The following is a 54,233-nucleotide window of genomic DNA, read 5'->3' as shown; positions in this document are numbered from 1 at the left end:
CGGCACGATCCCGCCAACGGCGCCACCATCGCCACCTACCTGCTGCTCGCGGTGGCGCTGCTGGTGATCCCGTACCTGGTGTGGTCGGTGCGGACGGAGCGGAACCGATGACGGCGGCGGCGAGCAGGGCCCGTCCCCCGGCCGGCGCCGGCGCCCGCGCGCTGCGGATCGCGCGGCCGGTGGTCCTGCTGGCGTTCGTGATCCTGTTCCTGATCCCGGTGTACGTCCTGGTCGTCACCAGCTTCAAGCCGCTGCAGGAGGCCGACCCGAGCAGCGCGTGGAACCTGCCGCACCACTGGAGCACCTCCGGGTGGAGCTCGGCGTGGGACGCGCTGAAGCCGGGCCTGGAGAACAGCGTCAAGATCGCGGTGACGGGCTCGCTGATCTCCGCGGTGCTCGGCTCGCTGAACGGGTACGTGCTGTCGAAGTGGCGCTTCCCCGGCGCCGACGCCGTCTTCACGCTGTTCCTGTTCGGGATGTTCATCCCGTACCAGGCGGTGATGATCCCGCTGGCCGGGCTGCTGACGAACATGGGCCTGGTCGGGACGATCCGCGGCCTGGTGCTCGCGCACGTCGTCTACGGCATCCCGATCTGCACGCTGATCTTCCGGAACTACTACGTGACGATCCCGGGCGAGCTGATCGAGGCGGCACGGGTCGACGGCGCGGGCATCATCCGCACGTACTGGTCGATCATCGTGCCGGTGTCGGGGCCCGCGTTCGCGGTGACGGTGATCTGGCAGTTCACCTCGATGTGGAACGACTTCCTGTTCGCGGTGTTCCTCGGCGCGCCCGACAGCTGGCCGGTCACGGTGATGCTGAACAACACCGCCGGGTCGGGCGCGGTCGCCGTCCAGTACAACCAGCAGATGGCCGAGGCGCTGCTCGCGTCGCTGCCGACCCTGCTGGTCTATCTGCTGCTCGGGCGGTTCTTCATGCGCGGGCTGATGGCGGGCGCCCTGAAGGGCTGAGAAGCGCCGGAAAGGGCGCCCCGGCGAGCAGGCCGGGGCGCCCTTCCGCTGCCGCCGGAATGCGCGCCGGAATGCGCCGCCGGGACGTCCCTTCCGTCCCGGTGATCCGTCAACCGGACACCGTCCTCGCGCGTCACACTGGTGATCGAAGGGGATCGGAATGGCCTCGCACGAGCCGCTCGCCTCCCGCATTGGCAATCGCGCGAAGATGCGCCTAGCCTCTCGGGCATCATCGCGCGGCACCCCGGCGGCGACCGTCCCGCCGGACCCGCGCGATCACGCTTCGGGCCGACAGGAGGTGACCGCGTGCAGGCGTTGAGCGTTCAGCAGCCGTGGGCGTTCGCGATCGCGCGTGGCGGGAAGAGCGTCTCGAACGAGAGCATGCCGACGGCCTACCGGGGCCCGCTCCTCGTGCACGCCTCCATGCGGGTCGACCTGAAGGCGTGCGACTCGCCGCTGATCCAGGCCGCCGGCTGGGACCCGCGCGACCCGCTCGCCACCATCGGCGCCATCATCGCCGTCGCCGAGCTCGACGGGGTCTGCTCCGCCGCCGTGCGGGGCGGCTCCTGCGACTGCGGCCCGTGGGCGGACCCGGGCGCGCACCACTGGCATCTCGGCGGCGTCCGCGCCCTGCCCCGGCCCATCGTGGCGCTCGGCCGCAGCCCGGGCCTGTGGGAGCCGAAGCCGGCGCTCGTCACCGAGATCAGCACGATGTTCGCGGCGACCGCGGCGCTCGACCACTCGTCGTCCTGACGGCGTCGGCGGCGGCGTCGGCGGCCTCGCGGAGCCGGGCGAACTCGGCGGCGAGCCGGTCGGGCTGCCAGCTCGCGTTGAGCCCGCTCGGGTTGGGCAGGATCCACAGGCGCGCGGGGCCGAACGCCTCGTCCTGCGGGCCGATCCCGGCGCGGGGACGCCCGAACGCGGTGCGGTAGGCCGTGACGCCGCAGATGGCGAGATAGGCGGGGCGGTGCCGCTCGACCAGCGCGGTGAGGCGGCGCCCGCCGTCGCGGAGTTCCTCGTCGGTCAGCTCGTCGGCGCGGGCGGTGGCGCGCGGCGCGATGTTGGTGATGCCGAGGCCGTGGCCGGGCAGCAGGTCCTGCTCGGACGGGTGCAGCAGCCGGTCGGTGAACCCGGAGCGGTGCAGCGCGGGCCAGAACCGGTTGCCGGGACGGGCGAAGTGGTGGCCGGTCGCGGCGGAGTACAGGCCCGGGTTGATGCCGCTGAACAGGACCCGCAGCGGCGCGCCGTCCGGGGGCAGGACGTCGGGGATCAGGCGGTCGCGGGCGGCCTCGAGGTCGGCCTTGGTGGGGCGCATCAGACCAGGTTACGGACGATCAGGACGGTCGCGGACGTCCCGACGACGATGAGCAGCGCGAGGCGGAGGCGGCCGGCGTCCAGGTAGCGCCGCAGCGGGCCGGCCGCGAAGAAGCCGGCGTAGACGAACGGGAGCAGCGCGAGGCCCGCGGTGACCTGGCGGGCCGGGAGGCGGCCGGCGGCGCCGAGGGTGCCGAGCGACAGCAGCGCGCCGGCGATGAAGAAGACCGCGAGGGTGGCGCGGACGCGGGGGCCGCTCTCGCGCTGGTAGAGCAGCGCCATCGGCGGGCCGCCGATGCCGGACGCGGTGGCGGTGGTGCCGGAGATGGCGCCGGCGACGGCGAGCGTGCGGCGGTTGCGCGGCACCTCCCGCGTCCAGGTCGTGACGGCGAGCGCGGCGAGGACGACGGCGCCGATGACGACGCCGAGGACGCGGTCCGGGGCGGTCGCCACGAGCCACGCCCCGGCGGGGGTCCCGGCGAGGCGTCCGGCGAACGCCCAGCCGAGGCCCCGCACCTCGACATGCCGGACCTCCTGGACGAGCGTCGCGACCGGCAGGGCGAGCGCGATGACGAGGATCGAGCCGGGCATCAGGGACGGGAACAGCATCGTCACGATGGGGGTGGCGACGAGGCCGACGCCGAGGCCGACGCTGCCCTGCACGATGGCGCCGAGCAGCGCGGCCAGGCCGCCGATCAGCAGGAAGTCGGGTGGGGGCACGGGATGGAACGGTACATCCCGACTTTTCCGACCTGGGACGGGAAATCAGGCGGACGCGTCGGTGAGCGCGGCCAGCTGGTCGCCGGTGAGGGTGGTGCGAAGGACCTGGAGCAGCGGCTGGAGCTGCTCCAGCGTGCGCGCGCTCGCGATCGGCGCGGCGACCGTCGGCTGCGCGGCGAGCCACGCGAGCGCCACCGTCGCGACGGGCGCGCCCTGCTCCTCGGCGACCAGGTCGAGGGCGGCCAGCACCCGGCGCCCCCGCTCGGTCTCCAGGTACTCCCCCGCCCGGCCGGCGCGCGGGCTGTCCACCTCGGCACCCGGACGGTACTTGCCGGTCAGGAACCCCGACGCCAGGCCGTAGTACGGGACGCAGGCCAGCCCGTGGCGTTCGGCGAGGTCGCGGCGCGGCCCCTCGTAGGTGTCGCGGGACACCAGGTTGTAGTGCGGCTGGATCGCCACGTAGCAGGCCGTGCCCTCGCGCTCGCTGAACCGAAGCGACGCCTCGAGCCGGTCCGGCTCGATGTTGGACACCGCGATCTCGCGGACCTTGCCCGCGCGGACCAACTCGTCGAGCGTCCCCATGATGTCCTCGACGGGGACGGACGGGTCGTCGAAGTGGGTGTAATAGAGGTCGATGCGGTCCGTCTGCAGCCGCCGCAGCGAGTCGTCGGCGGCGGCCCGGATGTTCGCGGGGGCGAGGCCGCGCCGTCCGGGGTGCCGCCCGACCTTGGTGGCGACCACGACGTCGTCGCGGTTGCGGCGGCTCCGCATCCACTCGCCGATGATCGTCTCGGACTCGCCGCCCACGTTGCCGGGAGCGGACGCCGTGTACGAGTCGGAGGTGTCGACGAAGTCGCCGCCGCCCGCGGTGAAGGCGTCGAGGATCGCGAACGAGGTGTCGCGGTCCGCCGTCCAGCCGAACACGTTGCCGCCGAGCGACAGCGGGTGGACGTGAAGGTCTCCGATCTTCCTGGTGTCAGCCATGCTCCGATCCAATCAAAGGGTGCCCGGCCGCCGTTCCCCCGAAGGCCGGGAACATTCCTGACAGAATGTCCGGATGCTCACCGCTTGTCTTGCCTTCGCCGCGGTGGCGGCCGTCATCACCGTCACCCCGGGACTGGACACGATGCTCGTCGTCCGGACCACGGTGACCGCCGGCCGCCGGACCGGTTACCTCGCCGCGGCCGGGGTCGCGGCCGGGTGCCTGACCTGGGCGGTCGCGAGCGCGGCGGGGCTGACCGCGCTGCTCGCCGCGTCCCGGCTCGCGTTCGACGCGCTGCGCGTCGCGGGCGCCTGCTACCTGTTCTGGCTGGGCGCCCAGGCGCTGTGGCGGACCCGCCGCCGGCCCGGCGGCGGGTCCGCCGCCGAACCGGACGCGCCGGTCTCCGGGCTCGCCGCGTTCCGCACCGGGTTCACCACCAACCTGCTGAACCCGAAGGCCGGCGTGTTCTACATGAGCCTGATGCCCCAGTTCGTCCCGCACGGCGCGCCGGTGTTCGGGACGAGCATGGCGTTCGCGGCGATCCACACCGCCGAGGGGCTGCTGTGGTTCGGGCTCGTGGTGGGCGCCGCGGGCGCGGCCCGCCGCGCCCTGGCCCGCCCCGCCGTCAAGCGGCGCCTGCAGCAGCTCACCGGCATCGCCTTCATCGGCTTCGGGCTGCGCCTCGTCACCGAGCGCTAGACGCCGTCCCGGCGTCCGCGTCCGCGAAATGGCAGGCGACCGGGTGCGCCGCCCCCTCCCGGACGATCAGCTCCGGCACCTCCTCCGCGCACCTCTCGGCGGCCATGAAGCAGCGGGTGCGGAACCTGCACCCGCTCGGCGGCGCCGCTGGCGACGGCACCTCCCCCTCCAGGACGATCTCCCGGGCGGCGTCGTCCGGCCGGTCGCGCACCGACGGGACCGCCGACAGCAGCGCCCGCGTGTACGGGTGCCGGGGGTCGCCGAACACCTGCTCCGCCGTGCCCTGCTCGACGACGGTGCCGAGGTACATCACCGCGACCTCGTCCGCGATGTGCCGGACGACGTCCAGGTCATGGGAGATGAACAGGTACGCCACACCCAGCTCGGCCTGCAGGTCCGCCAGCAGGTTGAGGATCTGCGCGCGGACCGACACGTCCAGCGCCGACACCGCCTCGTCGCACACGATCAGCTTGGGCCGCAGCGCGAGCGCGCGGGCGATCGCGACGCGCTGGCACTGCCCGCCGGACAGCTCGTGCAGGCGCCGGGCGGCGTGCTCGGGCCGCAGGCCGACAAGGCCCAGCAGGCGGGCGACCTCGGCGTCCTCGCGGTCGCGCGGCACGATGCCGGGATGGACCCGCCATCCCTCCGCGATGACCGCGGCGACGGTCATCCGCGGGTTCAGCGACGTGTAGGGGTCCTGGAACACCATCTGCACGTCGCGGGCCACGCGGCGGCGCCGCCGGCGCGGCAGCGACGCGAGGTCGGTCCCCGCGAACTCGATGGTCCCGGCGAACGCGGGGATCAGCCCGACGATCGCGCGGGCGAGCGTGGACTTGCCGCAGCCGGACTCGCCGACGACGCCGAGCGTGCGGCCCGCCCGGACGGTCAGGTCGAGGCCGGCGACGACGGGCACCCGCCGCCGGCCGAACCCGTGCCGGCCGGGCCGCTGGTAGCCGGCCTCCAGGCCGGCGGCGCGCAGGACGACCTCGGCGTCCCCGGCCGGTGCGGCGGTGTCGTGCGCGATCGCCGTCATCGGTCCTCCTCGGCACTCTGGGCGGCACTCTGGGGAGCGCTGTGGGCGGCACTGTCGGCGACGCTTTGGGCGGCGCTCACCTCGTCGGTGTGGTGGCAGGCGACGGACCGGCCGCCGGAGCCCGCGAGCGGCGGGTCCTCGGTCCGGCACACGTCCGTCGCGAACGGGCAGCGGGGATGGAAGGCGCAGCCGCCGGGCGGGCGGCGCGGGTCCGGCGGCAGGCCGGGGACGGGCGTCAGGCGGCCGCCTTGCTTCTCGTCCGGCACGGCTCGCAGCAGGCCCAGCGTGTAGGGGTGCGCCGGACGCGTGTAGACGTCGTCCAGCGGCCCCTGCTCCACGATCCGCCCGGCGTACATCACGGCGACCTCGTGGGCCATCCGCGCGACCACGCCGAGGTCGTGCGAGACCAGCAGCGTGGCGAGGCCCGCCTCCTGCTGGCGGCGGGCGAGCAGGCGCAGGATCTGCGCCTGGACGGTCACGTCGAGGGCGGTGGTGGGCTCGTCGGCGAGCAGGACGGACGGGCCGAGCGCCAGCGCCATCGCGATCACGGCGCGCTGCCGCATGCCGCCGGAGAACTCGTGCGGATGGTCGCCGTAGCGCGTCCCGGCGTCGGCGATGCCGACCTCGCGCATCAGCGCGACGGCCCGCTCGCGCGCCTCCCGGCGGCTCGCGCCGAGCCGCCGCCGGAACGGCTCGGCGATCTGGCGGCCGACGGCGAAGCCGGGGTTGAGCGCGGCCATCGGGTCCTGGAAGACCATCGCGACCCGGCTGCCGCGCGCCTCGCGCCACTGCCGGGCGGTGAAGCCGGCGGTGTCGTCGCCGCCGAGGACGACGCTCCCGGAGGTGATCTCGGCGCCGGGCGGCAGGAGCCCGATGAGGGCGAGGGACGTGAGGCTCTTGCCGCTGCCGGACTCGCCGACGAGCGCGAGGACGCGTCCGGGGCGCAGCCGCAGCGTGACGCCGCGGACGACGGGGGTGACGCGCCGGCCGGAACGGAACCCGATGTGGACGTCGCGGAGCTCGGCGGCGGCGTCCTCGCCGGGCGGGGTGGGGGCGGGGTGGACGGCTGACATGGTCATGGGGGTGCCTCTCAGAGCTGGGCCCGGGGGTCGGCGAGGTCGCGGAAGGCGTCGCCGACGAGGCCGACCCCGGTGACCACGGCGGCCAGCGCGATCGCGGGCATCGTGGAGATCCACCAGGCGGAGCCGAGGTAGTCGCGGCCCGCCGCGACGGTCGCGCCCCAGGAGGCCTGGTCGGGCGGGATGCCGAGGCCGAGGAAGCTCAGCGACGCCTCGGCGACCATCACCAGGCCGATCTGGACGGTCGCGGCGACCAGCAGCGGCTGCCAGCACGACGGCAGCACGTGCCGCACGAGGATCCGCAGGTGGCCGGCGCCGAGGACGCGGGCGGAGTCGACGAACTCCAGGTCCCGGGTCGCGAGCGCGGACGCCCGCACGACCCGGGCGAACACCACCCACCGGGTCACGGCGAGGGTGATGACGACGTTGGTGACGCTCGGGCCGAGGACCCCGGCGATGAGGATCGCCAGCAGGATCGACGGGAACGCCAGCTGGACGTCCCCGACGCGGGACAGGACGGCGTCGGCCCAGCCGCCGAAGTAGCCGGACACGAGCCCGGCGACGAGCCCGACGGCGCCGCCGGCGAGGACGGTGGCGGCGCCGACCAGCAGCGAGACGCGGCTGCCGGCGAGCAGGGTGGTGAGCATGTCCCGGCCGACCTGGTCGGTGCCGAGCCAGGCGACCGACCCGTCGCCGAGCCGCGATCCGGGCGGCAGGAGCCGGTGCGGCAGGTCGGTGGCGACGGGGTCGTAGGGCATCAGGACCGGTCCGAGGAGCGCGGCCAGGACGAACAGCCCGACGACGGCGAGCCCGATCCACGCCCGCGCCGGCAGCCGGCGCCGGCGGGGCTCGGCCGCGGCCTGCGGGGGCGCGGCGGCGATGGCGCTCATGGTGTGCTCCCGTTCATGCGTTCTGCGGGGTGAGGCGCGGGTCGAGGGCGACGCACAGGACGTCGACGACGAGGTTCAGCGCGATGTAGCAGACGGTGATCGTCACGATGGCGGCCTCGACCACGGCGTAGTCGCGGTTGGTGATGGCGTCGACCATCAGCGAGCCGAGGCCGGGCCAGGAGAACACCACCTCGACGATGACGGCGTTGGCGATGAAGTTGCCCATCAGCAGGCCGAGGACGGTCACGACGGGCAGCGCGATGTTGCGGGCGACGTGCACGTACAGCACGGCTCCCTCGCCGGTGCCCTTGGCGCGCGCGGTGCGGACGTAGTCCTTGCCGATCTCCTCCAGGGCGCCGTTGCGGACGAGCCGGGCGAGCCAGCCGACGAACGGCAGCGCGAGCGTGACGGACGGCAGGATCACCGCCTCGGGTCCGCCGCCCGCGGTGCTGGGCAGCCAGTGCAGCTGCCGGGCGAACAGCAGGATCAGCACGATGCCGAGCCAGAACGACGGCAGCGCCTGCCCGACGAGGGAGCCGGCGGAGACGAGGGCGTCGAGGATCCGGCCGGGCCGCCGCGCGCACAGCATGCCGAGCGGGAACCCGGCGGCGAGGGTGATGACGAGCGCGAGGGCGGCGAGCGCGAGCGTCGCGGGGAAGCGGTCGAGGGTGGCGCTCATCGCGCCGCCGCCGAGCCGCCAGGAGTCGCCGAAGTCGCCGTGGAGCACCTCGCCCATGTGCGTGAGGTACTGCTGCCACAGGGGCTTGTCGAGGCCGAAGTCGGCGCGGACGGAGGCGAGCTGGTCGGCGCTCGCGTCCGGGCCGAGGATGAGGGTGGCGGGGTCGCCGGGGACGACCCGCACGACGACGAACACCAGCGTGACGGCGCCCCAGGCGACGAGGACGGCCTGGCCGGCGCGGCGGAGCAGGAAGCGGCCCATCAGGACGTCCTCCCGGTCCGGGCGGCCGAGGGGCCCGCCGTCGAGGAGCGGACGACGAGGTCGGCCTCCAAAAGCGTCCGGGCGGGGACGTCCGCGGGCGGGGCGCCCGCCATCCGCTCCAGCAGCCGGTCGACGGCGGTCGTGCCGACGCGCGCGGCGGGCAGCCGGACGGTGGTGAGCGGCGGGGCGAGGTAGGCGGCGAACGGGTGGTCGCCGTGCCCGGCCACGGCGACGTCGCCGGGGATGGACAGGCCGTGCTCGGTGAACGCCCGGTACAGGCCGAGCGCGAAGTAGTCGTTGCCGGCCAGGACGGCGGAGCCGGGCTCGATCCGGTCGGCGAGCCGGCGGCCGACCGCGTAGGAGTCGATCGGGTCCCAGGGCTGCGAGCTGGCCTCCCGGCGGCGGGTCGGCACCCGCAGGACGTGGTCGTCGCGGACGGCGATGCCGCGCTCGGCGAGCACGGCGTGGAAGCCGCGGATCCGCTCGTTGACCGGCGAGATGTCCAGGTCCTCCTCGACGAGGTACAGCTCGCGGGCACCGCCGTCCACGAGGTGCTCGGTGGCGCGGCGGGCGCTGTCGTAGTAGTCGACGCCGACGAGGTCGGCGTCCAGGCCGGGCAGGTCGCGGTTCAGCAGCAGGACGGGCGTGCCCGACTTGCCGAGCCGCTCCCAGTGGTCGATGCCGTGCTGCACGGGGACGGCGAGGACGCCGTCGACGCCCCACCGCATCAGCTCCTCGGCGACCCGCCGCTCGTTCTCGGCGCTGTCCTCGGTGACCATCAGCATCAGCGAGTAGCCGTGCACCCGGCCGCGCTCCTCGATCGCGCTGATGAGCCGGGCGTAGAACGGGTTGGACGGGTTGGTGATGACGAGGCCGATCGTCATCGCGTTCTGGAGCACCAGCGACCGCGCCATCGTGTTCGGGACGTACCCGAGCCGGTCGGCCTCGGCCCGGACCCGTTCGCGGGTCTCGGCGCTCACCGCGTCCTTGCCGGCGAGGGCGCGGGACACGGTGTTGACCGACAGGTCGAGCGCGGCGGCGATGTCGCGCAGGGTGGCCCGGCGGCGCGGCGTCATGGCGTCCTCCTCGTGACCGTGGACAGGTCGGGCTGGTTGTTCGCGGCCGGCGTGAACCCGGTGATGCCGGTGCCGAGGCCGTAGGCGGTGGTGAGCGCGGCGGGGAAGACCCCGACCGCGTCGTCCCAGACGATCCTGCACGCGTCGGCGTACAGCCGGGCGCGGTCGTCGGATCCGGCGGCCTGCCCGGCCTCGGCGAGGATCTTGTCGAGGGCGGGGTTCTTGTAGCCCATCCGGTTCGCCTTGGAGGTGTAGAGGCGGCCGAGGGTGAAGGCCGCGTCCCCGGTCGTCACGGTGTTGGTCTGCAGCTCCATGTCCCAGTCGAGGGTGTTGAGGCGCTGGAGCCACTGGGCCTTCTCGATGCTCTGCGGCCGGACGGTCACCCCGACGTCCTTCCACGCCGAGATCATCGACTGGGCGAGCTCGCGGGCGAGCGGGCCGGTGGCGTCGAACCACATCATCGTGGTCGTGAACCCGTCGCCGAGGCCCGCGTCGCGCAGCGCCTTGCGGGCGGCGCCGGGGTCGTGGGCGTAGGGCCGCTGCGCGGCGTGGCCGAACACCGTCGACGGGATCGGGGCGTCCATCCGCTGCGCGCCCGCGCCGAACAGCTTCCCGACGATCTCGTCCATGTCGAGCGCCTGCACCATCGCCCGCCGGACGCGCGGGTCGGTGAACGGCTTGCGCCCGCAGTTGAACCAGGTCAGGTAGTACGTCCAGCTCGGCACCGACGCGACCCGCACGCCGTGCTTGCCCTTCACCTCGCCGAGCTGGTCGGACGGGACGGGCCACAGCAGGTCGACGTCGCCGTTGCGCAGCGCGGTGATCGCGCTGGACGTCTCGGCGATGAACGGCATCGAGATGCCCGGGAGCCGGGCGGGCCCCGCCCAGTACCCGTCGAAGCGGGCCAGCTCGACGTCGGTGGACGGGGTGAACCCGGTGACCCGGAACGGCCCCGAGCCGATGGGGCGGCGCTTCTGCGCCGGGTCGGCGACGAGCTTCGCCGGGACGATGAACAGCAGCGTCAGGTTCACCGGCAGCGTCCCCATCGGCCCGTCCGTGACGAACGTGACCGTGGTGTCGTCGTCGGCGCGCGCGGACTTCACCGTCGCCCACAGCGCGCTCTGTGCCGACTTGACCGCCTTCGTCCGGTCGAGGCAGGCGACGACGTCCCGGGCCGTCAGCGGGCTCCCGTCGTGGAACCGCACGCCGGACCGCAGCCGGAACACCCAGGTGGTGTCGTTCTCGCGCCGCCACGACGCGGCCAGGCCGGGCACCAGCCGGCCGGCCGCGTCGCGGCGGACGAGGGTGTCGAAGACCAGCCGCTTGACGATCAGCGACGCCTCGTCCACCGCGGTGCCCGCGTTGTACGGGTCGAGGTCGGTGACCGGCTGCCCGAACGCGGCGCGCAGCGACCCGCGCGGCGCGGCCCCGCCCGCGCCCGCCACGCCGCAGCCGCCGAGCGCCACGGCGGAGGCCCCGAGGCCGGCCAGCGCGAGGAACTCGCGCCTTCGCAGGTCCATGGCGGCGCTCCCTCAGCTCTTCAGCGCGAGATAGATCATCACGGTGGCGGCGGGGGCCGCGGCATCGGCTCCGTCGCCCTCGACGGTGCCCTTCAGCCGCAGCCAGCCGCCGAAGCCGGCCGACTCCCAACTCTCCAGGTCCCCGGTGATCTCGCGGCCGGCGTCGAGGTCGCACCAGTGCAGGCCGTCGGGCGAGATCTGGGTCGTCACCCGCAGCCGGGTGCCGGCGCCGGTCCGCTTCAGCGTCCGGACGAACCAGCGCGCCTCCGCGGCCCAGGCCGCCTCGTAGGGTTCCGTCGCGAACTCGCCCGCCAGGGTGCGGTTGCGTTCCAGGACGGCCGTGAACGACTCGCGCATGCTGCCGGGGCTCCTCACCAGTCCGCCGAGATCAGTACCGAGTCCAGGTACAGGAAGTTGCGCACGTCGGTGTGCGTCCTGACCGAGACGTAGAAGTTGAGCAGGTTCTGCAGGGACCCGTACTCCTCGTCGTACGGGGGGACGGGCACGTCGCGCATGTCGTAGACGGTGTCGTTGACCTGCAGCTCGATGTTGGAGCGGGTGCTCGTGTCGATCAGCCACCGCACGTAGTGCCAGTTGACCTTGGTCGGCACCTCGTTGTAGCAGAGTTCCTGCGGCCCGCCGAACGCCTTCCAGTCGTCCGGGTCGGGGGCGGTGAAGTCCGCGGTCGGCGGCAGCTTGAGCTTGCCCTCGAAGTGCTCGCGCGGCGTCGGCTCCGGCACCGTCGGGTACACCCACTCGCGCCGCAGGTTGTTGTCCAGGTCGGTGTTCAGGTAGCGGGCGACGCAGTGGTACCGGACGCCGTCGCAGATGTCGGTCGCGATGGTGAACGCGCCGAACTGCTGCTCGGACGGGTGCAGGTTCGCGTCCCACTCCCCCGCGCCCGCCTTGGTGGCCGCCTGGTTCTCCTCCGACGCCGCCTCGGTCTTGAACGTCAGGTACGCCTCGAACTGCACGCGGCCGCGGCCCGCCATCGTCAGCCGGCGGATCGCGACGCCGGTGTGCCCGGCGAGCGGCCGGGTCGCGACCTTCAGCGCGTACGTCCCGGACATCGCGCCGTGCGTGCCGACGTCGAAGAAGTTGCAGGAGCTGAGCTGCGGCGGCCGGAAGTCGCGCATGTGGTCGTCGACGGTGTCGAGGTTCCCGTGCCCGTCGTAGTTGCCGAGCAGCTCGATCCAGCCGTGCGTGCCGGTGTTGAAGTCGTCGTGGACGAGGATCCGGTCCAGCGGGTCGAACCGGGACAGCGCCGGGTCGGCCTTGCGGAGCTCGGCGGCCAGGGAGCGTCCGCTCGCGGCGGTGGTCATCGGGCGGGCCCCTCGATCCTCACGGTGGCGTTCACCAGGTTGTGGTCGGAGCGCAGCAGGTCGCGGGGCTCGCCCGCCTGCGCGGTGGTCTGCGGCACGAGCGTCCACTGCCGGACGGGCGTGCCGGCCTTGACGAAGATGTGGTCGATCTTGTCCTCCGACTTCGGCAGCGGGATCGTCCCGCCGTTGAACGAGGCGTACTCGGCGTTCGTGCGCCGGTTCGCCGGGGCGGCCTCGTAGGAGTCGGCGTAGCCGAGGTCGGCGAACGCGTCGTAGGCGCTGGCGCCGTCCTCCTTCGAGGCGGAGTTCATGTCGCCCGCGAACACGATCGGCAGCCGCCGCGTGGACGCGTTGTCGCGGGTGAGGTACTGCACGGTCCGGGTGGCGTCGGCGTAGCGGACCTGGTCCCAGTTCTTCGTCCAGCCGTTGGGGTCGGTCGCGCCGTTCTTGCGGTACTCCAGGTGCATGTCGACGACGACGAAGCGGGTGCCGGTGCGGCGCTCGCGCAGCACGTTCCACGTCATCGTCTTGCCGTAGATCTCGGTGGAGTCGGGCAGCCACAGCAGGTCGTGCGGGAGGGCCCGGCCGCGCTCGTCCTTGTCGGAGAACCGGCGGGCGTCGTAGTAGGTGAACCGTCCCGCGCCCGACTTGAGCGGGTACCCGTACCAGGGGTTGCGCGTCCCGGCGTAGTCCGCGGGCGCCTCGGCGTAGCCGCGCGCCCGCATCGCGGCGGTCAGCGGGGCGCGGAACGACTCGACGTCCACGCCGGGCTGGGTCGGCGTGGGGTTGTTGCCGATCTCCTGGGTGACGACGACGCCGGCGCGGGCGCGGACGATGTCGTCGGCGACCTTCGCGGCGCGGCCGTCCGCCCAGGGTTCGAGCTTGGTCGCGCAGTCGCGGCCGATCGTGTCGATGCACTCCTGCTTCGTCGGCAGGCAGCCGTGCCCGCACGTGTTGTAGGTGGCGATCCGCAGATCGAAGCCGCGGGCGTGCCGGCCCGGCGCGGCGGCCTGCGCGGCCGCCGGCGGGACGAGCACCGCGGCCGCGCAGGCGGCGGCGCATGCGGCGGAGGCGAGCGCCGCGGCCGGGCGGGCGGAGGGACGGGGGGTCCTCATGCTGGAGGGAGCCTTCCGGTGTCGGCTGAGTCACATTAACGTTCACGTGATCGTTCACACACCATCGATGTCCAGCCGCCGTCCTGTCAAGAGCGGAAACGAAAACGGCCCGGCTCCCCGCACGAGCGAACAGCACGCGCGTGCATGGGAACCGGACCGGACGCGGCGGTCCCGCCGGCCGGCGGCCCTAGGCGCCGAGGCGGGCGGCGGCCTGGTCGGAGAGGGCGCGGGCCAGTTCGGCGGCCTGCGCGTCCCCGAGCGGCTCGTGGCCCACGAGGACGCGGTACCAGAGCACGCCGTAGACCTGGTCGACCATCAGGGCGAGGTCGGCGCCGGCCGCGATCTCGCCGCGGTCGCGCGCCCGCTCCAGCAGCCCGGACAGGACGCGGCGCCGCGACTCGACGAACGCGCGCATGTGCTCGCGGGCGTGCGGGTCGCGCTGCGCCTCCGCCATCGAGTGGCGCAGGACGGCCGCGGTGAGCCGCTGGCCCGCGCCCCGGAACGTCGCGGTGAGGAACGCCTCGAGGTCGCCGCGGAGCGTGCCGGTGTCGGGCACGGGGATGTCGGTGCCCGCGCGTTCGGCCATCGCCTCCAGCAGCACCGCGCCCTTGGACGGCCACCAGCGGTAGATCGTCTGCTTGCCGACGCCGGCCGCGGCGGCGAGCGAGTCGATCGTGACGGGGGTCCCGTCGTCGCGGGCGAGCAGGTCGACGGCGACGTCGAGGATCGCGCGCCGCGCGGCCTCGTTGCGGCGGCGTCCGGTGTGCGGCCGTCGGCTGTCACTCATGGCACCACCCTACCCATTTGACGAGACCGCCGGTCTCGATGAATACTTGTCGAGACAGAAGGTCTCGACAACTGAAGGAGCCGGCCATGTCGCTCACCGGAAAGCGCACCCTCGTCTTCGGCGGCACCTCGGGCATCGGCGCGGCCACCGCCGAGCTGTTCGCCGGCCAGGGCGCCGACGTCGTGATCACCGGCCGGGACGAGGAGCGCCTCGCCAAGGCCGCCGCCGGCGGCCTCACCGCCCGCCGCGTCGACGCCTCCTCGCCCGAGGAGGTGACCGCGTTCTTCGCCGAGGACACCCGCTACGACCACCTGATCCTCGCGCTGAGCGGCGGGTCCGGCGCCGGCCCGTTCGCCACCCTGGACCTGGCCGACCTGCGCCAGGGCTTCGAGGCGAAGTTCTGGCTGCACCTGGGGATCGTCCAAGCGGCGCTGCCCCGGCTCGCCGAGGACGGCTCGGTCACCTTCATCACCGCCTCCTCGGCCCGTGCGGCGCTGCCCGGCACCGCCGGCCTCGCCGCGATCAACGGCGCGCTGGAGGCGATGGTGCGGCCGCTCGCGACCGAGCTGGCGCCGCTGCGGGTCAACGCCGTCTCCCCCGGCGTCATCGAGACGCCCTGGTGGGACGGGATGCCCGCCGAGCAGCGCGACGCGATGTTCGCCGAGCACGCCGCCGCGCTGCCGGTCGGCCGGGTGGGGCGGCCCGAGGACGTCGCGCACGCGGTCCTGCTCGCCGCGGCCAACGGGTTCGTCACCGGCCAGGTGATCGAGTGCAACGGCGGCCTCAGCCTGCCGACCGGCCGCTGACCGTCTACGCTGGCGCTTCCGATCTTCCCGAGGAGGCGCCGCCGTGGCCGAGGACGTGGCCGACGACAGAGCGGGCGACGGGCCGGGCGGCGGGGCGGGCGAGCCCGTCACCCCCGACCGGCTGCGCGCCTTCAGCGACGGCGTCTTCGCGATCGCCGCGACCCTGCTGATCCTGGAGGTCAAGGCGCCGGCCGCCGACGAGCGCGTGTGGCACGCGCTGCGCACCGAGTGGCCGGCGCTCGCCGCCTACGCCGTGACGTTCCTGGTCATCGGCATCGCCTGGATCCACCACCACAACCTGTTCCACCAGGTCCGCACGGTGGACCGGCGCATGCTGCTGCTGAACCTCGGCATGCTCGCGACGATCAGCTTCCTGCCGCTGCCGACCGCGACGCTCGGCGACCACCTGCGCGGCGGCGACGCGTCCGCCGCCGCGGTGTTCTACTCGGCCTCGATGGCGGCGGCGTCCGCCTGGTTCACGCTGTTCTGGCACCACCTGTGCCGGCGGCCGCACCTGATGCACCCCGCCGCCCGCGACGGGGCGAGGCGGGCCCGGCGCAACTCGCTGCTCGGGCCCGTCGGCTACGTCGCCGCCGCCCTGCTCGCCCCGCTCACCCCGGAGGGCTCGCTCGCCCTCAGCGCCGCGCTCGTCCTGTACTTCGTCGTCGGCCGGCGCGCCCCCGCCACCCGCACCCGCCTCCCCGCGAAATGAGAAAGGGCCGCCTCCCCTCGCGGGGAGACGGCCCGTTTCGCGGCGGTCCTTACTTGCGGATGAGGTTCCGCAGGACGTACTGCAGGATGCCGCCGTTGCGGTAGTAGTCCGCCTCACCGGGGGTGTCGATGCGGACGTCGACCTTGAACTCCTTGCCGTCCGCCTTCACCGTCACCTCGTTCGGGATGCCGCCCTCGTTGAGCGCGGTCACGCCGGTGATGTCGAACGTCTCGGTGCCGGTCAGGCCGAGGGACTCGGCCGAGTCGCCCTCCTTGAACTGCAGCGGCAGGACGCCGAGGCCGATCAGGTTCGAGCGGTGGATGCGCTCGTAGGACTGCGCGATGACGGCGCGGACGCCGAGCAGCGCGGTGCCCTTCGCGGCCCAGTCGCGGGACGAGCCGGAGCCGTACTCCTTGCCCGCGAGGACCACGAGCGGGGTGCCCTGCGCGGCGTAGTTCTGCGCGGCGTCGTAGATGAACGCCTGCGGCGCGCCGTCCTGCGTGAAGTCGCGGGTGTAGCCGCCCTCCACGTCGTCCAGCAGCTGGTTGCGCAGCCGGATGTTGGCGAACGTGCCGCGGATCATCACCTCGTGGTTGCCGCGGCGCGAGCCGTAGGAGTTGAAGTCCTTCACCGCGACGCCGTTGTCCTGCAGGTACTGCGCGGCGGGCGTGCCGACCTTGATGGACCCGGCGGGCGAGATGTGGTCGGTGGTGACCGAGTCGCCGAGCTTGGCGAGCACCCGCGCGCCGCGGATGTCGGAGACCGGCTCCGGCTCGGCGCCCATGCCGTCGAAGTACGGCGCCTTGCGGACGTAGGTGGACGCCTGGTCCCACTCGAACAGGTCGCCGGTCGGGATGTCGAGGCCGGTCCAGCGCTCGTCGCCCTTGAAGACGTCGGCGTAGCTCTGCGCGAACATCTCCTGCCCGATGGACGACTCGACGATCGCGGCGACCTCCTCCGGCGCGGGCCAGATGTCGCGCAGGTACACCGGGCCGTCGGTGCCCTCGGCGATCGGGTCGTTGAGGATGTCGATGTCCATCGTCCCGGCCAGCGCGTAGGCGATGACCAGCGGCGGGGACGCCAGGTAGTTCATCTTCACGTCGGGGCTGATGCGGCCCTCGAAGTTGCGGTTGCCGGACAGCACCGCGGTGACCGCCAGGTCGTTGTCGTTGACGGCCTTGGAGATCTCCGGCTGCAGCGGGCCGGTGTTGCCGATGCAGGTGGTGCAGCCGTACCCGACCAGGTTGAAGCCGATCTTGTCGAGGTACGGGGTGAGGCCCGCGCGCTCGTAGTAGTCGGTGACGACCTGCGAGCCGGGCGCGAGGGAGGTCTTCACCCACGGCTTGCGGGTGAGGCCCTTCTCGACGGCGTTCTTGGCCAGCAGCGCCGCGCCGATCATCACGTACGGGTTGGAGGTGTTGGTGCAGGACGTGATGGCCGCGACCGCGACGTGCCCGTGGTCGAGCTCGAACGTCGTGCCGTCGTCCAGCGTGACCGGCACCCGGTTGTGCGGACGGCCGGCGTCGTCGCCGGCGAGGTGGCGCGGCTTGTCGCCGTTGCCGCCGTGGCTGATCGCCGGGGAGTCGGACGCGGGGAACGACTCGTCGGACGCCTCGTCCGCCGGGCCCTGCACGCTCTTGACGTAGTTCTGCACGTCGCGGCGCCAGGTCTGCTTGGCGGCCGACAGGGCGATGCGGTCCTGCGGGCGCTTCGGGCCGGCCAGCGACGGGACGACCGTGCCGAGGTCCAGCTCGAGGTACTCGGAGAACTCCGGCTCGACCGACGGGTCGAGCCACAGGCCCTGCTCCTTGGCGTAGGCCTCGACGAGCGCGACCTGCTCCTCGTCGCGGCCGGTCAGCCGCAGGTAGCTCAGCGTCTCGTCGTCGATCGGGAAGATCGCGCAGGTGGAGCCGAACTCGGGGCTCATGTTGCCGATCGTGGCGCGGTTGGCCAGCGGCAGCGCGTGCACGCCCTCGCCGTAGAACTCCACGAACTTGCCGACGACGCCATGCTCGCGCAGCATCTCGGTGATGGTGAGCACCAGGTCCGTCGCGGTGGTGCCGGCGGGCAGCTCGCCGGTCAGCTTGAAGCCGACGACGCGCGGGATCAGCATGGAGATCGGCTGGCCGAGCATCGCGGCCTCCGCCTCGATGCCGCCGACGCCCCAGCCGAGGACGCCGATGCCGTTCTCCATCGTCGTGTGCGAGTCGGTGCCGACGCAGGTGTCGGGGTAGGCGACGCCGTTGCGGTCGAACACCACGCGGGCCAGGTGCTCGATGTTCACCTGGTGGACGATGCCCGTCCCCGGCGGCACGACCTTGAACTCGTCGAACGCCGTCTGGCCCCAGCGCAGGAACTGGTAGCGCTCCTTGTTGCGCTCGTACTCGACCTGCACGTTGCGCTCGAACGCCTGCGGCGAGCCGAAGTACTCCACGATGACGGAGTGGTCGATGACCATCTCGGCGGGCGCCAGCGGGTTGATCTTCGTCGGGTCGCCGCCGAGGTCCCGCACGGCCTCGCGCATCGTCGCGAGGTCCACCACGCACGGCACGCCGGTGAAGTCCTGCATGATCACCCGGGCCGGGGTGAACTGGATCTCCTTGCTCGGCTGCGCCTTGGCGTCCCACTGGGCGAGCGCGCGGATGTGCTCGGCGGTGACGTTCGCGCCGTCCTCGGTGCGCAGCAGGTTCTCGAGCAGCACCTTCAGGCTGTACGGGAGACGGGCCGAGCCCTCGACGGCGTCCAGCCGGTAGATGTCGTACGACTTGCCGCCCACCTGCAGCTTGCTCAGGCTGCCGAAGCTGTTCGCGGACACGGACTCCTCCTCCGTCGCACGCCGCGCGTCCGGTCCGGGACATGACCGCGCGGCGACGTTCATCGTGGTGTTCAATGTGCGCCCGCCCTCGCGGCCGGCGCGGGTCGGGCGGCGCGGCGCGCGGCGAGGCGGGTGTGCTCGTCTACCTTGATCCTGCCCTAGTCAAGCCCTTGACCGGGAACCGGGTCCGCCTAACTTCCGCAGGATTTTTCTTGATGTCAAGATACATCCAATTTATCTCGACATCAAGCTACTCCGCCCGCCGCTCCCCGGGCGCCGGCCCCGCCGCATCCGCGCCGCCCTCGCCGAGCAGCAGCGCCGCGACCGCCTCCGGGGCCTCGCGCATGGCGTCGTGGCCGGTCGGGAGGGTGTGGACCCGCCATCCGGGATCGGCCGCGAGCCGGTCGCGGAGTCCGGCGAAGGGCGTCCGGTCCTCCCATCCCGTGCAGTAGACGAACTCCCGGCGGGGGATCCGGTCGAGCGCGCCGGTGAGCCGGACCGCCTGCAGGAACGACGCGAGCGGATGGGGGCGGCGGCGCGGGTCGCCGCCGCCCGGCGGCCGGACGGCGTAGCCGGTGGACGCGGCGCCGGCGGCGAACACCTCCCGGAAGCGCTCGCTCGTCGACGACCAGCACGACTCGCCGTCGCGCGGCACGTAGGCGTCGAGATGCACCAGCCGCGAGACCCGCCCGGCGGCGCGGTCGGCGGCGGCGGAGACCACCATCCCGCCGTAGCTGTGCCCGACCAGCGTCGCGCCGGTGACGCGGGCGCGGTCGAGGAGCCGCAGGACGTCGCCGGCGTGCGTGTCGAGGTTGGCGGTCGCGACGGTCGCCTCGTCGTCGTCCGGCCGCAGGCCGGTCAGGGTCAGCGCGTGAACGGTATGACCGGCCCGTTCCAGCAGCGGGACCACCGCCTCGTACGTCCAGGAGCCGCGCCAGCCGCCGGGCACGAGAACGAACGTCGCCATGGGTTTCTCCCTCTCTCCAGCCTGCGTGAAGGCAGTGTCACAAGGCCGAGGCGTGGCCGACCACCGACAGGACGCCGACCAATGCCCGTTCGCCGCCAATCGCCGTTCCCGGAACAAGGGAAGTCGAAAACGATTGACGACCCTCAACTGACAGTGCACTATCAAAATATAGCGAGCTGTCACTTTGAGGAGGACGTCATGACGACGACGCACCCCGGGCGGTCGCCGCGGCGGTGGTGGGCGCTGGCGGCGCTCACGCTGAGCGTGCTGATCGTGGGACTGGACGGGACGATCATCAACGTCGCGCTGCCCACGCTGTCGGACGAGCTGGGCGCGACCAGCGCGCAACTGCAGTGGATCGGCGGCGGCTACCTGCTGGCGCTGTCGGTGGGGATGCTCCCGGCCGGGCTGCTCGGCGACCGGTACGGCCACCGGCGGCTGCTGGTGGGCGGGATCGCGCTGTTCGGGCTGGCGTCCGCGGCGGGCGCGCTCGCCGGGACGGCCGGGCAGGTGATCGCGGCGCGCGCCGTCCTCGGCCTCGGCGCGGCGATGATCACGCCGCTGTCGATGGCGATCCTGCCGCGCGTGTTCGGCAGGGACGAGCTGCCGCGCGCCATCGGCGTGTGGACGGCGGCGACGGCGGTCGGGATGCCGATCGGCCCGCTCGTCGGCGGCTGGCTGCTCGACCACTTCCCGTGGGGGTCGGTGTTCCTGTTCAACGTGCCGGTGACGGTGCTCGCCGCGGTCGCGTGCCTGCGGCTGCTCCCCGCGGACGGCCCGCGCGACCGGGACGGCAAGCCGTTCGACTACCTCGGCACGGCGCTCGGCACCCTCGGCATCATCGCGCTCGTCTACGGGACCATCCAGGTGCCCGGGCACGGCTGGGGCAGCGCGTCCGTGCTGGTCCCGCTCGCCGCCGGCACGGTGCTGATGGCCCTGTTCGTGCGGCGGCAGCGGCGGGCGGCGGCGCCGCTGGTCGACCTCGGCCTGTTCGCGGACGGGACGTTCCGGTGGGGCGCGATCATCGCCGTCTTCGTCAACTTCGCGGTGATGGGGCTGCTGTTCGTCGTCCCGCAGTACCTGCAGGCCGTGCTGGGCAACGGCGCGTTCGGCGGCGGGCTGCGGCTGCTGCCGCTGATCGGCGGGCTGATGGCGGCGGCGACGCTGGCCGAGCCGCTCGTCCCGCGGCTCGGCGCCCGCGTCGTGATCCCCGCCGGGCTGCTGCTCCTCGCCGCCGGCGCGCTGCTCGGCGCCGCCACCGGCCCCGGCGACGGCTACGCCCCGGCCGCCGGGTGGCTCTCGCTGGCGGGCCTCGGGTTCGGGCTGGCGATCGTCCCGGCGACGAGCCTGGTGATCGGGTCGCTGCCGGAGGACGGGCCCGGCACCGGCACGAGCCTGCTGGAGACGATCCAGCAGCTCGGCGGGGCGCTCGGCGTCGCGGCGCTCGGCAGCGTCCTGAACGCGGGATACCTGGCGCGGCTGTCGGTGACGGGGCTGCCGGACGCGGCGGCGAGCGCGGCGCGCGGCTCGGTGACCGGCGCGGACGCGGTGGCCGCACACCTCCACGACAAAGCTCTGCTGGCGTCGGCGCACGGCGCGTTCGTCCACGGGATGAGCCTGACCCTGCTGGTGTGCGCGGGGGCCGCCCTCCTCGCCGCCGTCCTCGCGGCTGCCTTCCTGCCCGGGCGGGCCCGCGCCGCGCAGGCCCTGCCGGCCGCCGCGACGGAGCCGGCCGCGCGCGCGGGAGAATTGCCGGCATGAGCACCAGGGAGACCGCGGCCGGCAAGCCGTGCGGGCTGCGCGAGCGCAAGAAGGCGAGGACGCGGCTGGCGATCCGGCGCGCCGCGTACCGGCTGTTCGACGAGCAGGGCTACGAGGCGACGACCGTCGACCAGATCGCCGCGGCGGCCGAGGTCTCCCCCAGCACGTTCTTCCGCTACTTCCCGGCGAAGGAGGACGTGATCCTGTCGGACGAGTACGACTCGGCGCTCGCCGACGCGCTCGCCGCGCGCCCGGCGGACGAGCCGGTCCTGCTGTCGCTCCGGCACTCGATGACCGACTCGCTGGGCCTCGTCCTGGAGGCCGACCGGGAGGAGCTGCTCACCCGGATCCGGCTCTCCTTCACCGACCCCGGCATCCGGGCCCGGGCGATGGACGAGCAGCTGCGCAACCAGGACGCGGTGGCCGCGGCGATCGCGGACCGGACCGGCCGGGACGCCGCGGACCTGGACGTGCGGTGCGCGGCGGCGGCGATCATCGCGGTGTCGATGACGGTGATGCGGCACTGGGTGGACGGCGGCGGCGAGGAGGACCTCACCGCCCTGTACGACCGCCAGCTGACCGTCCTGTTCGAGGGGCTGCGGATCTGACCCGGAGCGGCGCCGAGGACCGGCGCAGCCCGCTCACCAGCGCTGGCGGGCCTCCTCGGCCCAGCCCGTGAGCCCCTCGAACTCGGTCCAGGCGCCGTCGTCCGTGCGGGCCCGCCCGCTGAAGTGCCCGAAGCACTGGTGGGTCTCGCTGCCGACGACGCCGAGCTCGACCCGGGACGCCCTCTCGTGGAACGGCCGGAACTCCACCTCGACGTCGTCGCCGAGGATCGCCCAGGGGCGCGTCCAGCCGGACCGGTCGTAGGTCCACTCCAGCTCGCCGCCGATCTTGTGCAGGCGGCCGCCGACGATGAGCGCGTTCTCGGTCATGCCGGTGCCGGCGGTCCACTTGCCGCCGAGCTGGAGCGCGACGCCGGGGCCGGCGGCGGCCGCCCAGTTCCACGTCATCCGGTACGGCCATTTGCCGCGGCCGTGGTCGAGGACGGCGAAGGCGCCCTCCCCGATCTCGTGCTCGCCGGACGGCAGCACCAGCCGCCCGTGCACGGGCCGCCCCACGTCCTTCACCGTGTACTGGAACCGGGTCTCGCTCCAGGGGATCACCACGCCGAGCGACTCGTGGCCGTCCGGCAGGGGGATCTCCAGCTCGACGCGGACGCCGCGCGCGGCGGCGCGCAGCGAGGTGCCGTCCGGGCGCTGCCGGACGCCGATCGCCACGCCCCCGCCGCGGACGGCGGCCTCGCCCTCGCCGCTGCGGTCGGGGAACGCGGCGCCCCGCGCGAACGGGACCACCGCGTCCCTGCCGGTCTCCTCGCCGGTCTCGCGGTCGAGCACGTAGATCCCGTGCACGCCCGCGTAGTCGAGGGACGACGCGACGAGCCCGATGATGTGCCGGGGCGTGACGACGCCCCAGTACTCCCAGCGCTTGGCGCGGCCCCAGCCGCGCAGGTTCGCGCGGTGCAGGGGCCGCCGCGTCCAGCCGACCGCCGCGGGGTCGAGGCGCCCATCGGGCAGGCACAGGTCGACGGGCTCGGTGATCTCGCGCTCGCGGGTCGGCATGCCCCGACCCTAACGGCGGTCAGGACTTGTCGACGTGGCCCGGGACCGGGTCGGAGGCGTGCGGGCCGGCGATGACGGTGCCGCAGCCGCCGCAGGCCTCCTGGACCTGCTTCAGCAGCGTCATCTTGTTGACGGTGAGATAACCGATGTTCATCGTGACGGCGGTGTTCTCCGAAACGAGCACCGCGACCGCCGAAATGTTGGACTTTGTGTAGTTTCCGTAGGCGGTCGCCTGGGCCGGCGTGCCGAACTCGGCATAGGTCATCTGTCCCGCCGCGTTCGGGAACAGCTCGCCCTTCTTCTCGTAGCAGCTGTATTCGCGGTAGAACGTCGTCTGCTTCGAGTACGGCTTGTCGATCGCGAACGTGCCGTCGTTCCATTCCCCGTAACCGCACGCGCGGTCGCCTCCGAGCGCGGTGTCGCCCACCCCTTTGACCAGGTCGAACGTGAGCTTCTTTGGAGCCGCCTTGACCGGCGCGGCGCTCTTGGCCGCGCCCTTGGCCCCGCTCTTGGCCGCGGCGTGCGAGGTCCCGCCGGAGCCCCCGCAGCCGGCGGCCAGGACCATGCTCACCCCCATGAGCCCCACCATCATCCCCCAACGTGTGCCGGTTCCCCGCATGTCCGGACTTCCTCTCTGAACAGCCTTTACGCGAATGATGGGCTGTTCAATGGCCCAGACGCCAGGGACTCTGGAACGGTTCAGCCCGGGACACGCGGCGCTTCAATAAGTCCATACCTTGGCCAGAGTTTCTTTAGTGCCGTACCGGCGAATCTCACAAAGGTGATCACCGATTCACCCTGGAGCGCGTTCGACCACGACCGCATGCTGGACGCGCTGGCGGCCCGGGAGAACTTCCCGGTCGCCGCGCGGCTGCTGCCCGCCCGGCACCGCGCCGACCTGCGGGCCGTGTACGGCTTCGCGCGGCTCGTCGACGACATCGGGGACGAGGCGCCGCCCGCGCAGCGCGCGGACCTGCTGGCCCTGGTCGACGACGACCTGGACCTGCTCTACAAGGGCGGGACGCCGAAGCTGCCGCAGCTGCGCCGGCTGGCGGGCACGGTGCACGCGCACGGGATCCCGGCCGAGCCGTTCCGGCGGCTGGTCGAGGCGAACCGGCAGGACCAGGTCGTCCACCGCTACGAGACGTTCGAGCAGCTGGTGGAGTACTGCGCGCTGTCGGCCGACCCGGTCGGCCGCGTCGTGCTGCACGTGTTCGGCGCCCAGGGCGCCGGGCTGGAGCGGGCGTCGGACCGGGTCTGCACGGCGCTGCAGATCATCGAGCACTGCCAGGACGTCGCGGAGGACCACCGGGCCGGCCGCGTGTACCTGCCGGCGGAGGACCTGCGCCGGTTCGGCTGCGCGGACGGCGACCTGGCCCGCCGGACGACGCCGACGCGGCTGCGCGGGGTGGTGGCGCTGGAGGCGGGGCGCGCCCGCGACCTGCTGGACCGCGGCGCCGCGCCGCTGATGAGGGGACTGTCCGGATGGGCCCGGGTCGCCGTGGGCGGCTACGTGGCCGGCGGGCGGGCGGCGCTGGCGGCGCTCGCCGGCGCCCGCTACGACGTGCTCGCGCGTCCGCCGCGCCCCCGCCGGGCCGCAGTGCTGGCCGGGTGGGCGCGCGCACTGGGAAGGGGCTGAGCGATGACGGTTTCAGAGACGTGTGAGCGGGCCGACGAGGTCGCCGGGGCGTACCGGCACTGCGAGCGGGTGGTCCGCGAGGAGGCCCGCAACTTCTCCTACGGGATCCGGCTGATGCCGCCGCCGAAGCGCCGCGCGATGAGCGCGATCTACGCGTTCGCGCGCGGCGTCGACGACGTCGGGGACGGCCCGGAGCCGGCGTGCGTGCGGCTGGACCTGCTGGACCGGTCGCGGCAGCGGCTGCTGACCGTCCAGGACGTGCTGCGGCGGCGCAGCGACGTGCGGGCGCTGGAGGGCCATCCGGTGCTGACGGCGCTGGCGGACGCGGCGGGCCGGTTCCCGATCCCGCTCGCCGCGTTCGACGAGCTGATCGACGGCTGCGAGAGCGACGTGCGGGGCGCCCGCTACGAGACGTTCGACGACCTGCTGCGCTACTGCCAGCAGGTCGCGGGCTCGGTGGGCCGGCTGTCGCTCGGGGTGTTCGGGTCGGACGGCCGGCAGCGCGCCGAGGGGCTCGCGGACTCGCTGGGCGTCGCGCTGCAGCTCACGAACATCCTGCGGGACGTCCGGGAGGACCGGATGGCGGGGCGGGTGTACCTGCCCGCCGAGGATCTGGAGCAGTTCGGCTGCACGCTGGAGCTGGACGAGTCGGGCGTGTTCATCGACCCGCCGTGGCGGCTGCACAAGCTGATCGGCTTCCAGGCGGAGCGGGCGCGCGCCTGGTACGCGGAGGGGCTGCGGCTGCTGCCGCTGCTGGACCGGCGCAGCGCGGCGTGCACCGCGGCGATGGCGGGGATCTACCGGCGGCTGCTGGAGAGCATCGCGGAGAACCCGGCCGCGGCGCTGAACTCGCGGGTCTCGCTGCCGACGTGGCAGAAGGCCGTGGTCGCGGCGCGCGCGCTGACGGGGGTGGAGCGGTGAGCGTCGTCGTCGTCGGCGGCGGCCTGGCCGGCATCAGCACCGCGATCGCCCTGCAGGAGACGGGCGTCCCGGTCACGCTGGTGGAGGCCCGGCCGTGGCTCGGCGGCGCGACCCACTCGTTCCGCCGCGACGAGCTGAGCGTCGACAACGGCCAGCACGTGTTCCTGCGCTGCTGCACCGCCTACCAGGGGCTGCTGCGGCGGCTCCGCGCCGAGCACCTGGTGCGGATGCAGGACCGGTTCGACGTCGCGGTGCTGCGGCCGGGCGCGCGGCCGGCGCGGCTGCGCAGGTCGCCGCTGCCGAGCCCGCTGCACCTGCTGCCGTCGCTGGCGCGCTACTCGCACCTGCCGGTCGCCGACCGGCTCCGGGCGGTGCGCGCGTCGGCGGGGCTGCAGCGGCTCGACCCCGACGACCCGGCGCTGGACCTGCTGTCGGCGGGCGCGTGGCTCGCCGAGCGCGGGCAGCGGCCGTGGGCGCGGGAGGCGCTGTGGGGGCTGTTCATCACCGCGGCGCTGAACGCCGAGGTCGGCGACGCCGCGCTCGGCCTGTCGGCGATGGTGTGCCGGCGGGCGCTGTTCGGGCGGCCGGACGCCGCCGACATCGGCGTCCCGACCGTCCCGCTCGGGGAGCTGCACGGCGGCCCGGCGCTGCGCCGGATCGCGGAGATGGGCGGCACCGTCCGGCTCAAGGCGAAGGTCGAGGCGGTCACCACCGACCCGAAGGTGATCGTGGACGGCGTGCCGATCGCGGCGGACGCGGTGGTGCTGGCCGTCCCGCACGAGGCGGCGGCGCGGCTGCTGCCCGCCGAGGCGCTGCCGCAGCCGCTGCGCTGGCACGAGCTGGACGCGAGCCCGATCGTGAACGTGCACGTGGTGTACGACCGGCCGGTGCTGGACGAGCCGTTCGCCGCGGCGGTCGGCTCCCCCGTCCAGTGGATCTTCGACCGGTCGGGGGTGGCCGGGCTGCGCGACGGCCAGTACCTGGCGATCTCGCTGTCGGCCGCGGACCGCTGGATCGACCGGCCGACCGCGGCGCTGCGCGCGGAGTTCGTGCCGGAGCTGGCGCGGCTGCTGCCGGCGGCGCGCGGCGCGCGCGTCCGCGAGCTGTTCGTGACGCGGGAGCGGCGGGCGACGTTCCGGCAGCGGCCGGGCAGCCGGTCGCCGCGCCCGGGGGCCGCGACCCGGGCCCGCGGCCTGTTCCTGGCCGGCGCGTGGACCGACACGGGCTGGCCCGACACGATGGAGGGCGCCGTGCGCAGCGGCCTGACCGCCGCCCGCCTGGTCCGCCGCCACCTGGAGGGGGTGCGGGACCGGTGACCGCCGCGTCCGCCGCGCCTCCCCCGGCCCACCGCCGCTTGGAGAGGTGTGATCGATGACGGCCGTTCCGGTCTCGATGACCGATGTTCGCGGGCTGGTCGACGGGGCGCTGCGCGCCGCGGTCGGCCGGCTCGATCCGCGCACCTACCGGGTCGCGGCCTACCATCTCGGCTGGGCCGACGAGGAGGGCCGCCCGCTCGCGGCGCCCGCCGGGAAGGCGCTGCGCCCGGCGCTGGCGCTGCTGTCGGCGCGGGCCGCGGGGGCGCCGCCGGAGAGCGCGCTGCCCGGCGCGGTCGCGGTGGAGCTGACGCACGCGTTCTCGCTGCTCCACGACGACATCATGGACGGCGACCGGACCCGCCGGCACCGCCCGGCGGCGTGGACGGTGTTCGGGGAGCCCGCCGCGATCCTCGCGGGCGACGCGCTGCTCGCGCTCGCCCTGGAGGTGCTGCTGGAGGCGCCCGGGCAGGGGTCGGCGCGGGCGGCGCGCTCGCTGGCCGTCGCGACGCGGCGGCTCATCGCGGGCCAGTCCCTCGACCTGGAGTTCGAGACGCGCCGCCAGGTCGGCCTCGACGAATGCACGGCGATGGCGGCGGACAAGACCGCCGCGCTGCTCGCCTGCTCGTGCGCGATCGGGGCGGTGCTGGACGGCGCGCCGGAGCCGCTGGCCGCCGCGCTGGAGTCGTTCGGCGCCGACCTCGGCCTGGCGTTCCAGCTGGTGGACGACCTGCTCGGCATCTGGGGCGACCCCGCCACGACCGGGAAGCCGGCGCTGTCGGACCTGCGGTCGCGGAAGATGTCGCTGCCGGTGGTCGCCGCGCTGAACTCCGGCACGCCGGAGGGGGCGCGGCTCGCCGAGCTGTACGCCCGGCCGCCGGACCCCGAGGGCCCCGACGAGGACGAGCTGGCCGAGGCCGCCGCGCTCGTCGACGCGGCCGGGGGCCGGGCGTGGGCCGAGGCGGAGGCCGGCGAGCGGATCGCGAGCGCGGCCGCCCACCTGGCGTCCGCCGGGCTGCCCGAGCCCGTCCGCGCCGAGTTCCTGCACATCGCCGCCTTCGTCACCCGCCGGGACCACTGATGACCGCGACCGAACCCACCGAGACCACCGCGTCCACCGCGTCCACCGGGACCCGGACGGCCGCCGAGGCGATGGCGGCGGCCCGCGACCACCTGCTCGGCCTCCAGGCGCCCGAGGGCTGGTGGAAGGGCGAGCTCCAGACCAACGTGACCATGGACGCCGAGGACCTGCTGCTGCGCGAGTTCCTCGGCATCCGCACCGCGGACGACACCCGCGAGGCGGCCCGCTGGATCCGCTCGCAGCAGGCGCCCGACGGCACCTGGGCGAACTTCCACGACGGGCCGCCGGACCTGTCCACGACCGTCGAGGCGTACGTGGCGCTGCGGCTCGCCGGCGACGAGCCGGACGCCCCGCACATGCGGCGCGCCGCCGCCTTCGTCCGCGGCGAGGGCGGCATCCCCGCCACCCGCGTCTTCACCCGCTTCTGGCTGGCGATGTTCGGGCACTGGCCGTGGGACGAGCTGCCGGTGGTGCCGCCGGAGATGGTGTTCCTGCCGCGCTGGTTCCCGCTGAACGTCTACGACTTCGCGTGCTGGGCGCGGCAGACGATCGTCCCGCTGACGGTCGTCGCGGCGAAGCGGCCCGTCCGGCCGCTGCCGTTCGAGCTGGAGGAGCTGCGGTCGGGGCGGCCCGTACGGCGCCGGCGGCGGGGCCTGCCCGGCTGGGACGAGGCGTTCGGCGCGCTCGACAAGGCGCTGCGCGTCTACGAGCGGCGGCCGCTGCCCGGCCTGCGCAAGGCGGCGCTGCGCCGCGCCGGCGAGTGGATCATCGCGCGGCAGGAGCCGGACGGGTCGTGGGGCGGCATCCAGCCGCCGTGGGTGTACTCGCTGCTCGCGCTGCACCTGCTCGGCCACGGCCTGGACCACCCGGTGGTGCGGCGCGGCCTGGACGGGCTGGAGCGCTTCACCATCCGGGACGCGAAGGGCCGCCGGCTGGAGGCGTGCCAGTCCCCCGTCTGGGACACCGTGCTTGCGATGAACGCGCTGGTCGACGCGGGCGTGCCCGGCGACCACCAGGCCCTGGAGGCGGCGGCCAAGTGGGTGGTAGGCGAGGAGGTGCGGGGGCCGGGCGACTGGTCGGTGCGCCGCCCCGACCTGCCGCCGGGCGGGTGGGCGTTCGAGTTCGACAACGACTACTACCCCGACACCGACGACACCGCCGAGGCCGTCCTCGCGCTGAGCCGGGTCGGCCGTCCGGAGGCCGAGCCGGCGATCGAGCGCGGCGTGCGGTGGATGGCCGGGATGGTGTCGCGGGACGGCGGGTTCGGCGCGTTCGACGCCGACAACACCCGCGCGCTGTGCCGCCGGCTGCCGTTCTGCGACTTCGGCGAGGTCATCGACCCGCCGTCCGCGGACGTCACCGCGCACGTCGTGGAGGCGCTCAGCCACCGCGGCATGGCCGACTCGACGCTGGTGAAGCGGGCCGTCGTGTGGCTGCTGAAGGCGCAGGAGGACGACGGGTCCTGGTTCGGCCGGTGGGGCGCCAACCACGTGTACGGCACCGGGAGCGTGGTGCCCGCGCTCGTCGCGGCGGGCGTCCGGCCGGAGAAGCCGGCGATCCGGCGGGCGGTCCGCTGGCTGGAGCGCCACCAGCGCGAGGACGGCGGCTGGGGCGAGGACCTGCGCTCCTACCGCGACCCGGAATGGGTCGGGCACGGCGTCTCGACCGCGTCGCAGACCGCGTGGGCGCTGCTCGCGCTGCTCGCGGCCGGGGAGCGCGGCCCGGCCGTCGAGCGGGGCGTGCGGTGGCTCGTCGAGCACCAGCGCCCCGACGGCACCTGGGACGAGGAGCACTTCACCGGCACCGGGTTCCCCGGCGACTTCTACATCAACTACCACCTGTACCGCCTGGTGTTCCCGCTGTCGGCGCTGGGCCGCTACGTGAAGGGGATCGGTTCCTAAATGGCCATGCCACTGCGCCAGAGCCTGCGCGTCGGCGGGTACGTCCTGCGGAACAAGCTGGCGGGGCGCAAGAAGTTCCCGCTGATCGTCGAGCTGGAGCCGCTGTTCGCCTGCAACCTGGCGTGCGCGGGCTGCGGCAAGATCCAGCATCCGGCGGACGTCCTCAAGCAGCGCATGCCGGTCGAGCAGGCCGTCGCCGCGATCCGCGAGTGCGGGGCGCCGATGGTGTCGATCGCGGGCGGCGAGCCGCTGATGCACCCGCAGATCGGCGAGCTGGTCCGCGAGCTGATCCGGATGAAGCGGTACGTGTTCCTGTGCACGAACGCCGCGCTGATCCCGAGGAAGATCGACGACTTCGCGCCGTCCCGGTACTTCGCGTGGGCGGTGCACATCGACGGGCTCCGCGAGCGGCACGACGCGTCCGTGTGCAAGGAGGGCGTGTTCGACGAGGCGGTCGCGGCGATCCGGATGTGCCAGGAGCGCGGGTTCCGGGTCACCACGAACACCACGGTGTTCAACACCGACACCCCGCAGACCGTCATCGACGTGCTCGACTACCTGAACGACGACCTGCGCGTCGACCAGATGATGATCTCGCCGGCGTACGCCTACGAGAAGGCGCCCGACCAGGACCACTTCCTCGGCGTGCAGGAGACCCGGTCGCTGTTCCAGAAGGCGTTCGCGGGCGGCAACCGCAAGCGCTGGCGGTTCAACCACTCGCCGCTGTTCCTGGACTTCCTCGAGGGCAAGGTCGACTTCCCGTGCACGGCGTGGGCGATCCCGTCGTACTCGCTGAAGGGGTGGCAGCGTCCCTGCTACCTGATGGACGACGGCTACGCACAGTCCTACAAGGAGCTGCTGGAGGAGACCGACTGGGACTCCTACGGCCGCGGGCGCGACGACCGCTGCGCCAACTGCATGGCGCACTGCGGCTACGAGCCCACCGCCGTGTTCGCGACGATGGGCTCGCTGAAGGAGTCGCTCCGCGCGGTGCGGAGCGTCTGATCGGCGGCGGCCGATCGGCTGATCAGTCGTCCCGCAGCTCGCGGACGACGTCGCGGACGGCGGCGGCCAGCGCGCCGGCGTCGTCCACCAGCCCGGTGTCCGCGCAGACGCCGAAGCACAGCTCGCGGTCGACGCCGAGCGCGGCGACCGCGAGCGGCGCGCCGGGCGCGAGCGGGACGACCGGGTAGACGCCGGTCACCGGGACGCCCGTCAGCAGCAGCCGCTCGCGGCTGGCCGGCAGGCTCGACACGATCCCCTGCAGGAACCGGCCGCCGTAGACGGCCCGGGCGAACCGCGCGTGCAGCGGCACCGGCATGAGCCGCCCGGCCTGCCGCATCACGAACCACGCGGCGAGCGCGCGGGTGCCGGACCGCAGGACGCGGCTGCGCCGGGCGATCTCGGCGAGCCGCTCGCGCTCCGGCATCGCGCCGATCGGCAGGTCCACCATGACGGCGGTGGTGTGGTTGCCCTCCATGCCCTGGCCGGGTGACCGCATCATCAGCGGCACCGCGACGCGGCATTCCCGCGGCGCCTGCCCCGCCGGGAACCGGACGGTCCGCCGCAGCGCGCCCGCGACCGCGCACATCACGACGTCGGAGACGCGGGCGCCGTGCCGCCGGGCGATCGCGCGGGCCTCGTCGAGCGGGACGCGCAGGGTGCCGAAGCGGCGCCCGGCCGTCCCGGCGGACGGCAGCCGCGCGGGCGCCGGGCCGGCCCCGCCGTCCGCGGCGAGCTGCGCGAGGCCGACGGCGCCCGCGAGCGCCTCGCGGACCCGGCGGCGCGGCGGCGTCGCCGGCTCCCCGCCGCCGGACGGGCCCGGCGCGGCGGGCTCCATCAGCGAGATGGCCTGCGCGACGACGCCGACGCCGTCCGCGACGACGTGGTGCATCAGGAACACCAGCGTGGTGCGGCCGGGCGCGGCCCCGCCGACCAGGATCATCCGCCACAGCGGCCGGTCGCGGGGCAGCGGCTCGGCCTGGATCTCGGCGATCATCGCGCGCAGGCCGTCCATCCCGTCGACGTCGCGCTCGGTGACGTGCCAGGACCAGTCGATGGCGGGGTGGTCGCGCCAGACCGGCCGCCGCCACCGGCCGCCGTCCTCCAGCCGCTGCCGGAACCGGGGCAGCCGGTCGAGCCGGTCGCCGATCAGCCGGACCAGGTCGAGCCGGCCGAGCGCGCGGCGGGAGGTGTCGAGCATGATGACGCCGCCCGCGTGCTGCGGCGCCGCGGCGCTCTCCACCGCGAGGAAGAACGCGTCCTGCGCCGGGACCCGCTCGGCGGCGGGCGGGCGCGCGGCCAGCCGCTCGGCGGTGACCACCGACAGCGCCACCAGCGGCACCGCCGCGACCGCGTCCAGCACGTAGTGGTTGGCCGTCGCGACGATGACGTACGCGGTGACGGCGATGTGCGCGCCGTTCAGGATCCGCGCCGGGCGCGGCGCGCCCGCCCGCGCGAGCTCCACGCCCGCCCATAACGCCCAGGCCATGTGCAGGGACGGGACGGCCGCGAACCGGTCCGCGTGCTCGATCACCGGCGAGCCCCACGACCCCCACGTCCGGCCGAGCCGGACGGTGTCGACGAAGCCGAGGTCGCCCATGAACCGCGGCGGCATCACCGGGAACAGCGCGAAGCAGGCGATCGCGGCGACGTTCAGCATGACGAACGCGTTGCGCGCCGTCCGGTACCGGTCGGGGTGCCGCACGTACAGCCAGACCAGCACCGCGAGCGTGGCCGCGAGGTAGGCGGTCGCGTACTCGTAGTCCGCGAGGGCGCGCCAGGCGGGCCGTCCGGCGAGCCAGCCGTTGAGGGCGTGCTCCACGTCGAGGTGCAGGGCCCGCTCCAGCGCGAGCACCGCCTCCCCGCGCCGGCGGGCCGCGTGCTCCCTGACCTGCTCCGGCAGCATCGCCACCAGGGAGTACAGCCCGAACAGCGCCAGGCCGAGCAGCACCTCGCCGCTCGCCCGCCCCCGCGTTCCGGCGCCGTCCCGGGTGAGGACCGCGTCCCGCGCGGTCGCCGCTTCCTGAGTCCCCATCGTCCCCCCGCCCGGCTGTTTACCCAGCATTTCCGCCGGTCAGACGGCCATGACCGGAATAGATGATCATGTCCCGGACGGCCGGCGCGATCCGGCCGGGGATCCGCCGCCCGGTTCCGGGAACCATCTGGCACAGCGAGCCGTCTTCGATATATCGTTGTCGTATCGCGAGGGATCAAAGAAAGATCTCAGAAGGAAGGTGCGGAACATGGGAGCGGCACACGCGCACGGCGGACCCGACTGGCGCTGGGCGTTCGCGGCGGCGGCGCTCGGAGCGAAGGCCGCGCACGCGGCGTCCCGGCACCACGGACCGGGGCACCACGGCCCCGGAGCCCGCGGCGAGTTCCCCGGCTTCGGCCCGATGTTCGGCGGCGGGCCCGGCCCCTGGGGGCCGCCGGGCGGCGGATTCGGGCCCGGCCGGCCGCCGTGGGCGCGCGGGCGCGGCCCCTGGGGACGGGGGCCGAAGGCGCGCAAGGGCAACGTCCGTGCGGCGATCCTCGTCCTGCTGGCCGAGGAGCCCCGCAACGGCTATCAGATCATCCAGGAGATCAACGAGCGCAGCGGCGGCGCCTGGAAGCCCAGCCCCGGCGCGGTCTACCCGGCGCTGCAGCAGCTCGCCGACGAGGGCCTCATCGCGGGCGAGGAGGGCGGCGGCCGCCGCACCTTCCACCTCACCGACGAGGGCCGCGCCCACGTCGAGGAGAACGCCGAGCGGCTCGCCGAGCCGTGGGCGGAGATGACGCCCGAGTTCGGCGAGGGCGTGCCCGACCTGTTCAAGCAGGCCGCGCAGACGGGGGCCGCGGTCATGCAGATCGTCCACTCCGGCAGCCCCGAGCAGGTCGCCCAGGCCAGGGACGTCCTGTCGGAGGCCCGCCGGAGCCTGTACCGGATCCTGGCCGACGACGCGCCCGCCGATGGTCCCGCCGGCGACGCGGGCCCGACGGCCGCCGACGACGACGAGGAGTAGACCAGTGACTCGCCCGGACGACATCCGCATCGGCGACGCCGAGCGGGACGCCGTGATGGTCGCCCTGCACGACCACTTCGCGGCGGGGCGGCTCGACCGCGGTGAACTCGACGAGCGGCTGGACGCCGTGCTGTCCGCCAAGACGCGCGGCGACCTGCGCGTCCTCGTCCGCGACCTGCCCGCGCCGAACGGCCTGCCCGAACCGGAGCGGCCCGCGGCGGCCTTCGGCGAGGTCCCCTGGGAGCTCGGCCCGGCGCTCGTGTTCGGCGGCCCGGGGCGCCCGACGCGCCGGCATCACCGCCCTCACGGGCACATGGCGCACCGGCGCGGCCCGCGCTTCCCCGCGTTCCCGCTGATGGTCGCCGTGTTCTTCGCGGTCGCGTTCACGGTGGGCGTGGGGACGGCGGCGCTGGCCGTGCTGCACGTCGCGCTGGTGATCTGGCTGGTCCGCGCGGCGATGCTGCTGGCGGGCGCCCGCCGCTCCCGCCGCCACCTCACCCCCGGCGCCTGACGCCCGCCACCTGACGCCCGCCGCCCGCCGGGCGTCAGGCGGCGGGTGAGCCTAGGCGGCGGAGCGGTCGGGGAGGCGGGCGCAGCGGGACGGGACGGCGTCGCGCAGCGCGGCGAGGGCGCGGACGATCAGCGGGTTCGCGCGGCTGCCGCGCCGCACGCAGGTCAGCACCTGCCGCATCGGCACCGCGTCGCCGGACAGCGGGACGCGCACGACCGGCTGGCCGGCGGGCCCGTCCGCGAGCCGCGGCACGAGCGAGACGCCGAGCCCGTTGCTGACCAGCGCCCAGATCACCGCCCAGGTGGTGGCATTGTGCGCGATCCGGGGCGTGAACCCCGCCGCCGCGCAGTAGGTCATGACCTGCTGGTGGTGGACGCAGCCCTGCACGCTGATCCACGCTTCGCCCGCGGCGTCCTCCAGCCGGACGCCGCGCCGGCCCGCGAGCGGGTGCCCGGCCGGGACGATCAGGTCGAGCGCCTCCGCCATCAGCGGCTCGCGGTCGAAGCGCGGGTCGCCGGGCGGCGGCGCGTCCGCGGTGGGCTCGATGACCGCGATGTCGGTCTCGCCGGCCGCGAGCAGGCCCACGGCCACGTCGGTGTCGCACTCGCGGATCTCGACCGCGAGGGCCGGATCGGCGCGCAGCAGCGCCCCGGCGGCGGGGGCGACCAGGCCGCCGACCGCCGTGGGGAACCCGCACATGCGCAGCGGCCCGGACGCGCCGGCGCGGTGCGACTCCAGGTCGGCGAGCGCCTCCTCCCAGCGGGCGAGCATCGCGTCGGCGTGCTCGATGAGCAGGTGCGCGGCCGGGGTGAGGCGGACGCGGCGGCCCTGCGGTTCCAGCAGCGGCACCTTCAGCTCGCGTGCGAGCTCCCGCAGGTGGTGGGAGACGGCGGACGGGGTGAGGTGCAGCGCGTCCGCCGCCGAGGTGACCGTCCCGTACTGGTGGACGAGCCGGAGCATGTGCAGCCGCCGCAGATCGATCATGCAATCATTTTGCACGGATGACTGCGGAAATGTGAAATAGACGGCAACGTTCCGGTCTGGGCAGACTGCCGTCATGACACAGCGAGGCAGGATCCTTTCCCGGCATCTCACCAGTGACGGCGTCGTCGTCTGGAGCCGCTGCGCCTGCGGGCGGCTGCGGATGGACCTCGTCCCGGCGGCGGGCGGGGCAGGGCTCGGGGCCGGGCCCTGCCCGCACCGCGACGGCGGTCACGCGTCGAGCGTCAGCTCGTAGTGCAGGGTCTTGTAGTGCTTCATCCGGTGGAAGAGCGGGACGGCGAAGCCCTGCTGGAAGCGGTGCTTGCGCGCCAGCATCCGGCGGATCGGCTTCGCCTCCTCCTCGCTCAGCAGCCGGACGCGGCCGCGCACCGCGGGGCCGGTGACCTTGCCGCTGTAGGTGCTCGGCGCGACCTCGACCTCGGGGTTGCGGGCCATCCGCTTGGCCTTGTACGCCTGGTCGTAGGTGCGGAAGTAGGCGTGGTCGCCGCGGACGACGACGTTCACCGGCGTCCCGACCGGCGTGCCGTCCTTGCGGTAGGTGGTCAGCAGGACGGTGCGCTGGCGCGCCAGGCCGTCGAGCGTCTCGCGGATGTTCGTGCTGTCCATCACGGGCCTCCCTTGTTCTCGCTCCTGCCCAGGAGACGGGAGGGAGACCCGCGAACGTGACATCAGGCCGGGCGGAGTTCCGCGGCCTCGGCGGCGAGCGCGCGGACGCGGTCCCAGTCCCCCGCGCGGACGGCGTCGGACGGGGTCAGCCAGGTGCCGCCGACGCAGCCGACGTTCGGCAGCGCGAGGTAGTCGGCGGCGTTGCCGGGCCGGATGCCGCCGGTCGGGCAGAACGTGATCTGCGGCAGCGGCCCGCCGAGCGCCTTCAGGTAGGGGACGCCGCCGGCCGGCTCGGCCGGGAAGAACTTCATCGCGGTGACGCCCTCCTCCAGCAGCGCCATCGCCTCCGACGCGCTGGAGACGCCCGGCAGGAACGGCAGGCCGGTGTCCGCCATCGCGGCCCGCAGCCGGGGCGTGCAGCCGGGGCTGACGAGGAACCGCGCGCCCGCCTTCAGCGACCGCTCCGCGTCCCGCGCGGTGACGACCGTGCCCGCGCCGACGACGGCGTCCGGGACCTCGGCGGCGATCCGCTCGATCGACTCGACGGCGGCGGGGGTGCGCAGCGTCACCTCGATCGCGGGGAGCCCGCCGTCGACCAGGGCACGGGCGAGCGGGACGGCGTGGTCGGCGTCGTCGAGGACGACGACCGGGACGACGGGCGCCAGTCCGAACAGCTCTTCGGTGTTCATGCGTGCTCCAGGGGTTCCAGGGCGGCGGGGGTCTGCGCCAGCCGGACGGCGGCGCCGACGAGGGCCGGGCCGGGGTGGACGATCAGCGAGGTCGGGATGGGGCGCAGGTAGTCCTCGACGGGCGGCTTCGCCTCGAAGCGGGCGCGGAAGTCGCTGCGGTGCAGCGCGCCCGCGATGCGCGGCAGGATGCCGCCGCCGAGGTGGACGCCGCCGCGGGCGCCGAGGGTCAGCGCGACGTTCCCGGCGAGCGAGCCGAGCAGCGCGCAGAACATCGCGACGGCCTCCGCGCAGAGCGGGTCGTCGTCGTGGGCGCAGATCCGCGCGGGGTCCAGCGGCTCGGCCTTCACACCGTCGAGTATCGCCAGGTAGCGGTGGATGCGGGCGAGGCCGGCGCCGGACAGCAGGGACTCGGCGCGGGCGGTGCCGTGCTCGGCGCGCAGCAGCCGCGCGACAGCCAGCTCCCGGTCGGTGGCGGCGGGGATATCGACCTGCCCGCCCTCGCTGGCCAGCGGCACCCATCCGGCGGGCGTCGGGACGAGCCCGGCGACGCCGAGCCCGGTCCCCGGGCCGAGCACCGCGAGCGGCGCGGCCCCGGCGGGGCGGTCGCCGGCGGGGCCGATCGGGACCAGGTCGTCCGGCCCGAGGCGGGGCAGCGCGAGGGCGAGCGCCTCGAAGTCGTTGAGGATCTCCAGGTGCGGGATCCCGAGGTGCTCGCGCACTCCGTCCGCGGTGCCCTTCGGCCAGCCCGCGTTGGTCAGGTGGTAGGTGCCGTCGGTGACGGGACCCGCCACCGCCAGGCACGCGGCCGTCGGCCGGACGTCCGGGGCGTGCCGTTCGAGGTAGGCGGCCGCGGCCTCGGCGAGCCCCGCGTGGTCGCGGGTGGGCAGCGACTCGACCCGGTCCGGGGTGCCGTCCGGGCCGTCGACGAGGGCGAAGCGGGCGTTCGTGCCGCCGACGTCGGCGACCAGCCACACCCCGCTCACGCGAACACCCCGGCGCCGAGTTCGGCCGCGCCGACCGAGCGGCGGAACACGTCGAACAGCTCGCGTCCGGTGCCGGTCCACTCCTCGGCGGACGGCGCCGCGCCGCCCGGGATGCGGGCGTCGAACTCCTCGTCGGGAACGAGCACCTCCAGCAGCCCCTTGTCGGCGTCCAGCCGGACGACGTCGCCGTCGCGGACGCGGGCGAGCGGGCCGCCCGCCGCCGCCTCCGGCGACACGTGGATCGCGGCGGGCACCGCCCCCGAGGCGCCCGACATGCGTCCGTCCGTGACCAGCGCGACCCGGAACCCGCGGTCCTGGAGCACCGACAGCGGCGGGGTGAGGCGGTGCAGCTCCGGCATCCCGTTGGCGCGCGGCCCCTGGTGCCGGACGACCGCGACGACGTCCCGGTCCAGCTCGCCGGCGGCGAACGCCTCCTGCAGCGCCTCCTGCGACTCGAACACCCGGGCGGGCGCCTCGACCGTGCGGTGCTCGGGCCGCACCGCCGACACCTTGATCACGGCGCGGCCGAGGTTGCCGGACACGGTGTGCAGGCCGCCGTGGGTGTCGAACGGCTCGTCCGCGGGGCGCAGGACGTCGGTGTCGCCGGACGCGGCGGGCGCCTCGTCCCACACGACCCGTCCGCCGTCGAGCCGCGGCGTCCTCCGGTACGCGGCGAGGGTGGCGCCGCCGACCGTCCGGGCGTCCTCGTGCAGCAGCCCCGCGTCGATCAGCTCGCCGATGAGGAACGCGGTGCCGCCGGCGGCGTGGAAGTGGTTCACGTCGGCGGTCCCGTTCGGGTAGAGCCGGGTGAGCAGCGGCGTCACCTTGGACAGCTCGTCGAAGTCGTCCCAGGTCAGCTCGATGCCCGCGGCGGCGGCCATCGCGACCAGGTGCAGCGTGTGGTTGGTGGACCCGCCGGTCGCGAGCAGCGCGACGATCGCGTTGGCGAACGCCCGCTCGTCCAGCAGCTCGCCGATCGGGGTGTACTCGTCCGCGAGGTCGGTCAGCTTGAGGATGCGCCGCCCGGCCGCCTCCGTCAGCCCGTCGCGCAGCGGGGTCCCCGGCGGGACGAAGCTGGCGCCCGGCAGGTGCAGGCCCATGACCTCCATGAGCAGCTGGTTGGAGTTGGCCGTCCCGTAGAAGGTGCAGGTGCCGGGCGAGTGGTAGGACGCGGCCTCCGCGGCGAGCAGCTCGTCCCGGCCGATCTCCCCCGCCGCGTACCGCTTGCGGACCTTGGCCTTCTGCGCGTTCGGCAGCCCGGACGCCATCGGCCCGGCCGGCACCAGGATCACCGGCAGGTGCCCGAACGCCAGCGCGCCGATCACCAGGCCCGGGACGATCTTGTCGCAGACGCCGAGCAGCAGCGCGCCGTCGAACATGTCGTGCGACAGCGCCACCGCCGTCGCCATCGCCACCACGTCCCGGCTGAACAGCGACAGCTCCATGCCGGCGCGGCCCTGCGTGATGCCGTCGCACATCGCCGGGACGCCGCCCGCGAACTGCGCGGTGCCGCCCGCCTGGCGGATCGCGGCCTTCAGGATGTCCGGGTAGTCCTTCAACGGCTGGTGCGCGGAGAGCATGTCGTTGTACGCCGACACGATCGCGATGTTCGGCGTGACGTTCCCGCGCAGCCACAGCTTGTCCTGGACGCCGCAGGCCGCGAACCCGTGCGCCAGGTTCGCGCACCCCATGCCGCCGCGCGCCGGGCCCTGCGTGCGGGCGGCGCCGATGCGGTCGAGGTAGGCGGTGCGCCGGGCGGCGCTCCGCTCGGCGATGCGCTGTGTGACGCGTTCCAAGACAGGGTGCAAGGCCATCGCGAGCTCCAGACCAGGGGGATCGGTAGATCGCCAAACTATCGAGACATAGGTCACGCATACAAGCCGACTTATGAACTTCAACTAACAAAAGTCCGTATGTTCGGCGAACTAGACGTACGGAAGAGGGCCGTGCTTGACTGACCGGATGCCGCGCCCCGTGACCCGCCCGTGCACGACCGGCGACGTGCTGCGCCTGATCCGCGAGGACGGCGTCGCCACCCGCGCCGATCTGGGCCGCGTCACCGGCCTCTCCCGCCCCGCCGTCGCGTCCCGCGTCGCCGACCTGATCGCGCGCGGCCTCGTCGTCGAGCGCGCCGACGGCCCGTCCACCGGCGGGCGCCCGCCGGCCCGCCTGGCGTTCAACGCCGCCGGGGGCGCCGTGCTCGTCGCCAACCTCGGCCAGTCCCGCGGCCAGCTCGCCGTCTGCGACCTCGCGGGCCGCGTCCTCGCCCGGACGGACGCGCCGCCCGCCGACGTCACCGCGGGCAAGACGCTGCCGCGCCTCCTCGACCAGTGGAGCGACCTCCTCGCCGGCTCCGGCATCGACCCGGCGTCGATCCGCGGCGTGGGCCTCGGCGTGCCCGACGCCGTCGAGCACGTCGCCGGACGCTGGAACCGCGTCGAGGTCAGCCCGCCCGTCCTGGAGCGGTTCGGCGTCCCCGCCCACCTCGACAACGAGGTCAACACCGCGGCGCTCGGCGAGCACCAAGCCCACCCGGGCGTCCAGGACCTGCTGTTCGTCAAGGTGTCCACCGGCATCGGCGCGGGCGTCATCGCGGGCGGCGTGATCCAGCGCGGCGCGCTCGGCGCGGCCGGGGAGATCGGCCACGTCCCCGTCCCGGCCGCCGGGGACGCGCCGTGCCGCTGCGGCAACACCGGCTGCGTCGAGGCCGTCGCCGGCGGCACCGCCCTGCTGGCCCGCTCGCCCGCCGCGGACCTGCCCGCCCTCGCCGCGATGGCCCGCGCCGGCGACCCCGCCACCGTCGCGCTGCTGCGCGAGGCGGGCCGCCGCATCGGCGAGGTCGTCGCCACCGCCGTGAACCTGCTCAACCCCGCCGTCGTCGTCCTCGGCGGCGACCTCGTCGGCGCCGACGAACCCCTCATCGCGGGCCTGCGCGAGGTCGTCTACCAGCGCTCCACCGTCCTCGCGACGCGCAGCCTGCGCATCGAGCCGAGCCGCCTCGGCGAGAGCGCCGGCCTCACCGGCTGCGCCGCCATGGTCCTCGCCAACGTCCTCTCCCCCGAGGCCATTGACGCCCTCTGACCCGGCTTACACTGCCTGCACGTCGGCCAGGGGAGCGCCATGGAACCGTCCCTCACCCCGCACCCGCCCGGCGACCTGACGTTCGACGACGACGGCAAGGGCCCGCAGGAATGCTGGGACCTCCTCGGCGAGCGGGTCCGCGGGAAGCTCGCCGGGACGTGCGGGACGACGATCTACCGGTGCGCCAAGGAGGAGGCCGAAGGCCGGGTGAGCGGGGCCGTGCTCGGCGAGAAGGCCTTCGCCTACACCGCGCCGGGGCACGTCTTCCACCGCCGCCTGCGCATCACCTGGATCCACGTGTTCGAGTTCGTGCCGGGTTCACTGCGCGCCACCGAGGTCGAGCACCGGCCGGACGCCGGTGCGCCGCCGCCACCGGCACCGCCCGGCACGGAACCCCCGCACCTGGACCTGGACGACGCAGCGCGGAGCGTCCTGGGCAACCTGCCGCCGCAGGTCCAGGACTTCCTGCAGCGCCCGTTCCTCCACGGCAGGTCCCCGTTGTTCACGTACTGGTACTACCTGGGCTCGGAACGGGAGCTGGCCGAGTTCCTGTTCTGCATGGCCGACGAGAACGACCTGACGGCCGCGACCGGGACGATGGTCGTCCCTCCCGGGCATGCCGGGCCCAGCGCCCACTGGTCCCTGACCTGCCGCTACGCCTCCGTGAAACGCAGGATCCTGCTGTGAGCCGTCCGGCCGTGAGCCGTCCGGCCGTCAGCGGTCCGCCGGGGCCAGGTCGTCGGCGACCCGGCCGTCCGCGACGGTGAGGCGGCGCGTGGTGCGGACGGCCTGGAGCATCCGGCGGTCGTGCGTCACCAGCAGCAACGTGCCCGTGTAGGAGTCCAGCGCGGACTCGAGCTGCTCGATCGCCGGAAGGTCCAGGTGGTTGGTCGGCTCGTCCAGCACCAGCAGGTTGACGCCCTTGCCCTGGAGCAGGGCCAGCGCGGCGCGGGTCCGCTCGCCGGGCGACAGGGTGCCCGCCGGGCGCAGCACGTGATCGGCGCGCAGCCCGAACTTCGCCAGCAGGGTCCGGACGGACTCGGGCTCCAGCCCGGACGCGGCGGCGAACGCGTCCAGCAGCGGCTCGTCCGCGAGGAACAGGCCGCGCGCCTGGTCGACCTCGCCGACGACCACGCCGGGGCCGAGCGCCGCGTCGCCCTCGTCCGGGACGATCCGGCCGAGCAGCGCGCCCAGCAGCGTGGACTTGCCCGCGCCGTTCGCGCCGGTGATCGCGACCCGGTCGGCCCAGCCGATCTCCAGGTCCACCGGCCCGAGCGTGAACGCGCCGCGCCGCACGACCGCGCCGCGCAGCGTCGCCACCACCGCCCCGGACCGGGGCGCGGCGGCGATCTCCATCCGCAGCTCCCACTCCTTGCGGGGCTCCTCGACGACGTCGAGGCGCTCGATGGCCCGCTCCGTCTGCCGCGCCTTCGCCGCCTGCTTCTCGCTCGCCTCCGACCGGAACTTGCGGCCGACCTTGTCGTTGTCGGTGGCCTTGCGGCGCGCGTTGCGGACGCCCTTGTCCATCCAGGCCCGCTGCATCCGGCCGCGCTCCTGCAGCGCGGACAGCTTCCCGGCGTACTCCTCGTACTCCGCCCGCGCGTGCCTGCGGGCGACCTCGCGTTCGGCCAGGTAGGCGTCGTATCCGCCGCCGTACAGGTTGATCTGGCGCTGGGCGAGGTCGAGCTCCAGGACGCTCGTGACCGTCCGGGCGAGGAACTCGCGGTCGTGGCTGACGACCACGGTCCCGGCCCGCAGGCCGGTGACGAAGCGCTCCAGCCGCTCCAGGCCGTCCAGGTCGAGGTCGTTGGTCGGCTCGTCCAGCAGGAACACGTCGTACCGGCTGAGCAGCAGCGACGCCAGCCCGGCCCGGGCCGCCTGCCCGCCCGACAGCGCCGTCATCGGCCGGTCCAGCCCGACGCCGAGCCCGAGGTCCGCCGCGACCTCCCCGGCCCGGTCCTCCAGGTCGGCGCCGCCGAGGGCGAGCCAGCGCTCCAGGGCCGCGGCGTAGGCGTCGTCGGCCCCCGCGCGTCCTTCCACGAGGCCCTCGGTCGCCGCGTCCAGGTCGGCCTGCGCGCGCGCCACGCCCGTCCGGCGGGCGAGGAACGCCGCGACGGTCTCGTCCGGCCGCCGCTCCGGCTCCTGCGGGAGGTATCCGACGGCCGCCGACGCCGGGCTGAGCTGGACGGCGCCCGCCTCGGGCGTACCGAGCCCGGCCAGCAGCCGCAGCAGCGTCGACTTCCCGGCCCCGTTGCCGCCGACCAGCCCGACGACGTCGCCGGGCGCGACGACGAGGTCGAGACCGTCGAACAGCGCCCGGTCCCCATGCCCGGCCGCGAGGTCCTTGACGACGAGAGTGGCGCTCATAGGCCCCCAACGCTATCCGCCCCGGGCCACCGGCCGGGTCCGGCGGCCCCCATCGTTGATCGCTAGGAGTCATCCGGCCGGGTCCGGACGTTGGGGTTTGCATGAACCCGCTTTACCTGCAGACCGGAACGGCGTGGCCCCCCGATTCCCCCGCTCCGGCGGAGATCCGGCCGTTCACCGAGAGTGACCGGACGGAGCTGCTCGCCCTGTTCGGCCGTGCCCGCGAGGGGTCCCCCTCCGCCTCCCTGTGGGGCCACGAGGAGTCCGAGGCGGCCATCTACCTCACCCCCTACATGGACCTGGAGCCGGAGTCGCTCTTCGTCGCCGAGTCCGGGGGACGGCTCGTGGGCTGCCTGACCGGGTGCCGCGACTCGTCCCGCCTCCCGAGCGAGGAGGCCCGCACGCTGGAGGCCATCCGGAGGCACCGCCTCATGCTGCGCCCCCGCCTCGCCGCCTTCTTCGCGCGCAGCACCGGGGACCTCCTCTGGGCCGCCGCCCGCGGCCGCCCCAGGGCCACGGCCTTCGAGGACCCCCGATGGCCCGCGCACCTGCACATCAACCTCGTCCCCGAGGCGCGCGGGACCGGAGCCGCCGAGAACCTCATGACCGCCTGGTTCGACCGGCTCAGGTCCACCGGCTCCCCCGGCTGCCACCTGCAGACCCTCTGCGAGAACACTCGCGCGCTCGCGTTCTTCCGCCGCATGGGCTTCACCGAGCACGGCCCGGCCCGCCTCGTCCCCGGCGCCCGCTACCGCGGCCAACGCCTCCACCAACGCACCATGACCTGGACCCCCTGACCCCCTGACCCCCTGAGCAACGCCGCCGTCGAGGGCTTCGCCTGCAAGTAGGAGCGGCACCCGCGCCCGATCGCGAATAGGCGGCGGGGAAATGCAACGGTTCGGGGTTCCCTGCGTCTCTTGGCGTGGACTCCAAACTGGATCTTCTGCCCGACGATCGCCCGGCCCCCGCCGCGCGCCCCGGCCCGCCCTCCGGAAACGCAGGCCGACGCGGGGAGGCACGGCGAGAGCGCTGGAGGGCCTGGCTCCTTCCGTCGGGGCCTGCCCTGCTGGCGCTGGCGATGGGACTCTGGGGCGCCGGACGGCTGCCGCTGTGGCGGGACGAGGCGATCACGTCCGAGATCGCACGCCGCTCGACGCCCGACATCCTGTGGTGCGCCCGGCACATCGACGCCGTCCACGCCGTCTACTACCTGTTCATGCACGGTGTCGTGCAGCTCTTCGGAGCAAGCGAGTTCGCGCTGCGGCTCCCCTCGATCGCGGCGTTCGCGGCCACCGCGGCGGGCGTCACCGTCCTCGGCCGCAGGATCGTGTCCGGATCGGCCGGGTTCGTCGCCGGCATCCTTTACGCGGGGGCGCCGTTCGCCAGCCATTACGCGCACGAGGCCCGGTCCTACTCCCTGGTCGCGGCGCTCACCGTGTGGCTGACCGTCCTGTTCGTGGACCTGGCGGAACGCGGCTCCCGGCGCCGGTACGCCGCCTACGGCGCGGGCATCGCCCTGCTGGGGCTGGTCCATCTGTTCGCGCTGCTGATCCTGCCCGCCCACCTGGCGACCCTGCTTCTGACGCGCCGCACCAGGACGATGCTGCGCCCGTGGTCCGCCGCCGTGGCGTCGGCGGTGGCCGCCGTGAGCCCGCTGATCGCGCTGGCCGTGACCCAGCGCAACGCCCTGGACTGGCTGACGCGCCCGGGCTGGCGCGACGCGCTCTACCTGGCCGAGGCGTTCACCGGCCCCCGGACCGTGATGGACCTGCTCGGCGCGGCCATGGCGGTGGGCCTGGTCACGGCGCGGCGCCGCGGGCCGATCGGCCCGCAGGCCCTGGCCGTGCCGTGGCTGCTCCTGCCCGCGACGCTCCTGCTGCTGGCGTCCCAGTTCCATCCCTTCTACACGGGCCGCTACGTGATCGGCAGCCTGCCCGCCGTGTCGCTCCTGGCCGCCGCGGGACTCGCCCGGCTGCCCTACCGGACGTGGATCGCGCCGATCGTCGCGATGGCCGTCCTGCTGGAACCCCTCCAGGTCGCGCAGCGCCGCCCCGAGAACTGGTGGGACGACCTCCGCGGGGCCGCGGCGATCGTCCGGCGGGAGGCCCGGCCGGGTGACGCGATCCTCTTCCTCACGGCGGACCGGCGGTCGATCGCCGAGGCGTACCCGGACGCGTTCCGCGGGACGCGCGACATCGCCCTGCGGCGGACACCCGCCCAGGCGGGCAACTTCGGCGGCACCGAGTTCTCCCCGTCCGAGATCGGCCGCCGGCTGAACGGCGCCGCGACCACCCGGGTCTGGCTGCTGGAGGGGCCCTGGCGCAGCCCGTCCCTGGCCCCGCGGGACCGCGCGAAGGTCGACGTCCTCCAGCGGCACTTCCGGCAGGCCGGCGTCTGGCGCGTCCGCGGCATCACGCTGTCGCTGTTCCAGCGGTGACGGCCCGTCCCGGAAAAAGTTCGGCCCCCCATGCAACATCGGCCTCCCGGACGCGTCTCTTCCACGTGAGCCTCCTCAACTTCCGCCAGGACGGCCCCCCGGACCTGGCGGAGCCCTCCCCCGACAGAGCGGTGACGCAGTTGTACGAAGCGCACGCCCTGGACCTCGTCAGGCTGGCCCTGGTGATGGTCGGCGACAGGCAGACGGCCGAGGACGTCGTCCAGGACTCCTTCCTCGGCCTGTACCGGCGGTGGGGGCGGCTGAAGGACACCGGCAAGGCCCTGACCTACCTGAGGTCGTCGGTGCTCAACAACTGCCGGTCGGTGCTGCGCCGCCGGAACCGCCGCCTCCTCGGCGCCCAGGAACCGCCCGTCGCGTCGGCGGAGAGCCGGGTCCTGGACCTGGAGCAGGGCAAGGAGATCCTCGACGCGCTGCGCCGGCTGCCGCACAAGCAGCGGGAGACGCTGGTGCTCCGGTTCGTCCTCGACCTGTCCGAGGAGGAGACCGCGCAGGTCATGCGGGTGAGCCGCGGCACCGTCCGGTCCAACACGTCCCGCGGGCGCACCGCCCTTGAGCGCATGCTGGGAGAGACCCCGTGAACATCGAACGGCTGCTGAAGGACGCCGCCGCCGCCGAGACGCGCGAGGTGACGCGCGAGTCGCTGCCGCCGCTGACCCTGCCCGCCGCCCGCCGCCGGCGGCCCGCGGGACGGCGGCTCGTGCCGGTCGCCGCCGTCGCCGCCGTCCTCACCGTGATCACGGTCGTGGCCGTGACCGTCGCGCTCCGCGGCGCCCTGCGCGGCCCTGACGCGCTCGGCGCGCACGAAGGCCCCCCGTACTTCCTGGCCACCCACCGGAAAGGCGGCGTCGGCGTCTTCGACTCCTGGACCGGACGCATGATCGCCGACATCGAGCCCCGCGCCGGGCACTACTCCGCCCTCACGGTCTCGGCCGACCGGCGCACCGCCTTCCTCGCCGACGAGGTCGGCCACTGCCGCACCCGCATCGACAAGGTGACCCTGCGCGGCGACGGGACCGTGGCGCACAGGACGACCCTGCCCGGCGGGTTCGGCACCGTCGTGGACGAGATGGCCGCGACCGCGGACGGCAGCCGTGTCGCACTCATCCTCAACAACCTCACCGGCTGCAGCGGCGACGACGTCGCGGTGGTCGAATCCCCGTCCGGCGCCACCCGGGGCTGGCGCCTGCTGCCGCCGAGCGCCGACTCACCGGGGTACGTGCAATCTCCGGCATGGGCGGCGGACGGCCGCACCCTCTTCCTCGCCAGCGAGGATCCGGAGGAGCCACCCGGTAACGACATCAGCATCGACCTGCGCGCACTCGACACCCGCACGGCCGGCACCGACCTGAGCCACGCCCGCGTCGTCCTGAAGAGCGTCGCGGACCTGTCGTCCTTGCGGCTCTCCCCGGACGGGCTCACCGTCACGGCCGTCAAGGAGGACACCACCGACGACGGGACGTTCAGGTCCGTCGCGGTGGTGGAGCTGCCCGTCCCCATCGGGGACGGGTCCCGCAGGGCTCCCGTCCGCGAACTCGCCCGCATGACGGCCCGGCAGATCGCGCCCGCGGCGCCGACCGACTTCCGGACCACCCTCGACGCGACCGGCAGGCACCTGCTCGTCAGCTCCCGCCACGACCGGGCCGTCTTCCGCCTGGACGACGGCCGCTTCCACCGCCTCCCCGACCTGCACCGCACCGACCTGGGCCTGATCGCCTGGTGAAGCCCCGGTTCAGGTGTCAGGAGGCCCGATCACCAAGGTTCAGCTCTCCGAGCTTGATGCGCGCCAGCAACCCGCCGAAGTCCCGAGCGCTGACCCCGAGCCGAGGCCCATCCGGATCCTTGGAATCCCGCACCCCAATACATCCACCCAGCCGGGCCAACTCGACGCATGCGTCGTCGTTGCCACCGCCACTTCGGGAGCTCTTGCGCCATTCGGTCACTCGTAGGTCCTCATCGTCTGCTCGATCAGTTCCCTCGAAGCGTCCCTGGAAAGGGCAAACGCCCCGATCTGCTCGAACCGTATCGCGATGGTGGCGACCTCGTCACCGGCCTCGATCAGGCGCCCGCCGATCTGCGCTCCCGCATAAGCCAGCTCCCTCGATCGGATCCTGTAGATCTGGACAGGGCCGTCATGGCCCGGATGCCATCCCACCGATCTGGCCACGACACGGATCATGGTGCGCGGACTCTCCCCCATCTTGAGGAGATGCCCGAGCTGGTCCCGCATCACCGCGTGATCGCCGACGCGCGTTTCAAGCACCTCCTGGTCCAGGAGGATCCACAGATACGGCGGCTCCTTGCGGAGAAGGATCTCCTGGCGCCTCATCCGCGCCTTGGTCTCCGCTTCGGCCTCCCGCATCCGTCCGGCGGCCCGCAGAAGAGCGAGAGCGTAGTCCTCCGTCTGCGCCAGCAGGGGAATCGTCTTCCCATGGTAGAGCCGGATGACCTCCGCACTCTTTTCATACTGGATGAATTGCTTGAACCAGTCCGGGTCGTGCCCAGTACGGGCGTAGTACATCAGCCGCCGAAAGTGCCCTCCGGTGTTCCACGCCTCATCGAGGAGCACCATGTGATCGTCATTGGGACGGTACCTGCCCGCCTCCCAATTCGATACGGTCCCCCTCGTCGCCTTCACGATGCTCGCCACCTGAGCCAGCGAAAGGCCGCGCTGGGTGCGGTGAAACCACAGGTCGAAGGCCAGCCAGGCCCAGAGGGACGAGTTCGGATCGATCGTCTCGCGCACCGTCATCGGAACTCCTCCTGTATTGCATGCTTTGCAATCCAGTGCAGGCTAACTCTCAGGCGCCGATCCTGTGGCGAAGTTCCCGAAAATCAGGACGGCTGCCATGGACGATCGAGTTCCGACTCTCCAAATACACAAATCAGACGAAATACGGATGACTCTGCTCGCAGTGGGCTCTTCGGTCGCCCTCGCTCGCGAACTCGTCCGCTACGCCCTCACCCATTGGGGTTACGACCGATCTCTCATCGACGACTCGATCCTCGTCATGAGCGAGATCACGACGAACGCCGTCAACGCGGCACCGGGTCACCACATCCGGATCCGCATCGCCACGTACAACGGCGCACCCCTGCTCGAATGCTGGGACCCGGCCCCTGAGCTGCCGCTTCCCCGCGACGCCGGCGCGGACGCCGTGAGCGGACGCGGCCTCGCGATCGTCGCCGCCTACGCCCAGGAGACCGGCACCCGCCCGTCCGCCACCGCCCAAGGCAAAATCATCTGGGCCCTCATGCCGCCGGCGTGAGCGCGCGCACCGCGACTGGCCAAAAGAGGACTCAGCGCGGCGTTCCACCTGCCGGTCTCGCCGCAGACCGCAGCTGCGGCGACCCCGCAGTCAACGCGCGCAGGCGCAATCGACCAGCATCGACGTTCGTTCCGGCCGGCACGGCACCGGGATTTCGACTGCCCATTTCGGAACCAATACCCACAACCCGGCACTAGCTGGATGATTAAGGCAACACTTGCCGGGGCGGCACACCGGTGAGAATATTCCTACTAGCACCGGCTACTGGAAGTGAGTGACTTCATGTCCAGGCCATGGGAAGCCGATCATGGCGCGGAGTTCCAGCGGAGACTCGGCAAGACGGCCGCTGACGTGGGCGACAGCCGCACCACCCAGGACTGTCCCGAGATCTGGGAGCTGGACAACGGCGACATCGCCGTTATCGGCCGCGACGCCACCAGCGCGTACAGCGACCGGCTCCCACCCGGGGTGAGCATCGGTTCCGACGAGCGCCTCGTGATCATCTCAGGCCGCCTGCTGTCCGCCGCAAAACCGGACATCCGAGATGCTTGACAAGATTCCGACCATTCCCGGTGGCGTGCTCGACCATGCCGCCTATCACCGGGACTTCGCACGCCAGATCGAGGGCCTGACCGGCGTGGTCTGGAAGCTGGAGCGCTCTCAGGTCTTCCGCGAGCTGAACGACCCGAGCTGGCAGGCGTTCGCGGCCGGGGACTGGCAACGCTCCCTTCGCCTTCTGGAGAGGGACCGGGGAGCCGTCCGCGCCGAAGCGCGCCGCAACAAGCGCCAAGGGTTGAGCGTCCGCCGTGTCCGCGTGGTCGAGTACCCGGTGAGCCCCTACCTGCATTGGGAGCTGCACGCCCTCCGCATGCTCGCCGAGGAGGGCTTCGAGCTGAGCGTGCTGCGGGCCGATGAACTGTCGTCACTCGAATCGCGAGGCCAACTGCCCGAGGTCGTCGTCATCGGCAAGCGTGTCCTCTACGAAGTCCAATACCTACCGGATTGGACGCCATGCGGGGCCCGGTCCATCAAGGAGCCCCACATCATCCGGACAGCGGCCGCAGAGATAGCCGACCTCTACCGGAGGGGCGAACCCCTCCTTGATTTCTTCGAGCGAGAGGTCGCTCCACTCCCCGCTCCCGCGGTCTGAACTATCGTTCGTAGATGCCTTCCGTTCGCCTGGGCCGGAGCAGGCTGAGCACACTCCTCTTCAGCCTCGGCACGCTCCTCGTCATCGGTCTCATCGGTGCGTCGCCATGGGCCCTGCGAGCCTTCTCCGGGCCGACGACCCGCTGGGAGCGCTGGAGCTTCATCGGACAGACCTACGGCGCCGCGTCCGCGCTCCTGTCCGTTCTCGCTCTCATCGGCATCGTCGCCACCCTCATCTTTCAGGCGCACGATACGAAGATCGCTCGTGAGGAGGCCCGGCGCATCGCGATCGCCGAGTTGCTCAAGATGGCGATGGACGACCCCGCGCTGGACGAGGCGTGGGGGCCGGTTCCCGAAGGGGAGGATCGGACGGCGCGCCGTCAGCTCATGTACATCAACATGATCGTCTCCGAGTGGCAGATGTCCTACGAGACCAAGGCCCTCCCCGAGGTGCGTCTACGCGCCATCTCCCGCGAGATGTTCAGCGGCCGGCCCGGCCGCGCCTACTGGCAGGAAGCCCGCCAGGTGCGCCTGAGCACGTCCGGCAGTAAGCGAGCCCGGCGCTTCCACGAGATCCTGGACGAGGAGTACCGGCGAGCACCCGCTCCCCCACCTGAGCCGCGGCCTTCTCGCCGCCGGCCTTGGGCTCTCCTTGCCGCCGCGGCCGCCGGTGCGCTTGCGTTGACGCCCATCCTCCGGCGTGCGTTCGCCCGCCGGTCCCGCACGTGAACTTGCGCACCGCGGTCTAGCTGGGCGTTCGGTCAGCTTGTCAGGTGGGTTCGTTGGGCTCTGGTTAGGCGGGCCACTACGAGGTCGTAGGAGTGGTCGATCATTTCCTGGAGCTCGTCGTCGGGGACGGAGCCGTCCAGGGTCACGGTGTTCCAGTGCCGCTTGTTCAGGTGGTAGCCGGGGGTGATCGCGGCGTGGCGGTCGCGCAGTTCGACGGCCAGGTCGGGGTCGCATTTGAGGCTGACGGCGCCCGGGGGCGGGCCGAGGGACACGAGCGCGAACATCCGTCCGGCCACCTTGAACACGGCCACGCCGTCGCCGAAGGGGTAGTCCTCCACCGCGCCCGTTTTGGCCGCGCAGTCGTCGATCACCTGGTCGCGCAGTGAGCCGCGTGCCATCCGGGCCTCCGTCGTTCTCCGGGCGGGCTTCGGTGACAGGGTCGCACGGGCGTGCGGCGGCCCCGGTACCGCGGGGGTACCGGGGCCGGTGCTCGGTCAGCGTTCGGTGTGGGCCTTCTGGGCGGTGTTCTGGCCGCCCGGGACCAGGGACGCGTAGACGATGATGTTGTCGACGTAGTGGCCGCGCGCGTGGTCGAACCGGCCGCCGCACGTGATGAGGCGCAGCTCCGGGCCCCCCTCGCGGCCGTAGACGCTGCCGGTCGGGAACTTGTCCTTGTCGACGCGCTGGATGCGGTCGATGCGGAAGGCCGGGACGGTCCCGTCCTTGCGGACGACCTCGATCCGACGTCCCGGGCGGAGCGCCCCGAGCCGATAGAAGACGCCCGGCCTGGTCTTGGAGTCGACGTGGCCGACGAGGACGCTGCGGCCGTTCTCGCCCGGCGTCGGGCCCTCCTGGTACCAGCCGACCTGGTCGACGCGGCTGAGCGGCGGCACCTCCAGCTCCCCGTCCGGCTTGGTGGCGACCCGGATGACCGGGGCGTCCACCTTGATGGACGGGATCCGGACCCGTTCGGGCACCGACGGCGCGAGCGCCTGCTCCGGGTTCGGCGCCGTGTCGTCGGGCGCCTTCTCCACCAGGTTGGACGAGGGCGGCTGCGGCGGCGCGTCGGGGCCGGTCAGCCGGAACCCGACGACGCACATGGCGGTCCCTGTCGCGATGAGGACGGCGGCCAGCCAATACCACAGGTGCATTGGCCGGCCGCTGCGCCTTGCTTTGCTCATCGGCTCAGGAGAGCCCCTGCGCCCGGCGGCGGAACGCCGCGATCGCGACCCCGCCGCCCAGCGCGATGGCGCCGAGGCCGGCCCCGGCCAGCAGCGGGTTGTACGACGCGGCGGCGGTACCGCCGCCACCGGCCATGACGCCGCCGCGGGCCGAGCGGATCGGCTTCAGGAACCCGCCGAACGACCACTTGCCGACCTGGTTCGCCGGGACGCTCTGGCGGAGCGCCCGCCAGCCGGCCTCGCTGGCCCGGCAGTCCGCCGTGATGTGCTGGCCGCGGTGGAGCGGCGGCGGCGAGGTGTTGTAACCGGTGCTCGGGCCGGTGCGGACGTTCAGCGTGTTCGCGGTGACCACGTACCGGCAGCTCCGGCCGCTGTGGCTGAGCAGGCGCAGGAACTGGCCGCTGACCCACTTGCCGACCTGGTTCGACCGGAGCTGGTGCCAGCCGGACTGGCTCGTGATGCAGTCGGCGCCGAGGTGCTTGCCGTGCCGCAGCGGAGGCGGCACCGTCTCCCACCTCGTGCCCGGGCCGGTGCGGACGTTCAGGGCGCTCGCGGTGACCTCGTAGCGGCAGATCTTCGGCGCGGCGGCCAGGTGCGGCGTGGCGGTCGCCGCGTCGGCCGCGCCCCCGGTCAGCAGCATCAGGCCGCCGGCGGTCCCGGCGACCGCGAGCGCCATGCCAGTGCGCGCGCTTGAGCTCATTCTTCCCCCAACTAGTGATCTTGTTGATGCCGGAGGTGTCCGACTTCGTCGTGATCAAGCTGCCCCTAGTGCATTAGGGACATGCCGTCGTGGTCGCAAACGTTGGGGATAGCGATCGGTCGGCAGATCGAAAATCTCATTGTCGGACGACAAAGCGCAGTCCTATCTCGCGCGACAAGACTCGCCATTATCGACAATGCGTTCATGCATGGCAAGGACGGAAATTCCCCCCATTTTCGGGAGGCGGGCGTCCCGGAGGGCACTGCGGCCGGCCGGCACCGCGAGGGTGCGTCGGCCGGCCGCGGTGCGCGGCCCGGACGCGCGGGTCAGGAGAGGCCCTTCACCTGGCGGCGGCGGACCGCGACGGCGAGGCCGCCGCCCAGCACGATCGCCCCGAGGCCGGCGCCGGCCAGCATCGGGTTCGCCGCGGCGGAGGTGCCGCCCGCACCGGCGGAGGCGCCGCCGGTGGGCTTGATCGGCTTGAGGAACTTCTTGAAGACCCAGCCGTGCAGCTGGTTCTTGGGCACGCCCTGGTGCAGCTCGACCCAGCCGCCGTTGCTCGCCTTGCAGTCCGCGCCGATGTGCAGGCCGAACTTCAGCGGCGGCGGGATGAGCTTGCCGCGCGGCGTCTGGTGGACGTTCAGGCCGCTCCGCGCGATGACCTCGTACCGGCAGATGTCGCCGGCGCCGACGGGCCCGCCGTGCGGCGCGGTGGCCGCCAGGGCGGCGCCGCCGCTCAGCAGGGTCAGGCCGCTCGCCGCACCGGCCACCGCGAGCTTCACGCCGGTTCGCGCGCTTGTCATCATACTTCTCCCCGAACTAGTGATCTTGTTCTTTGCCGGAGGTGTCCGACATCGTTTCGTTGATCACATTTCCCGAGGGAATTCGACTGATGTCGCACTGATCGCAAACATTGGGGACAGCGTGGGGCGCCGATCGTGAAGTCCGCGTCGGAGTACTCCCAAGCGATGATCTTCTGCCGCCGCCAGAAGCCCAGATAATGGACATGCTGATCATGTACGACAAAGACGAAAAGCAATGCGAGTCGCGACGATCAGGCCACCCGGTGGCGTCCGCGGCCCGCAGCCGGGCGTGGGCGTGGCAGGGTGGGCGCATGCTGCCGACGCACACGAGCACGGAGGAACGGGACGCCCGCGTGGCGCTGCTGCCCGTCGGGAGTTTCGAGCAGCACGGGCCGTTCCTGCCGCTGGCCACGGACACGGTGATCGCGTGCACCGTCGCGGCGGCGATCGCCGAGCGGTACCCGGTGCGGGTACTGCCGCCGGTGACGATCTCCTGCTCGCACGAGCACGAGCACACCGCATGGCCCGGGACGGTCAGCATCTCGGCGGCGACCCTGTACGCGGTGGTGCGGGACGTGGCGGACTCGCTGCGCAGGGCTGGCGTGCCGAAGCTGGTGCTGGTCAGCGGGCACGGCGGCAACTACGTCCTCGGAAACGCGGTCCAGGAGGCGGGCGGCGACATGGCGCTGTTCCCCGGAATGGACGAATGGGAGGACGC

58 protein-coding genes (2 of these 58 only partly in view) are annotated in these 54,233 nt (G+C 73.6%); 28 read left to right on the top strand and 30 right to left on the bottom strand.

Going from position 1 to position 54,233, the window contains the following annotated elements:
- The 3 genes from AB0C78_RS25305 to AB0C78_RS25295 form a co-directional block, all read left to right on the top strand.
- Positions 1-111 carry the 3' end of a sugar ABC transporter permease gene (locus AB0C78_RS25305; RefSeq protein ID WP_360752044.1) on the top strand. Its footprint begins 810 nt before the window's first position, so the window shows 111 of its 921 coding nt (coding positions 811-921); its start codon lies off the left edge, out of view; it ends in the stop codon at positions 109-111.
- The gene (locus AB0C78_RS25300) at positions 108-971 is read left to right on the top strand and encodes a carbohydrate ABC transporter permease (RefSeq protein ID WP_360752041.1); all 864 of its coding nucleotides are present in this window, start codon (positions 108-110) and stop codon (positions 969-971) included. The genes AB0C78_RS25305 and AB0C78_RS25300 overlap by 4 nt, the downstream gene beginning before the upstream one ends.
- 306 nt (positions 972-1,277) lie before the next feature.
- The gene (locus AB0C78_RS25295) at positions 1,278-1,724 is read left to right on the top strand and encodes a hypothetical protein (protein WP_360752039.1); all 447 of its coding nucleotides are present in this window, start codon (positions 1,278-1,280) and stop codon (positions 1,722-1,724) included.
- Here AB0C78_RS25295 and mug read toward each other — a convergent pair.
- Genes mug through AB0C78_RS25280 form a run of 3 tightly spaced genes read right to left on the bottom strand, consistent with a single transcriptional unit; the run spans position 1,675 to position 3,989 of the window.
- Complete coding sequence (gene mug / locus AB0C78_RS25290; protein WP_360752036.1) at positions 1,675-2,286, bottom strand: G/U mismatch-specific DNA glycosylase; 612 nt, start codon at positions 2,284-2,286, stop codon at positions 1,675-1,677. The genes AB0C78_RS25295 and mug overlap by 50 nt on opposite strands.
- A complete protein-coding gene (locus AB0C78_RS25285) occupies positions 2,286-3,005 on the bottom strand; it encodes a sulfite exporter TauE/SafE family protein (RefSeq protein WP_360752033.1) in 720 nt (239 codons plus the stop codon). The genes mug and AB0C78_RS25285 overlap by 1 nt, the downstream gene beginning before the upstream one ends.
- 45 nt (positions 3,006-3,050) lie before the next feature.
- Positions 3,051-3,989 carry an aldo/keto reductase gene (locus AB0C78_RS25280; protein ID WP_360752030.1) on the bottom strand — a complete coding sequence of 313 codons (939 nt, stop codon included), beginning with the start codon at positions 3,987-3,989 and terminating at the stop codon, positions 3,051-3,053.
- 73 nt (positions 3,990-4,062) lie between these two features.
- On the opposite strand from AB0C78_RS25280, the gene AB0C78_RS25275 reads away from it, so the two are divergent.
- Positions 4,063-4,686, top strand: coding sequence for a LysE family translocator (locus tag AB0C78_RS25275; protein ID WP_151544256.1), 624 nt, complete (start codon positions 4,063-4,065; stop codon positions 4,684-4,686).
- Here AB0C78_RS25275 and AB0C78_RS25270 read toward each other — a convergent pair.
- The 10 genes from AB0C78_RS25270 to AB0C78_RS25225 form a co-directional block, all read right to left on the bottom strand.
- Positions 4,673-5,719 carry an oligopeptide/dipeptide ABC transporter ATP-binding protein gene (locus AB0C78_RS25270; RefSeq protein ID WP_360752028.1) on the bottom strand — a complete coding sequence of 349 codons (1,047 nt, stop codon included), beginning with the start codon at positions 5,717-5,719 and terminating at the stop codon, positions 4,673-4,675. The two genes, AB0C78_RS25275 and AB0C78_RS25270, sit on opposite strands and share 14 nt — an antisense overlap.
- A complete protein-coding gene (locus tag AB0C78_RS25265) occupies positions 5,716-6,798 on the bottom strand; it encodes an ABC transporter ATP-binding protein (protein ID WP_360752025.1) in 1,083 nt (360 codons plus the stop codon). Before AB0C78_RS25265 ends, AB0C78_RS25270 begins: the two co-directional genes overlap by 4 nt.
- A gap of 11 nt (positions 6,799-6,809) precedes the next feature.
- Entirely contained in the window at positions 6,810-7,688 is an 879-nt protein-coding gene (locus AB0C78_RS25260) for an ABC transporter permease (protein ID WP_151544258.1), read from the bottom strand.
- A gap of 13 nt (positions 7,689-7,701) precedes the next feature.
- A complete protein-coding gene (locus AB0C78_RS25255) occupies positions 7,702-8,628 on the bottom strand; it encodes an ABC transporter permease (protein WP_360752022.1) in 927 nt (308 codons plus the stop codon).
- Complete coding sequence (locus AB0C78_RS25250) at positions 8,628-9,704, bottom strand: LacI family DNA-binding transcriptional regulator (RefSeq protein WP_360752020.1); 1,077 nt, start codon at positions 9,702-9,704, stop codon at positions 8,628-8,630. The genes AB0C78_RS25255 and AB0C78_RS25250 overlap by 1 nt, the downstream gene beginning before the upstream one ends.
- On the bottom strand, positions 9,701-11,224 hold the full coding sequence (locus AB0C78_RS25245; protein ID WP_360752017.1) for an ABC transporter substrate-binding protein: 1,524 nt from the start codon (positions 11,222-11,224) through the stop codon (positions 9,701-9,703). The genes AB0C78_RS25250 and AB0C78_RS25245 overlap by 4 nt, the downstream gene beginning before the upstream one ends.
- A gap of 12 nt (positions 11,225-11,236) precedes the next feature.
- Positions 11,237-11,581 (bottom strand): hypothetical protein, encoded by a 345-nt coding sequence (locus AB0C78_RS25240; protein WP_360752014.1) that lies wholly within the window; start codon positions 11,579-11,581, stop codon positions 11,237-11,239.
- 14 nt (positions 11,582-11,595) lie between these two features.
- Positions 11,596-12,546, bottom strand: a complete 951-nt coding sequence (locus AB0C78_RS25235) for a DUF6772 family protein (RefSeq protein ID WP_360752012.1) — start codon at positions 12,544-12,546, stop codon at positions 11,596-11,598.
- On the bottom strand, positions 12,543-13,661 hold the full coding sequence (locus tag AB0C78_RS25230; RefSeq protein WP_360752010.1) for a hypothetical protein: 1,119 nt from the start codon (positions 13,659-13,661) through the stop codon (positions 12,543-12,545). The genes AB0C78_RS25235 and AB0C78_RS25230 overlap by 4 nt, the downstream gene beginning before the upstream one ends.
- Positions 13,662-13,848: 187 nt before the next feature.
- Positions 13,849-14,448: a TetR/AcrR family transcriptional regulator gene (locus AB0C78_RS25225; protein WP_360752007.1), complete on the bottom strand. Its 600-nt coding sequence runs from the start codon at positions 14,446-14,448 to the stop codon at positions 13,849-13,851.
- An 86-nt stretch (positions 14,449-14,534) separates the two neighbouring features.
- On the opposite strand from AB0C78_RS25225, the gene AB0C78_RS25220 reads away from it, so the two are divergent.
- On the top strand, positions 14,535-15,254 hold the full coding sequence (locus tag AB0C78_RS25220) for an SDR family oxidoreductase (protein WP_360752004.1): 720 nt from the start codon (positions 14,535-14,537) through the stop codon (positions 15,252-15,254).
- A 43-nt stretch (positions 15,255-15,297) separates the two neighbouring features.
- Positions 15,298-15,966, top strand: a complete 669-nt coding sequence (locus AB0C78_RS25215) for a TMEM175 family protein (RefSeq protein ID WP_360752002.1) — start codon at positions 15,298-15,300, stop codon at positions 15,964-15,966.
- Between the two features lie 49 nt (positions 15,967-16,015).
- Here AB0C78_RS25215 and AB0C78_RS25210 read toward each other — a convergent pair whose 3' ends face one another.
- Both AB0C78_RS25210 and AB0C78_RS25205 read right to left on the bottom strand, forming a co-directional pair.
- Positions 16,016-18,781 carry an aconitate hydratase gene (locus tag AB0C78_RS25210; protein WP_360751999.1) on the bottom strand — a complete coding sequence of 922 codons (2,766 nt, stop codon included), beginning with the start codon at positions 18,779-18,781 and terminating at the stop codon, positions 16,016-16,018.
- A 250-nt stretch (positions 18,782-19,031) separates the two neighbouring features.
- Complete coding sequence (locus tag AB0C78_RS25205) at positions 19,032-19,748, bottom strand: alpha/beta hydrolase (protein WP_360751996.1); 717 nt, start codon at positions 19,746-19,748, stop codon at positions 19,032-19,034.
- A 198-nt stretch (positions 19,749-19,946) separates the two neighbouring features.
- Here AB0C78_RS25205 and AB0C78_RS25200 point away from each other — a divergent pair, with 198 nt between their 5' ends.
- Positions 19,947-21,509 (top strand): MFS transporter, encoded by a 1,563-nt coding sequence (locus AB0C78_RS25200; RefSeq protein WP_360751994.1) that lies wholly within the window; start codon positions 19,947-19,949, stop codon positions 21,507-21,509.
- Positions 21,506-22,117, top strand: coding sequence for a TetR family transcriptional regulator (locus tag AB0C78_RS25195; protein ID WP_360751991.1), 612 nt, complete (start codon positions 21,506-21,508; stop codon positions 22,115-22,117). Before AB0C78_RS25200 ends, AB0C78_RS25195 begins: the two co-directional genes overlap by 4 nt.
- 33 nt (positions 22,118-22,150) lie before the next feature.
- On the opposite strand, the gene AB0C78_RS25190 is transcribed toward AB0C78_RS25195, so the two are convergent.
- Positions 22,151-23,131: a DUF2804 domain-containing protein gene (locus AB0C78_RS25190; RefSeq protein WP_360751988.1), complete on the bottom strand. Its 981-nt coding sequence runs from the start codon at positions 23,129-23,131 to the stop codon at positions 22,151-22,153.
- 19 nt (positions 23,132-23,150) lie between these two features.
- Complete coding sequence (locus AB0C78_RS25185; RefSeq protein ID WP_360751985.1) at positions 23,151-23,696, bottom strand: hypothetical protein; 546 nt, start codon at positions 23,694-23,696, stop codon at positions 23,151-23,153.
- 216 nt (positions 23,697-23,912) lie between these two features.
- Between AB0C78_RS25185 and hpnC the strand changes: the two genes are divergently transcribed.
- The 6 genes from hpnC to hpnH are packed head-to-tail and all read left to right on the top strand — an operon-like array spanning position 23,913 to position 30,991.
- Entirely contained in the window at positions 23,913-24,770 is an 858-nt protein-coding gene (gene hpnC / locus AB0C78_RS25180; protein ID WP_360751983.1) for a squalene synthase HpnC, read from the top strand.
- Positions 24,771-24,773: 3 nt separating this feature from the next.
- Positions 24,774-25,691, top strand: a complete 918-nt coding sequence (gene hpnD, locus AB0C78_RS25175) for a presqualene diphosphate synthase HpnD (RefSeq protein WP_360751980.1) — start codon at positions 24,774-24,776, stop codon at positions 25,689-25,691.
- Positions 25,688-27,007 (top strand): hydroxysqualene dehydroxylase HpnE, encoded by a 1,320-nt coding sequence (hpnE, locus tag AB0C78_RS25170; protein ID WP_360751978.1) that lies wholly within the window; start codon positions 25,688-25,690, stop codon positions 27,005-27,007. Before hpnD ends, hpnE begins: the two co-directional genes overlap by 4 nt.
- Before the next feature lie 55 nt (positions 27,008-27,062).
- Positions 27,063-28,085 carry a polyprenyl synthetase family protein gene (locus AB0C78_RS25165; protein ID WP_360751975.1) on the top strand — a complete coding sequence of 341 codons (1,023 nt, stop codon included), beginning with the start codon at positions 27,063-27,065 and terminating at the stop codon, positions 28,083-28,085.
- Positions 28,085-29,986: a squalene--hopene cyclase gene (gene shc / locus AB0C78_RS25160; protein WP_360751972.1), complete on the top strand. Its 1,902-nt coding sequence runs from the start codon at positions 28,085-28,087 to the stop codon at positions 29,984-29,986. The genes AB0C78_RS25165 and shc overlap by 1 nt, the downstream gene beginning before the upstream one ends.
- Complete coding sequence (gene hpnH / locus AB0C78_RS25155) at positions 29,987-30,991, top strand: adenosyl-hopene transferase HpnH (protein WP_360751970.1); 1,005 nt, start codon at positions 29,987-29,989, stop codon at positions 30,989-30,991.
- 22 nt (positions 30,992-31,013) lie between these two features.
- Here the strand turns inward: hpnH and AB0C78_RS25150 are convergent, their stop codons facing one another.
- Positions 31,014-33,023 (bottom strand): phosphatase PAP2 family protein, encoded by a 2,010-nt coding sequence (locus AB0C78_RS25150; RefSeq protein ID WP_360751967.1) that lies wholly within the window; start codon positions 33,021-33,023, stop codon positions 31,014-31,016.
- A 208-nt stretch (positions 33,024-33,231) separates the two neighbouring features.
- Between AB0C78_RS25150 and AB0C78_RS25145 the strand changes: the two genes are divergently transcribed.
- Positions 33,232-33,990, top strand: a complete 759-nt coding sequence (locus AB0C78_RS25145) for a PadR family transcriptional regulator (RefSeq protein WP_360751965.1) — start codon at positions 33,232-33,234, stop codon at positions 33,988-33,990.
- Positions 33,991-33,994: 4 nt separating this feature from the next.
- Positions 33,995-34,501, top strand: coding sequence for a DUF1707 domain-containing protein (locus tag AB0C78_RS25140; RefSeq protein WP_360751963.1), 507 nt, complete (start codon positions 33,995-33,997; stop codon positions 34,499-34,501).
- Positions 34,502-34,552: 51 nt separating this feature from the next.
- Here AB0C78_RS25140 and AB0C78_RS25135 read toward each other — a convergent pair whose 3' ends face one another.
- Complete coding sequence (locus tag AB0C78_RS25135; protein WP_360751960.1) at positions 34,553-35,485, bottom strand: LysR family transcriptional regulator; 933 nt, start codon at positions 35,483-35,485, stop codon at positions 34,553-34,555.
- A 73-nt stretch (positions 35,486-35,558) separates the two neighbouring features.
- On the opposite strand from AB0C78_RS25135, the gene AB0C78_RS25130 reads away from it, so the two are divergent.
- Entirely contained in the window at positions 35,559-35,738 is a 180-nt protein-coding gene (locus AB0C78_RS25130) for a hypothetical protein (protein WP_360751958.1), read from the top strand.
- Here the strand turns inward: AB0C78_RS25130 and AB0C78_RS25125 are convergent.
- The 4 genes from AB0C78_RS25125 to edd all read right to left on the bottom strand — a co-directional run bounded on the left by AB0C78_RS25125 (position 35,714) and on the right by edd (position 39,595).
- Complete coding sequence (locus tag AB0C78_RS25125; RefSeq protein WP_360751955.1) at positions 35,714-36,109, bottom strand: PPOX class F420-dependent oxidoreductase; 396 nt, start codon at positions 36,107-36,109, stop codon at positions 35,714-35,716. The two genes, AB0C78_RS25130 and AB0C78_RS25125, sit on opposite strands and share 25 nt — an antisense overlap.
- Positions 36,110-36,171: 62 nt before the next feature.
- Positions 36,172-36,798: a bifunctional 4-hydroxy-2-oxoglutarate aldolase/2-dehydro-3-deoxy-phosphogluconate aldolase gene (eda, locus tag AB0C78_RS25120; RefSeq protein WP_360751952.1), complete on the bottom strand. Its 627-nt coding sequence runs from the start codon at positions 36,796-36,798 to the stop codon at positions 36,172-36,174.
- Entirely contained in the window at positions 36,795-37,781 is a 987-nt protein-coding gene (gene glk, locus AB0C78_RS25115; RefSeq protein ID WP_360751949.1) for a glucokinase, read from the bottom strand. The genes eda and glk overlap by 4 nt, the downstream gene beginning before the upstream one ends.
- Complete coding sequence (edd, locus tag AB0C78_RS25110) at positions 37,778-39,595, bottom strand: phosphogluconate dehydratase (protein ID WP_360751946.1); 1,818 nt, start codon at positions 39,593-39,595, stop codon at positions 37,778-37,780. Before edd ends, glk begins: the two co-directional genes overlap by 4 nt.
- Positions 39,596-39,743: 148 nt before the next feature.
- Here edd and AB0C78_RS25105 point away from each other — a divergent pair, with 148 nt between their 5' ends.
- Both AB0C78_RS25105 and AB0C78_RS25100 read left to right on the top strand, forming a co-directional pair.
- Positions 39,744-40,862 (top strand): ROK family transcriptional regulator, encoded by a 1,119-nt coding sequence (locus AB0C78_RS25105; protein ID WP_360751944.1) that lies wholly within the window; start codon positions 39,744-39,746, stop codon positions 40,860-40,862.
- A 39-nt stretch (positions 40,863-40,901) separates the two neighbouring features.
- Positions 40,902-41,549, top strand: a complete 648-nt coding sequence (locus AB0C78_RS25100) for a hypothetical protein (protein ID WP_360751941.1) — start codon at positions 40,902-40,904, stop codon at positions 41,547-41,549.
- 27 nt (positions 41,550-41,576) lie between these two features.
- Here the strand turns inward: AB0C78_RS25100 and AB0C78_RS25095 are convergent, their stop codons facing one another.
- Entirely contained in the window at positions 41,577-43,229 is a 1,653-nt protein-coding gene (locus tag AB0C78_RS25095; protein WP_360751938.1) for an ABC-F family ATP-binding cassette domain-containing protein, read from the bottom strand.
- Between the two features lie 101 nt (positions 43,230-43,330).
- On the opposite strand from AB0C78_RS25095, the gene AB0C78_RS25090 reads away from it, so the two are divergent.
- From AB0C78_RS25090 to AB0C78_RS25075, 4 genes are all read left to right on the top strand, one after another.
- Positions 43,331-44,026, top strand: coding sequence for a GNAT family N-acetyltransferase (locus tag AB0C78_RS25090; RefSeq protein WP_360751936.1), 696 nt, complete (start codon positions 43,331-43,333; stop codon positions 44,024-44,026).
- Positions 44,027-44,307: 281 nt separating this feature from the next.
- On the top strand, positions 44,308-45,666 hold the full coding sequence (locus tag AB0C78_RS25085) for a glycosyltransferase family 39 protein (protein ID WP_360751933.1): 1,359 nt from the start codon (positions 44,308-44,310) through the stop codon (positions 45,664-45,666).
- A gap of 65 nt (positions 45,667-45,731) precedes the next feature.
- Positions 45,732-46,265, top strand: a complete 534-nt coding sequence (locus AB0C78_RS25080) for a SigE family RNA polymerase sigma factor (RefSeq protein WP_151544711.1) — start codon at positions 45,732-45,734, stop codon at positions 46,263-46,265.
- Positions 46,262-47,407 (top strand): hypothetical protein, encoded by a 1,146-nt coding sequence (locus AB0C78_RS25075; protein WP_360751930.1) that lies wholly within the window; start codon positions 46,262-46,264, stop codon positions 47,405-47,407. Before AB0C78_RS25080 ends, AB0C78_RS25075 begins: the two co-directional genes overlap by 4 nt.
- Positions 47,408-47,423: 16 nt before the next feature.
- Here the strand turns inward: AB0C78_RS25075 and AB0C78_RS25070 are convergent, their stop codons facing one another.
- Both AB0C78_RS25070 and AB0C78_RS25065 read right to left on the bottom strand, forming a co-directional pair.
- A complete protein-coding gene (locus tag AB0C78_RS25070) occupies positions 47,424-47,627 on the bottom strand; it encodes a DUF397 domain-containing protein (protein ID WP_360751927.1) in 204 nt (67 codons plus the stop codon).
- The gene (locus AB0C78_RS25065) at positions 47,624-48,436 is read right to left on the bottom strand and encodes a helix-turn-helix transcriptional regulator (RefSeq protein WP_360751924.1); all 813 of its coding nucleotides are present in this window, start codon (positions 48,434-48,436) and stop codon (positions 47,624-47,626) included. Before AB0C78_RS25065 ends, AB0C78_RS25070 begins: the two co-directional genes overlap by 4 nt.
- Before the next feature lie 148 nt (positions 48,437-48,584).
- Between AB0C78_RS25065 and AB0C78_RS25060 the strand changes: the two genes are divergently transcribed.
- From AB0C78_RS25060 to AB0C78_RS25045, 4 genes are all read left to right on the top strand, one after another.
- Entirely contained in the window at positions 48,585-48,953 is a 369-nt protein-coding gene (locus AB0C78_RS25060) for an ATP-binding protein (protein ID WP_360751921.1), read from the top strand.
- 282 nt (positions 48,954-49,235) lie between these two features.
- Positions 49,236-49,505: a hypothetical protein gene (locus tag AB0C78_RS25055; RefSeq protein ID WP_151544725.1), complete on the top strand. Its 270-nt coding sequence runs from the start codon at positions 49,236-49,238 to the stop codon at positions 49,503-49,505.
- Positions 49,498-50,103, top strand: coding sequence for a DUF6879 family protein (locus tag AB0C78_RS25050; protein WP_360751918.1), 606 nt, complete (start codon positions 49,498-49,500; stop codon positions 50,101-50,103). The genes AB0C78_RS25055 and AB0C78_RS25050 overlap by 8 nt, the downstream gene beginning before the upstream one ends.
- Before the next feature lie 14 nt (positions 50,104-50,117).
- Positions 50,118-50,831, top strand: coding sequence for a DUF6082 family protein (locus tag AB0C78_RS25045; RefSeq protein ID WP_360751915.1), 714 nt, complete (start codon positions 50,118-50,120; stop codon positions 50,829-50,831).
- A 32-nt stretch (positions 50,832-50,863) separates the two neighbouring features.
- Here AB0C78_RS25045 and AB0C78_RS25040 read toward each other — a convergent pair whose 3' ends face one another.
- The 4 genes from AB0C78_RS25040 to AB0C78_RS25025 all read right to left on the bottom strand — a co-directional run bounded on the left by AB0C78_RS25040 (position 50,864) and on the right by AB0C78_RS25025 (position 53,515).
- A complete protein-coding gene (locus tag AB0C78_RS25040; RefSeq protein WP_360751913.1) occupies positions 50,864-51,229 on the bottom strand; it encodes an MmcQ/YjbR family DNA-binding protein in 366 nt (121 codons plus the stop codon).
- Between the two features lie 96 nt (positions 51,230-51,325).
- Complete coding sequence (locus tag AB0C78_RS25035) at positions 51,326-51,982, bottom strand: class F sortase (protein WP_360751911.1); 657 nt, start codon at positions 51,980-51,982, stop codon at positions 51,326-51,328.
- Positions 51,983-52,016: 34 nt separating this feature from the next.
- Positions 52,017-52,712 (bottom strand): hypothetical protein, encoded by a 696-nt coding sequence (locus AB0C78_RS25030; RefSeq protein WP_360751908.1) that lies wholly within the window; start codon positions 52,710-52,712, stop codon positions 52,017-52,019.
- 326 nt (positions 52,713-53,038) lie between these two features.
- The gene (locus AB0C78_RS25025) at positions 53,039-53,515 is read right to left on the bottom strand and encodes a hypothetical protein (protein ID WP_360751905.1); all 477 of its coding nucleotides are present in this window, start codon (positions 53,513-53,515) and stop codon (positions 53,039-53,041) included.
- A gap of 311 nt (positions 53,516-53,826) precedes the next feature.
- On the opposite strand from AB0C78_RS25025, the gene AB0C78_RS25020 reads away from it, so the two are divergent.
- A protein-coding gene (locus tag AB0C78_RS25020) for a creatininase family protein (RefSeq protein WP_360751902.1) crosses the window boundary here: on the top strand, positions 53,827-54,233 show its 5' portion. 367 nt of this gene lie beyond the right edge of the window; the window shows 407 of its 774 coding nt (coding positions 1-407); the start codon lies at positions 53,827-53,829; its stop codon lies off the right edge, out of view.

The sequence above is a fragment of the Actinomadura sp. NPDC048394 genome (assembly GCF_040651755.1).
In the GTDB taxonomy this organism is placed as follows: domain Bacteria; phylum Actinomycetota; class Actinomycetes; order Streptosporangiales; family Streptosporangiaceae; genus Spirillospora; species Spirillospora montaniterrae.
The sequence above is the reverse complement of the archived record's forward strand: the minus strand, read 5'-3'. Positions and strand labels throughout refer to the sequence as shown.

Bases quoted from the DNA above. Each gene is read 5' to 3' on its own strand.
- AB0C78_RS25300 (WP_360752041.1), top strand. From the start codon at position 108: ATGACGGCGGCGGCGAGCAGGGCCCGTCCCCCGGCCGGCGCCGGCGCC.
- mug (WP_360752036.1), bottom strand. From the start codon at position 2,286: ATGCGCCCCACCAAGGCCGACCTCGAGGCCGCCCGCGACCGCCTGATC.
- AB0C78_RS25280 (WP_360752030.1), bottom strand. From the start codon at position 3,989: ATGGCTGACACCAGGAAGATCGGAGACCTTCACGTCCACCCGCTGTCG.
- AB0C78_RS25275 (WP_151544256.1), top strand. From the start codon at position 4,063: ATGCTCACCGCTTGTCTTGCCTTCGCCGCGGTGGCGGCCGTCATCACC.
- AB0C78_RS25270 (WP_360752028.1), bottom strand. From the start codon at position 5,719: ATGACGGCGATCGCGCACGACACCGCCGCACCGGCCGGGGACGCCGAG.
- AB0C78_RS25265 (WP_360752025.1), bottom strand. From the start codon at position 6,798: ATGACCATGTCAGCCGTCCACCCCGCCCCCACCCCGCCCGGCGAGGAC.
- AB0C78_RS25260 (WP_151544258.1), bottom strand. From the start codon at position 7,688: ATGAGCGCCATCGCCGCCGCGCCCCCGCAGGCCGCGGCCGAGCCCCGC.
- AB0C78_RS25255 (WP_360752022.1), bottom strand. From the start codon at position 8,628: ATGGGCCGCTTCCTGCTCCGCCGCGCCGGCCAGGCCGTCCTCGTCGCC.
- AB0C78_RS25250 (WP_360752020.1), bottom strand. From the start codon at position 9,704: ATGACGCCGCGCCGCCGGGCCACCCTGCGCGACATCGCCGCCGCGCTC.
- AB0C78_RS25245 (WP_360752017.1), bottom strand. From the start codon at position 11,224: ATGGACCTGCGAAGGCGCGAGTTCCTCGCGCTGGCCGGCCTCGGGGCC.
- AB0C78_RS25240 (WP_360752014.1), bottom strand. From the start codon at position 11,581: ATGCGCGAGTCGTTCACGGCCGTCCTGGAACGCAACCGCACCCTGGCG.
- AB0C78_RS25235 (WP_360752012.1), bottom strand. From the start codon at position 12,546: ATGACCACCGCCGCGAGCGGACGCTCCCTGGCCGCCGAGCTCCGCAAG.
- AB0C78_RS25230 (WP_360752010.1), bottom strand. From the start codon at position 13,661: ATGAGGACCCCCCGTCCCTCCGCCCGCCCGGCCGCGGCGCTCGCCTCC.
- AB0C78_RS25225 (WP_360752007.1), bottom strand. From the start codon at position 14,448: ATGAGTGACAGCCGACGGCCGCACACCGGACGCCGCCGCAACGAGGCC.
- AB0C78_RS25220 (WP_360752004.1), top strand. From the start codon at position 14,535: ATGTCGCTCACCGGAAAGCGCACCCTCGTCTTCGGCGGCACCTCGGGC.
- AB0C78_RS25205 (WP_360751996.1), bottom strand. From the start codon at position 19,748: ATGGCGACGTTCGTTCTCGTGCCCGGCGGCTGGCGCGGCTCCTGGACG.
- AB0C78_RS25200 (WP_360751994.1), top strand. From the start codon at position 19,947: ATGACGACGACGCACCCCGGGCGGTCGCCGCGGCGGTGGTGGGCGCTG.
- AB0C78_RS25195 (WP_360751991.1), top strand. From the start codon at position 21,506: ATGAGCACCAGGGAGACCGCGGCCGGCAAGCCGTGCGGGCTGCGCGAG.
- AB0C78_RS25190 (WP_360751988.1), bottom strand. From the start codon at position 23,131: ATGCCGACCCGCGAGCGCGAGATCACCGAGCCCGTCGACCTGTGCCTG.
- AB0C78_RS25185 (WP_360751985.1), bottom strand. From the start codon at position 23,696: ATGGTCCTGGCCGCCGGCTGCGGGGGCTCCGGCGGGACCTCGCACGCC.
- hpnD (WP_360751980.1), top strand. From the start codon at position 24,774: ATGACGGTTTCAGAGACGTGTGAGCGGGCCGACGAGGTCGCCGGGGCG.
- AB0C78_RS25165 (WP_360751975.1), top strand. From the start codon at position 27,063: ATGACGGCCGTTCCGGTCTCGATGACCGATGTTCGCGGGCTGGTCGAC.
- shc (WP_360751972.1), top strand. From the start codon at position 28,085: ATGACCGCGACCGAACCCACCGAGACCACCGCGTCCACCGCGTCCACC.
- hpnH (WP_360751970.1), top strand. From the start codon at position 29,987: ATGGCCATGCCACTGCGCCAGAGCCTGCGCGTCGGCGGGTACGTCCTG.
- AB0C78_RS25150 (WP_360751967.1), bottom strand. From the start codon at position 33,023: ATGGGGACTCAGGAAGCGGCGACCGCGCGGGACGCGGTCCTCACCCGG.
- AB0C78_RS25145 (WP_360751965.1), top strand. From the start codon at position 33,232: ATGGGAGCGGCACACGCGCACGGCGGACCCGACTGGCGCTGGGCGTTC.
- AB0C78_RS25135 (WP_360751960.1), bottom strand. From the start codon at position 35,485: ATGATCGATCTGCGGCGGCTGCACATGCTCCGGCTCGTCCACCAGTAC.
- AB0C78_RS25130 (WP_360751958.1), top strand. From the start codon at position 35,559: ATGACACAGCGAGGCAGGATCCTTTCCCGGCATCTCACCAGTGACGGC.
- AB0C78_RS25125 (WP_360751955.1), bottom strand. From the start codon at position 36,109: ATGGACAGCACGAACATCCGCGAGACGCTCGACGGCCTGGCGCGCCAG.
- eda (WP_360751952.1), bottom strand. From the start codon at position 36,798: ATGAACACCGAAGAGCTGTTCGGACTGGCGCCCGTCGTCCCGGTCGTC.
- edd (WP_360751946.1), bottom strand. From the start codon at position 39,595: ATGGCCTTGCACCCTGTCTTGGAACGCGTCACACAGCGCATCGCCGAG.
- AB0C78_RS25105 (WP_360751944.1), top strand. From the start codon at position 39,744: ATGCCGCGCCCCGTGACCCGCCCGTGCACGACCGGCGACGTGCTGCGC.
- AB0C78_RS25100 (WP_360751941.1), top strand. From the start codon at position 40,902: ATGGAACCGTCCCTCACCCCGCACCCGCCCGGCGACCTGACGTTCGAC.
- AB0C78_RS25095 (WP_360751938.1), bottom strand. From the start codon at position 43,229: ATGAGCGCCACTCTCGTCGTCAAGGACCTCGCGGCCGGGCATGGGGAC.
- AB0C78_RS25090 (WP_360751936.1), top strand. From the start codon at position 43,331: ATGAACCCGCTTTACCTGCAGACCGGAACGGCGTGGCCCCCCGATTCC.
- AB0C78_RS25085 (WP_360751933.1), top strand. From the start codon at position 44,308: ATGGGACTCTGGGGCGCCGGACGGCTGCCGCTGTGGCGGGACGAGGCG.
- AB0C78_RS25065 (WP_360751924.1), bottom strand. From the start codon at position 48,436: ATGACGGTGCGCGAGACGATCGATCCGAACTCGTCCCTCTGGGCCTGG.
- AB0C78_RS25060 (WP_360751921.1), top strand. From the start codon at position 48,585: ATGACTCTGCTCGCAGTGGGCTCTTCGGTCGCCCTCGCTCGCGAACTC.
- AB0C78_RS25055 (WP_151544725.1), top strand. From the start codon at position 49,236: ATGTCCAGGCCATGGGAAGCCGATCATGGCGCGGAGTTCCAGCGGAGA.
- AB0C78_RS25050 (WP_360751918.1), top strand. From the start codon at position 49,498: ATGCTTGACAAGATTCCGACCATTCCCGGTGGCGTGCTCGACCATGCC.
- AB0C78_RS25045 (WP_360751915.1), top strand. From the start codon at position 50,118: ATGCCTTCCGTTCGCCTGGGCCGGAGCAGGCTGAGCACACTCCTCTTC.
- AB0C78_RS25040 (WP_360751913.1), bottom strand. From the start codon at position 51,229: ATGGCACGCGGCTCACTGCGCGACCAGGTGATCGACGACTGCGCGGCC.
- AB0C78_RS25035 (WP_360751911.1), bottom strand. From the start codon at position 51,982: ATGCACCTGTGGTATTGGCTGGCCGCCGTCCTCATCGCGACAGGGACC.
- AB0C78_RS25030 (WP_360751908.1), bottom strand. From the start codon at position 52,712: ATGAGCTCAAGCGCGCGCACTGGCATGGCGCTCGCGGTCGCCGGGACC.
- AB0C78_RS25025 (WP_360751905.1), bottom strand. From the start codon at position 53,515: ATGACAAGCGCGCGAACCGGCGTGAAGCTCGCGGTGGCCGGTGCGGCG.